Source organism: Streptomyces violascens, assembly GCF_014649955.1.
GTDB lineage: Bacteria > Actinomycetota > Actinomycetes > Streptomycetales > Streptomycetaceae > Streptomyces > Streptomyces violascens.
In genome coordinates this window covers 113,725-171,395 of sequence record NZ_BMUA01000009.1, presented here as the reverse complement: position 1 = coordinate 171,395, position 57,671 = coordinate 113,725, and the positions used below count along the sequence as shown (strand labels likewise).

Annotated in this window: 44 protein-coding genes and 1 riboswitch (2 of these 45 only partly in view); of the genes, 19 read left to right on the top strand and 25 right to left on the bottom strand. The window is 70.6% G+C overall.

The annotated features are described in order from the left end of the window. The 8 genes from IE206_RS20195 to IE206_RS20160 form a co-directional block, all read right to left on the bottom strand. On the bottom strand, positions 1–1,169 hold the 5' portion of the coding sequence (locus IE206_RS20195; RefSeq protein ID WP_373300953.1) for an ABC transporter ATP-binding protein. 160 nt of this gene lie to the left of the window's left edge; the window shows 1,169 of its 1,329 coding nt (coding positions 1–1,169); its start codon is at positions 1,167–1,169; its stop codon lies off the left edge, out of view. A gap of 29 nt (positions 1,170–1,198) precedes the next feature. Next, positions 1,199–2,296 carry an ABC transporter ATP-binding protein gene (locus tag IE206_RS20190; protein ID WP_189963891.1) on the bottom strand — a complete coding sequence of 366 codons (1,098 nt, stop codon included), beginning with the start codon at positions 2,294–2,296 and terminating at the stop codon, positions 1,199–1,201. Continuing rightward, positions 2,293–3,291, bottom strand: a complete 999-nt coding sequence (locus IE206_RS20185; protein WP_189963889.1) for an ABC transporter permease — start codon at positions 3,289–3,291, stop codon at positions 2,293–2,295. The genes IE206_RS20190 and IE206_RS20185 overlap by 4 nt, the downstream gene beginning before the upstream one ends. 123 nt (positions 3,292–3,414) lie before the next feature. Continuing rightward, positions 3,415–5,190: an ABC transporter substrate-binding protein gene (locus tag IE206_RS20180; protein WP_226600029.1), complete on the bottom strand. Its 1,776-nt coding sequence runs from the start codon at positions 5,188–5,190 to the stop codon at positions 3,415–3,417. Positions 5,191–5,267: 77 nt separating this feature from the next. Then, positions 5,268–6,272, bottom strand: coding sequence for an ABC transporter permease (locus IE206_RS20175; RefSeq protein WP_189963885.1), 1,005 nt, complete (start codon positions 6,270–6,272; stop codon positions 5,268–5,270). A gap of 388 nt (positions 6,273–6,660) precedes the next feature. Then, positions 6,661–7,458, bottom strand: a complete 798-nt coding sequence (locus IE206_RS20170; RefSeq protein WP_189963884.1) for an enhanced serine sensitivity protein SseB C-terminal domain-containing protein — start codon at positions 7,456–7,458, stop codon at positions 6,661–6,663. Positions 7,459–7,626: 168 nt separating this feature from the next. Continuing rightward, positions 7,627–8,400, bottom strand: coding sequence for an enhanced serine sensitivity protein SseB (locus tag IE206_RS20165; protein ID WP_189963882.1), 774 nt, complete (start codon positions 8,398–8,400; stop codon positions 7,627–7,629). 118 nt (positions 8,401–8,518) lie between these two features. Next, the gene (locus IE206_RS20160; RefSeq protein ID WP_189963880.1) at positions 8,519–9,163 is read right to left on the bottom strand and encodes an AAA family ATPase; all 645 of its coding nucleotides are present in this window, start codon (positions 9,161–9,163) and stop codon (positions 8,519–8,521) included. A gap of 129 nt (positions 9,164–9,292) precedes the next feature. Beyond that, positions 9,293–9,390, top strand: a riboswitch (glycine riboswitch). Positions 9,391–9,543: 153 nt separating this feature from the next. On the opposite strand from IE206_RS20160, the gene gcvT reads away from it, so the two are divergent. The 4 genes from gcvT to IE206_RS20140 all read left to right on the top strand — a co-directional run bounded on the left by gcvT (position 9,544) and on the right by IE206_RS20140 (position 13,951). Further along, positions 9,544–10,659, top strand: coding sequence for a glycine cleavage system aminomethyltransferase GcvT (gcvT, locus tag IE206_RS20155; protein ID WP_189963878.1), 1,116 nt, complete (start codon positions 9,544–9,546; stop codon positions 10,657–10,659). Between the two features lie 100 nt (positions 10,660–10,759). Then, on the top strand, positions 10,760–11,134 hold the full coding sequence (gene gcvH / locus IE206_RS20150) for a glycine cleavage system protein GcvH (RefSeq protein WP_189963876.1): 375 nt from the start codon (positions 10,760–10,762) through the stop codon (positions 11,132–11,134). 32 nt (positions 11,135–11,166) lie between these two features. After that, positions 11,167–12,426 (top strand): serine hydroxymethyltransferase, encoded by a 1,260-nt coding sequence (glyA, locus tag IE206_RS20145; protein WP_189963874.1) that lies wholly within the window; start codon positions 11,167–11,169, stop codon positions 12,424–12,426. A 154-nt stretch (positions 12,427–12,580) separates the two neighbouring features. Continuing rightward, on the top strand, positions 12,581–13,951 hold the full coding sequence (locus IE206_RS20140) for an L-serine ammonia-lyase (protein WP_189963872.1): 1,371 nt from the start codon (positions 12,581–12,583) through the stop codon (positions 13,949–13,951). A 108-nt stretch (positions 13,952–14,059) separates the two neighbouring features. Here IE206_RS20140 and IE206_RS20135 read toward each other — a convergent pair whose 3' ends face one another. The 3 genes from IE206_RS20135 to IE206_RS20125 form a co-directional block, all read right to left on the bottom strand. Then, positions 14,060–14,785, bottom strand: a complete 726-nt coding sequence (locus IE206_RS20135; protein WP_189964067.1) for an NADPH-dependent F420 reductase — start codon at positions 14,783–14,785, stop codon at positions 14,060–14,062. A gap of 61 nt (positions 14,786–14,846) precedes the next feature. Continuing rightward, positions 14,847–15,059, bottom strand: coding sequence for an EF-hand domain-containing protein (locus IE206_RS20130; RefSeq protein WP_053726211.1), 213 nt, complete (start codon positions 15,057–15,059; stop codon positions 14,847–14,849). A gap of 56 nt (positions 15,060–15,115) precedes the next feature. Beyond that, a complete protein-coding gene (locus IE206_RS20125) occupies positions 15,116–16,036 on the bottom strand; it encodes a helix-turn-helix domain-containing protein (RefSeq protein WP_189963870.1) in 921 nt (306 codons plus the stop codon). A 69-nt stretch (positions 16,037–16,105) separates the two neighbouring features. On the opposite strand from IE206_RS20125, the gene IE206_RS20120 reads away from it, so the two are divergent. Next, positions 16,106–16,744, top strand: coding sequence for a GNAT family N-acetyltransferase (locus IE206_RS20120; protein ID WP_189963868.1), 639 nt, complete (start codon positions 16,106–16,108; stop codon positions 16,742–16,744). Positions 16,745–17,070: 326 nt separating this feature from the next. After that, positions 17,071–18,261, top strand: coding sequence for a cytochrome P450 (locus IE206_RS20115; protein WP_189963867.1), 1,191 nt, complete (start codon positions 17,071–17,073; stop codon positions 18,259–18,261). A 65-nt stretch (positions 18,262–18,326) separates the two neighbouring features. Here IE206_RS20115 and IE206_RS20110 read toward each other — a convergent pair whose 3' ends face one another. The 6 genes from IE206_RS20110 to IE206_RS20085 all read right to left on the bottom strand — a co-directional run bounded on the left by IE206_RS20110 (position 18,327) and on the right by IE206_RS20085 (position 25,126). Then, the gene (locus tag IE206_RS20110; RefSeq protein WP_189963866.1) at positions 18,327–19,520 is read right to left on the bottom strand and encodes a YncE family protein; all 1,194 of its coding nucleotides are present in this window, start codon (positions 19,518–19,520) and stop codon (positions 18,327–18,329) included. Next, a complete protein-coding gene (locus IE206_RS20105) occupies positions 19,520–20,341 on the bottom strand; it encodes a polysaccharide deacetylase family protein (protein ID WP_189963865.1) in 822 nt (273 codons plus the stop codon). Before IE206_RS20105 ends, IE206_RS20110 begins: the two co-directional genes overlap by 1 nt. 397 nt (positions 20,342–20,738) lie before the next feature. Further along, on the bottom strand, positions 20,739–21,242 hold the full coding sequence (locus IE206_RS20100) for an ATP-binding protein (protein WP_189963864.1): 504 nt from the start codon (positions 21,240–21,242) through the stop codon (positions 20,739–20,741). A gap of 286 nt (positions 21,243–21,528) precedes the next feature. Continuing rightward, positions 21,529–22,296, bottom strand: a complete 768-nt coding sequence (locus IE206_RS20095; protein WP_189963863.1) for an enoyl-CoA hydratase/isomerase family protein — start codon at positions 22,294–22,296, stop codon at positions 21,529–21,531. A gap of 118 nt (positions 22,297–22,414) precedes the next feature. Further along, positions 22,415–23,659 (bottom strand): L,D-transpeptidase, encoded by a 1,245-nt coding sequence (locus tag IE206_RS20090; RefSeq protein ID WP_189963862.1) that lies wholly within the window; start codon positions 23,657–23,659, stop codon positions 22,415–22,417. A gap of 237 nt (positions 23,660–23,896) precedes the next feature. Further along, entirely contained in the window at positions 23,897–25,126 is a 1,230-nt protein-coding gene (locus tag IE206_RS20085) for a L,D-transpeptidase (RefSeq protein WP_189963860.1), read from the bottom strand. 141 nt (positions 25,127–25,267) lie between these two features. Here IE206_RS20085 and glgX point away from each other — a divergent pair, with 141 nt between their 5' ends. Continuing rightward, the gene (gene glgX / locus IE206_RS20080) at positions 25,268–27,535 is read left to right on the top strand and encodes a glycogen debranching protein GlgX (protein WP_189963858.1); all 2,268 of its coding nucleotides are present in this window, start codon (positions 25,268–25,270) and stop codon (positions 27,533–27,535) included. A 181-nt stretch (positions 27,536–27,716) separates the two neighbouring features. Then, the gene (locus IE206_RS20075) at positions 27,717–28,295 is read left to right on the top strand and encodes a methyltransferase family protein (RefSeq protein WP_189963856.1); all 579 of its coding nucleotides are present in this window, start codon (positions 27,717–27,719) and stop codon (positions 28,293–28,295) included. A gap of 33 nt (positions 28,296–28,328) precedes the next feature. On the opposite strand, the gene IE206_RS20070 is transcribed toward IE206_RS20075, so the two are convergent. The 4 genes from IE206_RS20070 to IE206_RS20055 are packed head-to-tail and all read right to left on the bottom strand — an operon-like array spanning position 28,329 to position 31,981. Beyond that, positions 28,329–28,973: a response regulator gene (locus tag IE206_RS20070; RefSeq protein WP_189963854.1), complete on the bottom strand. Its 645-nt coding sequence runs from the start codon at positions 28,971–28,973 to the stop codon at positions 28,329–28,331. Next, on the bottom strand, positions 28,963–30,231 hold the full coding sequence (locus IE206_RS20065) for a sensor histidine kinase (RefSeq protein ID WP_189964065.1): 1,269 nt from the start codon (positions 30,229–30,231) through the stop codon (positions 28,963–28,965). The genes IE206_RS20070 and IE206_RS20065 overlap by 11 nt, the downstream gene beginning before the upstream one ends. Positions 30,232–30,290: 59 nt before the next feature. Then, positions 30,291–31,082, bottom strand: a complete 792-nt coding sequence (locus tag IE206_RS20060; RefSeq protein WP_189963852.1) for an ABC transporter permease — start codon at positions 31,080–31,082, stop codon at positions 30,291–30,293. Next, a complete protein-coding gene (locus tag IE206_RS20055; RefSeq protein WP_189963850.1) occupies positions 31,079–31,981 on the bottom strand; it encodes an ABC transporter ATP-binding protein in 903 nt (300 codons plus the stop codon). Before IE206_RS20055 ends, IE206_RS20060 begins: the two co-directional genes overlap by 4 nt. Before the next feature lie 214 nt (positions 31,982–32,195). On the opposite strand from IE206_RS20055, the gene IE206_RS20050 reads away from it, so the two are divergent. The 3 genes from IE206_RS20050 to IE206_RS20040 all read left to right on the top strand — a co-directional run bounded on the left by IE206_RS20050 (position 32,196) and on the right by IE206_RS20040 (position 37,512). Next, positions 32,196–34,241: an ABC transporter ATP-binding protein gene (locus IE206_RS20050; RefSeq protein WP_189963848.1), complete on the top strand. Its 2,046-nt coding sequence runs from the start codon at positions 32,196–32,198 to the stop codon at positions 34,239–34,241. Further along, positions 34,238–36,085, top strand: a complete 1,848-nt coding sequence (locus IE206_RS20045) for an ABC transporter ATP-binding protein (protein ID WP_189963846.1) — start codon at positions 34,238–34,240, stop codon at positions 36,083–36,085. The genes IE206_RS20050 and IE206_RS20045 overlap by 4 nt, the downstream gene beginning before the upstream one ends. 275 nt (positions 36,086–36,360) lie before the next feature. After that, positions 36,361–37,512 carry a DUF1266 domain-containing protein gene (locus IE206_RS20040; RefSeq protein ID WP_189963844.1) on the top strand — a complete coding sequence of 384 codons (1,152 nt, stop codon included), beginning with the start codon at positions 36,361–36,363 and terminating at the stop codon, positions 37,510–37,512. Positions 37,513–37,521: 9 nt separating this feature from the next. On the opposite strand, the gene IE206_RS20035 is transcribed toward IE206_RS20040, so the two are convergent. Beyond that, entirely contained in the window at positions 37,522–38,028 is a 507-nt protein-coding gene (locus IE206_RS20035) for a DinB family protein (RefSeq protein ID WP_189963842.1), read from the bottom strand. A 36-nt stretch (positions 38,029–38,064) separates the two neighbouring features. Between IE206_RS20035 and IE206_RS20030 the strand changes: the two genes are divergently transcribed. The 3 genes from IE206_RS20030 to IE206_RS20020 all read left to right on the top strand — a co-directional run bounded on the left by IE206_RS20030 (position 38,065) and on the right by IE206_RS20020 (position 41,458). Further along, positions 38,065–38,784, top strand: coding sequence for a PaaI family thioesterase (locus IE206_RS20030; RefSeq protein ID WP_189963840.1), 720 nt, complete (start codon positions 38,065–38,067; stop codon positions 38,782–38,784). A 260-nt stretch (positions 38,785–39,044) separates the two neighbouring features. Further along, positions 39,045–39,221, top strand: coding sequence for a hypothetical protein (locus IE206_RS20025; RefSeq protein WP_189963839.1), 177 nt, complete (start codon positions 39,045–39,047; stop codon positions 39,219–39,221). A 203-nt stretch (positions 39,222–39,424) separates the two neighbouring features. Beyond that, positions 39,425–41,458: a M4 family metallopeptidase gene (locus IE206_RS20020; protein ID WP_189963837.1), complete on the top strand. Its 2,034-nt coding sequence runs from the start codon at positions 39,425–39,427 to the stop codon at positions 41,456–41,458. Positions 41,459–41,587: 129 nt separating this feature from the next. Here IE206_RS20020 and glgP read toward each other — a convergent pair whose 3' ends face one another. Beyond that, the gene (gene glgP, locus IE206_RS20015; protein ID WP_189963835.1) at positions 41,588–44,221 is read right to left on the bottom strand and encodes an alpha-glucan family phosphorylase; all 2,634 of its coding nucleotides are present in this window, start codon (positions 44,219–44,221) and stop codon (positions 41,588–41,590) included. A 348-nt stretch (positions 44,222–44,569) separates the two neighbouring features. Between glgP and IE206_RS20010 the strand changes: the two genes are divergently transcribed. The 5 genes from IE206_RS20010 (at position 44,570) to IE206_RS19990 (ending at position 52,726) form a co-directional block, all read left to right on the top strand. After that, positions 44,570–46,666, top strand: coding sequence for an alpha-1,4-glucan--maltose-1-phosphate maltosyltransferase (locus IE206_RS20010; RefSeq protein ID WP_189963833.1), 2,097 nt, complete (start codon positions 44,570–44,572; stop codon positions 46,664–46,666). Next, positions 46,663–48,369, top strand: coding sequence for a maltose alpha-D-glucosyltransferase (treS, locus tag IE206_RS20005; protein WP_189963831.1), 1,707 nt, complete (start codon positions 46,663–46,665; stop codon positions 48,367–48,369). Before IE206_RS20010 ends, treS begins: the two co-directional genes overlap by 4 nt. A 143-nt stretch (positions 48,370–48,512) precedes the next feature. Then, positions 48,513–49,880 carry a maltokinase N-terminal cap-like domain-containing protein gene (locus IE206_RS20000; RefSeq protein ID WP_189963829.1) on the top strand — a complete coding sequence of 456 codons (1,368 nt, stop codon included), beginning with the start codon at positions 48,513–48,515 and terminating at the stop codon, positions 49,878–49,880. 20 nt (positions 49,881–49,900) lie between these two features. Then, a complete protein-coding gene (gene glgB / locus IE206_RS19995; RefSeq protein ID WP_189963827.1) occupies positions 49,901–52,219 on the top strand; it encodes a 1,4-alpha-glucan branching enzyme in 2,319 nt (772 codons plus the stop codon). A gap of 201 nt (positions 52,220–52,420) precedes the next feature. Further along, a complete protein-coding gene (locus tag IE206_RS19990) occupies positions 52,421–52,726 on the top strand; it encodes an antibiotic biosynthesis monooxygenase family protein (RefSeq protein WP_189963825.1) in 306 nt (101 codons plus the stop codon). 50 nt (positions 52,727–52,776) lie between these two features. On the opposite strand, the gene IE206_RS19985 is transcribed toward IE206_RS19990, so the two are convergent. Both IE206_RS19985 and IE206_RS19980 read right to left on the bottom strand, forming a co-directional pair. Then, a complete protein-coding gene (locus IE206_RS19985) occupies positions 52,777–55,788 on the bottom strand; it encodes an alpha-mannosidase (RefSeq protein WP_189963823.1) in 3,012 nt (1,003 codons plus the stop codon). A gap of 30 nt (positions 55,789–55,818) precedes the next feature. After that, positions 55,819–57,671: the 3' portion of an endo-beta-N-acetylglucosaminidase gene (locus IE206_RS19980; protein ID WP_226599832.1), read on the bottom strand. Its footprint extends 151 nt past the window's final position; the window shows 1,853 of its 2,004 coding nt (coding positions 152–2,004); its start codon lies off the right edge, out of view; its stop codon occupies positions 55,819–55,821.

Here is a 57,671-nt window from a genome sequence, read left to right as displayed (position 1 = left end):
GCCGCCTCTGCCGCGGCAGGCTCCTCGGGCGCCTCGGAAGCAGCAGGCGACTCCTCCGCCACCGCCTCGCCGATCGTCACGACTTCGATCGACTCCCTGGCCTCCGGAAGCACCTCCTCGCCCGGCGCCTGGTCCGGCGCGTTCTCCGGGTGGTGGCAGGCCACCTGCTGGCCCGGCTTCAGCTCGACGAGGGCCGGCTCCTGCGTCTTGCAGACCTCCGTCGCCTTCCAGCACCGGGTGTGGAACCGGCAGCCGCTCGGCGGCGAGATCGGCGAGGGGACGTCGCCCTTCAGGAGGATCCGCTCGCTCTTCATGCCGCGCCGCTTGGGGTCCGGCACCGGCACCGCGGACATCAGTGCCTTGGTGTACGGGTGCATCGGCGCCGCGTACAGCGACTTGCGGTCGGCCAACTCCACGATCTTGCCGAGGTACATGACCGCGATCCGGTCCGACACGTGCCGGATGACCGACAGGTCGTGCGCGATGATCACGTACGTCAGGCCGAGCTCCTGCTGGAGATCGTCCAGGAGGTTGACCACCTGCGCCTGGATCGACACGTCGAGCGCGGAGACCGGCTCGTCCGCCACGACCAGCTTCGGCTTGAGCGCGAGCGCGCGGGCGATGCCGATGCGCTGGCGCTGACCGCCGGAGAACTCGTGCGGATAGCGGTTGTAGTGCTCCGGGTTGAGGCCCACGACCTCCAGGAGCCGCTGGACCTCCTTCTTGACCCCGCCCTCGGGCTCGACGCCCTGGAGCTTGAAGGGGGCCGAGATGATGCCGCCCACGGTGTGCCGCGGGTTCAGCGAGGAGTACGGGTCCTGGAAGATCATCTGGACGTCGCGGCGCATCGGGCGCATGCCGCGCACCCCGAGGTGGGTGATGTCCCGGCCCTCGAACTCGACCGTGCCGCCGGTCGGTTCGAGCAGCCGGGTGATGAGGCGGCCCATCGTCGACTTGCCGCAGCCGGACTCGCCGACCACGCCGAGCGTCTCGCCGGAGCGCACGTCGAAGTCGAGGCCGTCCACCGCCTTGACCGAACCGGTCTGCCGCTTCAGCAGACCGCTGCGGATCGGGAAGTGCTTCTGCAGACCGCTGACCTTGAGCAGTACCTCGCCGGGAGCTGCGTCCTCGGTCGGGGCCGCGCCCTTGCTCTGCGCGGGAATCGCCACGTCGTTGTCCGTCACGCCTTTGTCCTCGCTCACAGCTTGGGCGCAATCTCTTCGGTCCAGATGCGCTCCCGCTCGTCCGGCGTCATGTGGCAGGCGGTCCAGTGACCGCTGCCGCCGTCGGCCAGGTCGGGGCGCACGGTCCGGGTGATGTTGTCCTTGGGCACATCGGCGTACGGGCAGCGCGGGTTGAAGGCGCAGCCGGACGGGATGTTGATCAGGGACGGCGGGGAGCCCTTCACCGGGATGAGGCGCTCGGTCTCCTCCCGGTCGATGCGCGGCATCGAGCCGAGCAGGCCCCAGGTGTACGGGTGGCGGGGCTCGTAGAAGACCTTCTCCGCCGGGCCGCGCTCCACGCACCGGCCGCCGTACATCACCAGGATGTCGTCGGCGAGCTCGGCGACGACGCCCAGGTCGTGCGTGATGATGATGACCGCGGAGCCGAACTCCTTCTGCAGGTCCCGGATCAGGTCGAGGATCTGCGCCTGGACGGTGACGTCGAGGGCGGTCGTCGGCTCGTCCGCGATCAGCAGGTCGGGGTTGTTCACCAGCGACATCGCGATCATCGCGCGCTGGCGCATGCCGCCCGAGAACTCGTGCGGGTAGGAGTCCACCCGCTTGTCGGGCTGCGGGATGCCGACCCGGTCGAGCATCTCGATCGCCCGGGTGCGCGCCGTCTTCTTGTCGACGTCGTGGTGGACCCGGTACGCCTCGACGATCTGCTTGCCGATGGTGAAGTACGGGTGCAGCGCGGACAGCGGGTCCTGGAAGATCATGGCCATGTCGCGGCCGCGCAGCTTGCGCACCTCGTCCGGATCGGCGGAGAGCAACTCCTTGCCGTTGAGCCAGATCTCGCCGGAGATCTGCGCCTTGCGCTTGCCGTACTGGCCGGCCGTGTGCAGGCCCATGATGCCCATCGAGGTGACGGACTTGCCGGAGCCGGACTCGCCCACGATGCCGAGGGTCTTGCCCTTCTCCAGCGAGAAGCTGAGCCCGTCGACGGACTTGACCAGGCCGTCGTCGGTCGGGAAGTGCACCTTCAGGTCGCGTACGTCGAGGAAGGCGTCCGAAGGCCGCTCCGCCGCGACCGGCTCGCCGACCGCGGCGCCGGTCTTGTTCAGGTCGGTCATGCGAGCCTCACTCGGGGGTCGATCACGGCGTACAGGAGGTCCACGACGAGGTTCGCGAAGATCACCGCCGCCGAGGTGATCAGCGTGACACCGAGGATCACCGGCAGGTCCCGATCGTTGATGGCCTGGAGCACGGCCTGGCCGAGACCCGGGATGCTGTAGGTGGTCTCGGTCAGGATCGCGCCGCCGATGAGGGCGCCGATGTCCATGCCGAGCACCGTGAGGATCGGCGCCATGGTGGAACGCATGGCGTGCTTGCCGATGACGGTGGATTCGCTGAGGCCCTTGGCCCGGGCGGTTCTGACGTAGTCCTCGCCCATCACTTCGAGCATGGTGGCCCTGGTGAGACGGGCGTACATCGCCGCTTGGAGGAAGGCCAGGGTGATCCAGGGCAGCAGCAGGCCGCTGAACCAGCCCCCTGGTGAGTCACTGAAGGGGACGTACTGGCCGTCGAGCCAGTGCAGGCCGTAGGTGAAGACCGCCAGCGAGAGCAGGCCGGTGAAGTAGATCGGCAGCGAGACGCCGGCCAGGGCGACGGTCATCGAGAACCGGTCCCACAGCGTGCCGCGCTTGAGCGCGGAGACGACGCCAGTCAGCACACCGAAGACGACCCACAGGATGGCCGCTCCGATGACCAGCGCCAGGGTGACCGGGAAGCGGTCCTTGAGGACCGGCCAGATCGCCTGCTCGTTCTTGAACGAGTAGCCGAAGCACGGGGCGTCGCAGTGGATCGTCGAGCCGCCGCCCGTGTAGTCGCGGCCGGCCAGGATGCCCTTCACGAAGTCGAAGAGCTGCACGAAGATCGGGTCGCCGAGACCCAGCTTGGAGCGGACCGCTTCGAGAGCAGCTGCGTCGGACTGCTTGCCGACGTACATGGTGGCCGGGTCGACGCCCGTCCACTTGGGAACCAGGAAGAAGATGCCGAACGTCACGAGCATGACGATCAGCAGCATCACGATGGCGGCGGCGAACCGCCTGATGAGATATGCGAGCACTGCTCTCGGCCCGGCGGCGGGTCGGGGGCACCGGATTGCGGTACCCCCGACCCGTCACACGACGGCCTTCACCTGCCCTTCGTGCCTAGCGGCGGGTGCGCCGGCGGAGCGATTGGACGACGGTCACTTCTCGACGCCGAGCGAGGCGTAGTCGTAGAAACCGTTGTTGTTGGTCGTCGTGTAGACGTTGGTCAGCCGCGAGCTGCGCCACTTGACGTTCTTCTCGAAGACGAACGGCAGGTAGACGGCGTGGTCGGAGACCTTCTGGTTGATCTGCTTGTAGATGCCGGCGGCCTCTTCGGGGGTGCCCGCCGCGATGGCGTCGTCGAAGAGCTTGTCGATCGCCGGGTCCTTCAGCATCGAGTAGTTGTTGTTGCCGTTCGGCAGGATGTACTTGGAGTCGACCAGCGGGAGCAGGAAGCCCTGGCCGGACGCGAAGTCCGGGCCCCAGCCCATGATGATGATTCCGTAGTTCTTCTTCTTGACGACCTCGGGGTTGCCGATGATGCCGGTCGTCTGCGCGCCGTCGTACTGGTCGATGTCGGCCTTGATGTTGACCTTGGCGAGCGCGGCCTGCATCGACTGCGCGGTGGCGACCTCGACCTGCTTGTTGTTGCGGACCGCGATGGTCGTCGAGAAGCCGCCGGGCTTGCCGCAGAGGCCGAGCTCTTCCTTGGCCTTCGCGATGTTCGCGGCGCCGTCGTTGGCGGTCACGCCGTACGGGTCGTACTTCGGGTCCGAACCGCTGATGATCGGCGGCAGCATGTTGGTGGCGATGTCACCACCGGCCTGCGGGCCGCCACGGGCGGTCTGCAGCGACTTGTGGTCGGCCGCGTAGATGACGGCCTTGCGGCAGTGCTCGTTGTCCATCGGAGCCACCGTCTGCGGGAAGACCGCGTAACGGATGTAGCCGGTGTCCGGGTTGTCGACGTTGCCCTTGTGCTGCTGGAGCGCCTTGGTGCGGCCTGCCGCACCGAGACCGGTGCCGTTGATGTCGACGTCGTAGTCACCGTTGATCAGACGGTTGTCCATGTCGTCGGCGCTGGTCAGCAGAGTGAGGCTGATCTTGTCCGGCAGGGCCTTGCGGACGTCGTCCGTCTTCGGGTCCCAGTTGGAGTTGCGGACCAGGACCATGGACTTGTTGGGAGAGTAGGACTCCCACTTGTACGGGCCGAGCGAGAAGGGCTTCAGGCCGTACTTCGACTGGGTGTCCTTGTCCTGGCGGACCGGGGAGCCCGAGGGCATCGCCAGCATCTGCTGGAAGTCGACGTTGGGCGCCGGCAGCTTGAAGACGATGGTCTTGTCGTCCGGCGTCTCGATCGCCTTCAGACCCAGCTTGTCGGGAGAGGTGTCCTTGTAGGGACCCTTGTACTCACCGGTGGGGTCGAGGACGTCCTTCAGGTAGACGGGGCCGCCGGAGATGACGTCCTGCGCCCAGATGCGCTCGATGCCGTACTTGACGTCCTTGGAGGTGACGGGCTTGCCGTCCTCCCACTTGACGCCGTCCTTCAGGTGGTACGTGTACGTCTTCTTGTCCGCCGAGACGTCCGCGAGACCGGTCGCGATGTCGGGGACCAGCGTCTCGCTCTCCTTGCCCGGGCCGGGCTTGTAGGTGATCAGCGTGCGCGTGTAGTAGCGCGCGTAGTCCCACATGAAGCCGTAGTAACCGCGCTGCGGGTCCCACGAGTCGGCGTCCTGGGTGCCGACGAACTTGAGTTCGCCGCCCTTCTTCGCGGAGGCGTTGGCGACCTTGCTGTTCGCGGCGTTGAAGCCGGGGGCCTTGCCGCCATTGTCGCTGCTGCCGCCCCCGCCGCAGGCCGCGGTGGACAGCAGAGCCGCAACGACGATGGCCGCGCCGGCGGCTGTCTTTCGCCTTGATGAGCCTTGGGTTGTCACGATCTCGCTTCCTCCGTAGTGGGCGCCTTGGGTGTCACGGCCCGTGCGGTGCGCCGGGCCGGAGTCTGTGAAGTCCCGCATCAGCGGGAGCCCTTCGGGTCGAGGGCGTCGCGGACTCCGTCGCCGAAGAGGTTGAACGCCATCACGGTGATGAAGATCGCCAGACCCGGGATGATCATGAACATGGGATCGGACTGGTAGGTCGCGATCGCCGTCGACAGCATCTGTCCCCAGGAGGCCGTGGGCGGCTTGACGCCCGCTCCCAGGAAGCTGAGCGCCGCCTCGGTGAGGATGTTCGTCGGGATCATCAGCGTCATGTAGACGGTGACCGGCGCGATCAGGTTGGGCAGCAGCTCCTTGAACAGGATGTAACCGCGCCCCGCTCCGAGGCTGCGGGCCGCCTCGACGTACTCGCGCTCGCGCAGCGACAGCGTCTGGCCGCGCACGATGCGCCCCACGTAGGGCCATCCGAAGAAGCCGATGACCAGGATCATCACGAGCAGCCGGACCCCGGTGCCGCTGAGCCCGAACATCTGGGTGGGGACCACGGAGATCAGCGCGATGATGAAGAGCAGCTGCGGGAAGGAGAGCAGCATGTCCATCACGCGGCTGATGATCGCGTCGAGCCAGCCGCCGAAGTATCCGGCGACCACGCCGAGCACGGTGCCCACCAGGACCGCGAAGACGGCCGCGAGGAAGCCCACGAGCAGCGAGATACGCGCGCCGTAGACGATCCGGCTGAACACGTCGCGGCCGTTGACCGGCTCAACTCCCAGCAGGAAGTGCGAGTTGATGCCACCCCAGCTGCCGATCGGAGTGGAGAGCAGCGGGTCGATCTGGTCCTCGTGGAACTCCTCCGGCGGATGGCCGAACGCGTCGACGAGCAACGGCGCGAAGATCGCGACGAGGACGAGGAACACGACAACGATGCCACCGGTGAGGGCGAGCTTGTCCTTCTTCAGCCGGTTCCAGGCGATACGGCCCAGCGAACGTCCCTCGACCGCTCTGGTCTCGCCACTGGGCGTGACACTGATGTCCGCGGTCGGGTCCGCGTCGGCGGGTGTGTCGTGCAATGGTGCCGTCATCGTGGCAAGGACCCCTCTCAACCGGCGGTGACCGGCCCGCACTTGCCGCTGTAGCGGCGCGTTCCCATCAGCAGTGCGAGCGGGGGGCGACACCAAGCAGCGGGTCGAGCTGCTCGCACAAGGGCCCGAACGGCCCTGCATGCCGGGAGTCTTCAATGGCCTCGCGATCACCCGCCAGACCTGACGGCGAATGTATGCGCAAACGTGATGCGGAGAGGGGGTTTCCGTTATCCGGACGCGTGTGAACCAGGGGCGGACATGGGGAAGTTGGGGCGCATGCGGCGCCGAGGACTATTGCGGTCTTCGCCCCATCAGAACGGACATTCCCCTTACGCGAAGGAGAAGTTGCCGGGTTCTGTCCCGGTTGGTCTGCCGCGCGAGGACGGATTCAGTACGTGCGCGGGGCGGCCGGCGGATAGCCGTAGCCGGAGGCCCCGGGGGCCGGGGCGGCGTGCGCCTCGCGGTCGTAGAACGGCCGGGCGTTGGCTTTCAGCCACATGCCGACCGGGTCGTACTCGTCGGACATCGCGACCGTGGACACCGCGAGCCCGTCCGGCACGGCGGCGACGGACTGCTGCATCATCGCCCGCACCGCGTCGACGGACTGCGGGCTCGTGTTGTAGAGGTCGAGCCCGATCGCGAGGTACGGCGTGCCGAGCGCGGGCTGCACCCAGGCGCGACGCAGCGAGCGGACCGCCGGGGTGCGGTGCGCGTTCTGCGCGAGCAGGGCGTAGAACTGCGGGATCTCGACGGCCGGCTCGGAGAGCCTGAGCGGCCCGGCGGGCATCCGGTCCAGGCCCGTGGCGATCCGCCGCAGATCCGTCCAGGGGATGCCGACGCCGCCGCCGGGGGCGTGCGGATTGAGCCAGATCCCGTATCGGGCGGGGTAGAGGGCGCGGGCGACTTCGAGGGCGCCGGTCACTTCGTGCGCCCGGGTCCAGCCGCTGGCGGAGAGCTCCTGCGCGGAGGTGACACAGGGCGCGTACGCGACGCCGTCGACCTCCATGTTTCCGTACTGGGCGTCCGGGGAGCCCGGCCGGCCGTTCCACAGCAGCATCCAGACCTGGCCGGAGGCGGGGTCGGCGAGGGCGTGGAGCAGCGCCTCGTACACGTCGTAGCGCCCGGGCGTCACCTGGCGCAGCATGTGCTCGACCTGCCCGGCCGCCGCGGTGCCTGACGCGCTCACCCTGGGTCCCGCCCCTCTTCGATCCACCGTGCCGACGCCTGCGCCGCCCCGCAGCCCCGGGCACACGCGTGCGGCTGCGGGGATGCAAGGGTCATGAAACCAGGTTAAGCCGCCGTACAGACACCGCCGCGACCCGGCGGGGACCCCTCGCGGCGTACCCGGAGGTTGCTACTGGGCCCGCGCGTAGAACGGTCGCACCCGCTCGCGCATCCATGTGGCGACCGGATCCTGGGTCACATCGAGCAGGACCAGGTTGACCGGCCAGCCGACCGGGACCCGGCCGAGCGCGCGGCCGAGCGCCTCCATGGGGGCGCCTCGGCCCGCCCCGTCCCAGGTGGAGAACTCCACGCCGATGAAGAGCGTGGGCGAATCCCCCTCGATGGAGGCGAGCGCGCGGCGGGCGCTGAGCACCACACCGGTCGCCTCGAACTCCTCGGAGGCCGCGCTCAGGAAGTCCACCGGGTCCTCCTGCCAGTCCGGCTCGAAGAGGCGTACCCGGGCGCCGGACGCGGGTCCGTCGAGCGCGGTACGCCCGGTACGGCACAGCTCGGCCACGGCGGGCGGCGGCAGCGGCATCCCGACCGCGCCCTCGGGGTTGACGACGACGCCGAGCTGCGGCGGGAGCCCGCGGGCGAACTCGACGGCGGGCGCCACCGCGAACGACATGTGGGAACCGACACACTGCAGGAACTGCTGCTCGGAGCTGTAGACGGGGACGTAGGGGGCGCCGTCGAGCTGCATGGTGGGCAGGTCGAGGTCGGCGCTGTCCTGGCTGCCGCCGTTGGGCAGCGGCACCCAGACGACGCTGCGGCCGAGCACCTCTATCAGGCGGGGCCCCGCGTCGGCGTGGCCGAGCGCGGCCGCCAGTGCCTCTTCGAGCTCGTTGCCCGGCCAGCCTCCGCCGCCGTGCGGGTGCGCGAACGCCTGCTCCGGAAAGTTCATGTGCCGTCCTTCTCCCCCGACTGCTGTCGTGCCCCACGACCCTAGCGCCGTGCACGCGGCCGGGGGAAAGGGTGCCGGGAAAGGGCCCGGCGCGCGCCGGGGCGCACGGCCGGGGGTGCTATGCGGAGAAGCCGATCCGGCGCAGCACCGTCGCCGACTCCCGGTCGAGCAGGACCGCGCCGGCGCAGCCCGTCGGCAGCCGTCCGGCCTCCACCTGGGCTATGAGACGGCGGGCCGCGCCCCGGTGCCGGGCGAAGGCGTACTTCGACACCCAGCGGCCGCGGATCGCCTGGCCCTCCAGGGCGATGCCGGGCGGCACGTCGAGCACGACGAGCCGCAGCGCGCGCCCCCTGCGCCGGGCCCCGCGGCCCAGCCAGTGCCGCACCCATGCCTGCGTACCGCAGTCGTGCACGACGAGGCTGTCGCCCGAGCGCAGGGCCCACCAGGTCCTGGCGAAGTGCGCCGTGCGGGTCAGCGGGCGGTACAGGGCGTACGGAATCCCGGGAAGGCGGCGCTGCCAGGCGAGGCGGGTGTCCTGGGAGTCGATCCGGCGGTCCGTGACGGTGCGGCGCATCAGTGTCGTCTTGCCGCTGCCGGGCAGGCCCGACACCACGACGACGTCGCCCGCGTCGAAGAGCAACTCCGCCGGGGTGTGCTCGGGCCGCCCGCGCAGATCCCGCACCGCGTCGCCGGCCTCGGGCAGCTCGTTGTGCACCGGCGCGGCCGCCTCCCGCACCTGCCCCGTGTTCCGTCCAACCGTCATGGCACTCCCCCCTGTTCGGGTCCCGCGACCTCTGCCCACGAAGTGTAAAGAGACGGTAATAGGTCACCAGCGATAGGACGCTTCCGGGATGCGTGCAATGATGTGCGCGCCAACTGCATACCGGCCGTTCGAATCCGCGCGGGAGAGTCCTCAGCAGCTGTGAGCTGGGGCGCCGAAGGAGCAAGTTCCTCCCTTGAATCTCTCAGGCCCCGTACCGCGCGGACGAGGCAGATCTGAAAAGCGGGCCGTCCCCTGCCGGGCGTCCCCACCCAAGGTGCAAGCCGTGACGCGCAGCGCGTGCCGGTGAACCTCTCAGGTTCCGATGACAGATGGGGAGGATGTCCTCGACCGTCATGCCCCGGGACCTTGGAGCCACATCCATGAGCAACGCCCCCCGCCTCACCGCCCTCGATGCCCTGCATCGTTCGCTGGGCGCCACGATGACCGACTTCGCGGGCTGGGACATGCCGCTGCGGTACGGGAGCGAGCGCGACGAGCACAACGCCGTACGGACCCGCGCCGGGCTCTTCGACCTGTCCCACATGGGCGAGATCACCGTCACCGGCCCCGAGGCCATGAAGGCGCTGAACTACGCCCTGGTCGGCAACATCGCCACCATCGGCCCCGGCCGCGCCCGGTACACGATGATCTGCCAGGAGGACGGCGGCATCGTCGACGACCTGATCGTCTACCGCCTGGGTGACACCGAGTACATGGTCGTCGCCAACGCGGGCAACGCGCAGATCGTTCTGGACGCGATCACCGAGCGCGCGGCCGGCTTCGACGCCGAGGTCCGCGACGACCGCGACGCCTACGCGCTGATCGCCGTGCAGGGCCCCGCGTCGCCCGGCATCCTGAAGTCCGTCACGGACGCCGACCTGGACGGCCTGAAGTACTACGCGGGTCTGCCCGGCACCGTCGCCGGTGTGCCCGCCCTGATCGCCCGCACCGGCTACACCGGCGAGGACGGCTTCGAGCTGTTCGTCGCCCCGGAGCACGCCGAGCAGCTGTGGCGCGCGCTGACCGAGGCCGGCCAGGACGCGGGCCTCGTGCCGTGCGGCCTGTCCTGCCGCGACACGCTGCGCCTGGAGGCGGGCATGCCGCTGTACGGGCATGAGCTGACCACCGCGCTCACCCCGTTCGACGCCGGGCTCGGCCGGGTCGTGAAGTTCGAGAAGGACGGCGACTTCGTGGGCCGTACGGCTCTGGAGGCCGCCGCCGAGAAGGCCGCCGCGAACCCGCCGCGCAAGCTGGTCGGACTGATCGCCGAGGGCCGCCGGGTGCCCCGCGCCGGGTTCTCCGTGGTGGCGGACGGCGAGGTCATCGGCGAGGTCACCTCGGGCGCCCCGTCTCCGACCCTGGGCAAGCCGATCGCCATCGCGTACGTGGACGCCGCGCACGCCGCGCCCGGCACCGCCGGCGTCGGCATCGACATCCGCGGGACGCACGAGGCGTACGAGGTCGTCGCGCTGCCCTTCTACAAGCGCGAGAAGTGACACCCGCCTCCCTGCGGCACCACCCTTCTCGTCTCGCTGTCCGAGACACTCTTCGAGACCCCGTCACCAGCACTCCCCCGCGTACAGGAGAATTCAGGTCATGAGCAACCCGCAGCAGCTGCGCTACAGCAAGGAGCACGAGTGGCTGTCGAACGCCGAGGACGGCGTCTCGACGGTCGGCATCACGGAGCACGCGGCCAACGCGCTCGGTGACGTCGTGTACGTACAGCTTCCGGAGGTGGGTGACACGGTGACCGCGGGCGAGACCTGCGGCGAACTGGAGTCCACCAAGTCGGTCAGCGACCTGTACTCCCCCGTCACCGGCGAGGTCGTCGCCGCCAACCAGGACGTCGTGGACGACCCGGCCCTGGTGAACTCCGCTCCGTTCGAAGGCGGCTGGCTGTTCAAGGTGAGGGTCACGGACGAGCCGGGCGACCTGCTCTCCGCCGACGAGTACACCGACTTCGCCAGCTGACACCTAGACCACAGGGATACAGGGATCGTCTGATGTCGCTTCTGAACCAGCCCCTCCATGAGCTGGACCCGGACGTCGCCGCCGCCGTCGACGCCGAGCTCCACCGTCAGCAGTCCACCCTCGAAATGATCGCGTCGGAGAACTTCGCTCCGGTCGCGGTCATGGAGGCCCAGGGCTCGGTCCTCACCAACAAGTACGCCGAGGGCTACCCGGGCCGCCGCTACTACGGCGGCTGTGAGCACGTCGACGTGGTCGAGCAGATCGCGATCGACCGCATCAAGGCGCTCTTCGGCGCCGAGGCCGCCAACGTGCAGCCGCACTCGGGCGCCCAGGCGAACGCGGCCGCGATGTTCGCGCTGCTCAAGCCGGGCGACACGATCATGGGTCTGAACCTGGCCCACGGCGGCCACCTGACCCACGGCATGAAGATCAACTTCTCCGGCAAGCTCTACAACGTGGTCCCGTACCACGTCGACGAGACCGGCGAGGTCGACATGGCCGAGGTCGAGCGCCTGGCCAAGGAGTCGAAGCCGCAGCTGATCGTGGCCGGCTGGTCCGCCTACCCGCGCCAGCTGGACTTCGCCGCCTTCCGCCGCATCGCGGACGAGGTCGGCGCGTACCTGATGGTCGACATGGCCCACTTCGCGGGTCTGGTCGCCGCGGGTCTGCACCCCAACCCGGTGCCGCACGCCCACGTCGTGACCACCACCACGCACAAGACCCTCGGCGGTCCGCGCGGTGGTGTCATCCTGTCGACGCAGGAGCTCGCCAAGAAGATCAACTCGGCGGTCTTCCCCGGTCAGCAGGGCGGTCCCCTGGAGCACGTGATCGCGGCCAAGGCGGTCTCGTTCAAGGTCGCGGCATCGCCGGAGTTCAAGGAGCGCCAGCAGCGCACCCTGGACGGCGCCCGGATCCTGGCCGAGCGTCTGGTCCAGGACGACGTGAAGGCCGTCGGCGTCGACGTACTGACCGGCGGCACCGATGTGCACCTCGTCCTGGTGGACCTGCGCAACTCGGAGCTGGACGGCCAGCAGGCCGAGGACCGTCTCCACGAGGTCGGCATCACGGTCAACCGGAACGCCATCCCGAACGACCCGCGGCCGCCGATGGTCACCTCGGGTCTGCGGATCGGCACCCCGGCGCTCGCCACCCGCGGCTTCGGTGACGACGACTTCCGCGAGGTCGCCGACATCATCGCCGAGGCCCTCAAGCCCGACTTCGACAAGGACGCCCTGGCCGCCCGGGTGTCCGCTCTGGCCGCGAAGCACCCGCTGTACCCCGGCCTGAAGTAGTTTCGTACGCTTTAGTTCCCGGTTCATTTCGGGACGAAGCCCCGGGGCACCGCGCACACTGGTAGTGAGCGCGGTGCCCCATCCCATGCTGTGCCAGCTTTGCTCTGCACCACCCGGCAGACAACGGCGTCTACCAACCCCCAAGGAGTCCCCCGTGGCCATCTCGGTCTTCGACCTGTTCTCGATCGGCATCGGCCCGTCCAGCTCCCACACCGTCGGCCCGATGCGGGCGGCCCGGATGTTCGCCGCGCGCCTGAAGAACGAGGGCCTCATCGCCCACACCGTGCGGATACGGGCCGAGCTGTACGGCTCGCTCGGCGCCACCGGCCACGGCCACGGCACCCCGAAGGCGGTGCTGCTCGGCCTGGAGGGCGCCTCCCCGCGCACGGTCGACGTCGAGACCGCCGACGACCAGGTGGAGCGGATCAAGGACTCGGGGCGGCTCAACGTGCTCGGCATGCACGAGATCGACTTCGCCTACGACGACGACCTGATCCTGCACCGCCGCAAGGCGCTGCCGTACCACGCCAACGGCATGACGGTCTTCGCGTACGACATCGACGGCGCGCTGATCCTGGAGAAGACGTACTACTCGGTCGGCGGCGGCTTCGTCGTCGACGAGGACGCCGTCGCGGGCGAGAACCCGATCGTGCCGGACGACACCGTCCTCAAGCACCCCTTCCGCACCGGCGACGAGCTGCTCCGGCTCGCCCAGGACACCGGTCTTTCGATCTCCGCGCTGATGCTGGAGAACGAGAAGGCCTGGCGCACCGAGGACGAGATCCGCTCCGGTCTTCTCGACATCTGGCGGGTCATGCAGGCCTGCGTCTCGCGCGGCATGTCCCGCGAGGGCATCCTGCCCGGCGGCCTCAAGGTCCGCCGCCGCGCCGCCACCACCGCCCGCCAGCTGCGTGCCGAGGGCAACCCCGAGGCGCACGCCATGGAGTGGGCGACGCTGTACGCGATGGCGGTCAACGAGGAGAACGCGGCGGGCGGCCGGGTCGTGACCGCGCCCACCAACGGCGCCGCGGGCATCATCCCGGCGGTCCTTCACTACTACATGAACTTCGTGCCCGGCGCCGATGAGGACGGCATCGTCCGCTTCCTGCTCGCGGCCGGCGCGATCGGCATGCTGTTCAAGGAGAACGCCTCGATCTCCGGCGCCGAGGTCGGCTGCCAGGGCGAGGTCGGCTCCGCCTGCTCGATGGCGGCGGGCGCGCTCGCCGAGGTCCTGGGCGGCACCCCCGAGCAGGTCGAGAACGCGGCCGAGATCGGCATGGAGCACAACCTGGGTCTGACCTGCGACCCGGTCGGCGGCCTGGTCCAGATCCCGTGCATCGAGCGCAACGGCATGGCCGCCGTGAAGGCCGTCACCGCCGCCAAGATGGCGATGCGCGGCGACGGCAGCCACAAGGTGTCCCTGGACAAGGTCATCAAGACGATGAAGGAGACGGGGGCCGACATGAGCGTCAAGTACAAGGAGACGGCCCGCGGCGGCCTCGCCGTCAACATCATCGAGTGCTGAGCGCTCCGCGGGAAGTGGGGACCACCGGCTGCGGACCGGCCGTGGCCGGGCGCGCAGTTCCCCGCGCCCGTTCAGGGCACTGACCTCGCCGCATGTCCGTGGAGTCGCTCAGAAGCTGTGTGCCGCCGGGCGCTCCCTGGGCGCCGCCGCCAGCGCCTCGGTGACCTCCGCGACGCTGCCCCGCAGACCGTAGACCGGGGTCGCGGGCTGCTGGCGCCAGGAGTCGTCGATGCCGCCCGCGTCGACGGTGTCGAAGCCCAGCTCGTCGACGAGCTCGCGGACCAGCTGCTTGGCGGCCGCGTCGTCGCCGGCCACCGGCAGGGCGATCCGCTCGGGGTCGCCCTGCGGGCGCGGCCGCTCGAGCAGATCCTGTGCGTACGTGCCGTTGAAGGCCTTGATCACCGGGTGGCCGATGTGCTGCTCGGTCCAGCGGCTCTCGGGCAGGCCGTCCTCGATCGCGTCGATCCGGCCGTCGCGCTCCTTCGGGTAGTAGTTCCCGGTGTCGATGACGACCAGGCCGTCGGCCGCACCGTCGAGGAAGCCCTTGGGCAGCTCGGGGACGCGCTTCAGAGGGATGGTGACCACGACGACCTGTGCGCCCTTGGCGGCCTCGGCGACGGTGACCGGGGTCGCGCCGGTCTCCTCGGCGAGGGCGGAAAGGGTCTGCGGGCCACGGGAGTTGGCGACGGAAACCTCGTGGCCGAGCGCCGTGAGGCGGCGGGTCAGGTTGCCGCCGATGTTGCCCGCGCCGATGATGCCGATCTTCATGAGCTGGCCTTCCGGAGATGGTGCCGCGTTGGCACGCTCCGAGAACTTGCGGGCCCGGGGAGTTATTCCGGGCCGGCCCCGATGGCGTACCGCGCGAGCGGGAGTACGCCACCGGGGCCGATCGGCGTCACTTGTTCAGCGAGGCCCAGAACTCCTCGAAGGAGAGCTTGCCGTCGCCGTTGGCGTCCTTGGCCTTGATGATGGCCTGGGCCACCGTCTCGGTGACGTGGAAGTCGCCCAGCTGCGCCATGACCGCCTTGTACTCGCTCGCGGTGACGCGTCCGTCGCCGTCGATGTCGAGCTTCGCGAACGCCTTGCGCGCCTCTTCGATGTCCGCCACTGGGTCCACCCCTTTGTTGGTGCCTACTGCTTGATGCGTTTCTGACGCGGGTCAGATTAGCTGCCGACGTGGACGCGCAGTGCGGCGGCCAGCCATTGGAAGGCGGCGGCCGCGCTCGGCGGCTGCTCGTAGCCGTTGATGACGGCGAGCAGCTGGAAATAGCGCTCGACGCGCAGGTCCGGGCTGACGCCGATCCGCTCCAGGAGGGCGGCCCGGTCCGCTCCCGAACCGAGGAGCTCGGTGAGGAGGGCGTCGGCCTCGGGGCTTTCGGGTGCCACCCCGCGCTCCTGGGCCCCGCCCGCGAGCAGGGCGACCTGCTTCGCGAAGGCGAGGTAGGCCCCTGGTTCGCGCGAGCGCTCCCGGAAGCTCTCGGAGTTGGTCTCGGCGATCCGCCGCATCAGCGCCCGGAAGCCCTCGTCCTCGACGAGTTCGGCCAGCTCGATCCAGGCGTCGACCTGAAGCGGGGTGGGGTCGTCCGGGAGCTCGGCGGCCACCCCGCGGACCCGGGCGCGGAAGTGCGGGTTGGTGTCGTCGAGGCCGGCGAACACCTCGTCGGTGAAGTCGTCGATGATCTGCTTGCGCTCGCGCGCGGAGAGCCTGGCCAGCTTGTTCATGAGGGTCGTCTCCTCCGTGTCTGACTGCCGTCGGGCGATGGTCGACAGAACGGCCCGGCTGACCCGGAGCGCCCGGATCTGGGCGTCGAGGGCCGCGACATGAGCCGTCGCGACCTCGGCGACCGTGGTCTCCCGGGCGAGCACACGGCGCACGTCGTCCAGGGAGAACCCCAGTTCCCGCAGGGTGCGCACCAGCTCCAGGCGGGCCACGCACTCGGCGTCGTACAGCCGGTAGCCGCCGTGGGAGCGGCCGACGGGCGGCAGGGCGCCGATGTCGGACCAGTACCGGATGGTGCGCACGGGCAGTCCGGTACGGCGGGCGAGCTGCCCGATGGTGAAGGTTTCCGGGCCGTCGTCGATCATGGTGTCGAGTGTCCGGTTTCCAGTGGGTGGAGACTCAAGGCCTCTGGACGGAAAGGAACGGGGAATCTCATGGATGGCACGCTCGGCGACATTCTGGCGGCCGCGGCGACGGGGCGGTTCCCGCCGGCCGACGGCGGTACGACGGTGGTGGCGCAGCCGGGGCCGCGCGACGCGGGCGTGCTGGCGTTCACCGCGCACTCGGTGATCTTCCTGGACGAGGACGAGGACTGGCTCCGGGCCACGCTGGCCGCGACGGACGCCGACCCGCTCGGCGCGTCCATGAACCCCGGGTTCCTGGCCGCCCTGATGGCCCGCACCGGCCGCTCGATGAACTGCGTCGACCTGCTGACCTGCGCCCCCGCCCTGCCGGGCGAGCCGCCGCTGGCGCTGACCGAGATCGAGGACCCGGAGCATCCGAGGGTGGAGCGGGCCCTGAAGTACCGGGACGACGTACGGGTCTGGGCGGCGGACGGCGGCGTCCTGATACTCGGCCGGGGCGTCGCGGGACGCTGGGAGGCCGCCATCGAAGTCGACGAGTCCGCGCGCGGCCTGGGTCTCGGCGTCCGACTCGCCCTGGCCGCACGGCACTTGGCGCCCGAACCGGTCCTCTGGGCCCAGCAGTCACCGGGCAACGCGCGCAGCGTACGCACCTTCCAGGCTGCGGGTTTCCGGCCGGTCGGCTCGGAGGCGCTGCTCGTCGCGCACTGAGCGGGCGGCTCGCGCCCCTGACCGTCCGAAACATCAAAAGGGCGGTTTTCCGCCCCACAAAGAGAAGTTCGCGCCAACTTGACGTCGCCGCTTCCTCACTCTCCGCACCTGATGGATAACTTCATGCTGTCGCCGCCACACCGGGAGCACAGGGCACCCAGGGACTAGCGGCGCTGGGGCGTTACAGCTGTGACCATCACAACTGAAGCATTCACCGTGCGGCCCTTCCTGCGAAGTTGCCACGACACCCTCTCCACGAAGGGCGGCGGCTCGCGCGCCTGCCGCGATCAGGCCTACGCCGTGGTGCGCACGGAAGGAGTCGCCGCATGACCCCCGAGCCCGTGCTCGACTTCCCGCTCTCACGCCGCGGCGACGTACTGCCCGAGGAGTGCGCGTGGCTGCGCGAGAAGCAGCCGGTGGCCCGGGTGCGCACGCTCACCGGCGACCACGCCTGGCTGGTGAGCAGTCACGCGCTGGCCCAACAGGTCCTGGAGGACCCGCGGTTCAGCCTCAAGGACACCGCGAGTCCCGGGGTGCCGCGGCAGTACGCGCCGACGATCCCTCCCGAGGTCGTCAACAACATGGGCGACATCCACAGCCCCGGCCTGTGCAGCGCCGTGATGAAGTCCCTCAGCCCGGACGCCGACGGGCTCGCTGATCAACTCCGGCTTCGGGCCAGCGAGTTGATCGACGCGCTGCTCACCGAGGGCCCGCCGGCCGACCTCCGGGCGGGGTTCGCCGACCCTTTCTCGGCGGCGCTGCACTGCCAGGTGACCGGGGTGCCGTTCGCGGACTGGCGCCGGCTCATGTCGGGTCTGGACACCGCCCACATGACCAGCGCGCACACCTTCGAGGGCGCCGGGCTCAACTGGTACAAGGACCTCGGGTACATGGTGGAGCGCCTCGACGCGCCCGGCCTGGATCCCGACAGCCTGCTCGGCCGGCTCGCGGCGCTGCGCGAGGACCCGGAGTCGGCACACCTCACCGACGAGATGCTGGCCGCGGTCGCGGTTTCCCTGTTCAGCACGGGCGCGGTCTCCACCTCGGCGTTCCTGACCCTCGCGATCCTGGCCCTGCTCCAGCATCCCGAACTGATCGGCCACCTGCGCGAGCATCCCGAGCGCATGGGCCGGGCCGTGGACGAGCTCCTGCGCTGGAACCTGTCGATCGGCGACGGGCTGCCCCGGCTCGCCCTGGAGGACGTACAGGTGGGTGAAGTCCCCGTCCGGAAGGGCGAGTTGGTGCTCGTCCTGGTCGAGGGCGCCAACTTCGACCCGGAGGTCTTCGCCGACCCCCAGCGCCTCGACCTCGACCGGGAGCACAACCCGCATCTCTCGTTCGGCGCCGGACGGCACTCCTGCCCGGCCACAGGTCTTGGCCGGCTGCACGCCGAGACGGCGCTCTCGGTCCTGGTGGACCGGATGCCGGGGCTGCGCCTCGCGGTCCCGGCCGAACAGCTGGTGTGGCGTACGGGCTTCGTCAAGCGCCTGCCGGAGCGGCTGCCCGTGCTGTGGTGACACGGCGGTGCCCCGGGGCCGGCGGACCCCGGGGCACCGCCCCCGTTCGTGCTCGTGCTCAGCGCTCAGCGGAAGATGCCGGTGTGGCCGAGCGAGTACCGGCCGGGCTGCGGGTAGACGGCGAGACCGTGCGGGCCCGAGCCGACCGGGATGCGGGCCAGCTCCTTGCCGGTGGCGGTGTCGATGGCGTACACCTCGGAGTTGTAGCGGCCGGACAGCCAGAGCACCTTGCCGTCGGCGGAGACGCCGCCCATGTCGGGGCTGCCGCCGTCCGGCAGCTCCCATTTCTTGGTGAGCTTGTTCTTGGTGAAGTCGAAGATGGAGATGGTGCCCTCACCGCGGTTGGAGATGTACATCTCCTTGGAGTCGCGGCTGATGTAGAGGCCGTGGCAGCCCTTGCCGGTGGGCAGCAGGGTCGGCGTGGTGAACCTGTCGCCGTCCAGGACCCACATGCCGTGCGCCATCATGTCGGCGATGTAGAAGGTCTTGCCGTCCGGGGACATCTTCACGTCCTGCGGCATCGCCCCGTCGAAGGGCAGCTTCTGGTGGGCGATGACCTCCATCTTCTCCGTGTCGACCTTGAGCAGTTCGCCGGAGAACTCGCAGGAGACGATGAAGTACCGCCCGTCGATGGAGAAGTCGGCGTGGTTGACGCCCGCGCAGGTCACCGGGACGGTCTTGACCCGGTTCATGGTGACCGGGTCGCGGAAGACGAGCTCGCGGTCCTTCGAGGCCATCACGACGGCGTACTTGCCGTTCGGCGTGAAGTAGAGGTTGTACGGGTCCGAGACCTGGACGGTGCGCCCGGTCTTGCCGGTCGCCGGGTCGATGGCGGTGAGCGAGTCGCCGAGGTCGTTGTTGACCCAGAGCGTCTTCATGTCCCAGGACGGCACGACGTGCTGCGGCTGGTGGCCGACCGGAATCGTCTCGACGACCTTGTACGTGGCCGGGTCGATCACGGACACCGTGTTGGAGTTGGTGTTGGGCACGTACACGCGCGGCAGGAAGTTCTTGACGGCCGGCTGGAGGGCGTTCGGCCGGTCCGCGGCATAGGCGTCCTTCGGGTCCAGGACGGGCGGCATCCCGGGCAGGCCCTGCGGCACGGCCTTCTTGACGACGGGCGGCGGGACCGCCGCCTTGGTGCCGATCGCCTCGTCCTTGTGGTCGGCACCCGATCCGCAGCCGGCCAGCGCCGCGAGCAGGGCTGCCGAGAGCAGCACGGTGATCCTCTTCGTTACGGCCTTCGTTGCGGTCGGCATCAGGTCAGCAGCTCCGTGGTCGTGACCGCGCGCAGTCGGCGGCGTTCCAGTTCGGCGAGTAGGGCGGGCAGCGCGGCGACCGTGTCCGCATAGCCGAAGTGCAGGCTCACCACCGATCCGTTGCGGATCTGCCCGGTGACGTTGCGGGTCACGGCCGAGGCGCCGGGCGAGGTGAAGTCGAGCGAGTCGACGTCGTACGACAGGACGTGCGGGTACCCCGCCTTCCGGGCCAGTTTCTGAACGAGCGGCGTCGCGTGCTGGGCACGGGAGGGCCGGAACCACGTCCCGATGGAGCCGGTGAGCCGGCGCAGCCGGTCCGCGCAGCCGGTGATCTCGGCGTACGCCTCCGCCTCGTTCAGAGCGCCGATGTCGATGTGGTGCTGGGTGTGGTTGCCCAGCTCGTGGCCGCCGTCGAGGATGCGGCGGGCCATCGCGGGCTGCTCGTCGAGCCAGCTGCCGACGGCGAGGACGGTGACTTTGGCACCGGCCTTCTCGGCCTCGCCGAGCAGAGTGGTGGCGATCTTGGGATCGCCCTGGCCGTGGAAGGTGAGCGCGACCTGCGGGCGGGCCCGGGGTCCGCTGCTGATCTGGACCGGCTGCCCGGGAAAGGCGCGGGGGGCCGGTGCGGGGCGGGGGGCTTCGGGGCGGGCGGGGGCGGCGACCGCCGCGGAGGCGGACGGCTGGGGCTTCGGAGAGTCGGCCGGCTGCTCGCCGGCCTTGTCGTCCGAACAGCCCGCCGTGAACGCCCCCACGATGGCCGCGCCCGCCCCGGCCCGCAGGGCGCTGCGGCGGTCGACCGCATGGGGTGATGGATTCGGCACATGGACATTTAAGTGGGGCGAGGGGCGGTTGGTAACGATTGACCCATTTCAGGACCTCTGCGGGTCGCGGCCGACCGAAGCCGATCGAAGGTGTCTGAGTCGCTGATTCACTCATCGCCTTCGATATTTATTCATGCTTTAGAAGGCGCGTGCTCTAGCTCACCTACGATTCACAGCTAAACTGTGATACTTCGTGGCACTATGTCCGACTAGGGACTTTTGATGATGGGCCGCCCATCTGTCATAGTCGAAGCCACGACCCCCATTGACCCGGGCCAGGTCGTCTTCAGTCGCCGTGGATCACACCCCCCCAGATCCACGGCGCTCCACAGAAGCCCCCGCGGCGCCGCACCCGGCAGCCAGGGGGCTTCTGTGATTCCGCGAGGCCTTCGGTGACTCAGCGGTCCGCGACCCGCATCTCGAACCAGGTGGTCTTGCCGCGCGGCAGCAGGTCCACCCCCCATCGGTCGGAGAGCTTGTCGACGAGGAAGAGGCCCCGGCCGCTGATGTCGAGCTCGTGCACCGGCATCAGACAGGGCAGTCCGCGCGAGGGGTCGCGGACCTCGATCCGGATCCAGCCCCGGCGGCGCAGCATGCGCAGCCCGAAGACGCGGGCCCCGGTGTGCCGTACCGCGTTGCCGACGAGCTCGGAGACGAGGAGCACCGCGTGCTCCGCGAGCGTCGGCGAGAGCGCCCACTGGCGCAGCACGACGGACTGCGTGATCCGGCGGGCCGTGGCGGCGGACTCCGGGCGCGAGGGCAGCCGGACTTCTTCCTCCGTCGGATTCCCGAACAACTCCAGCGCCTTCAGCGCCAGTTCGTCGTCGGCGGACGGCATCCACCGTGCCGCGGTCGCACTCACGCGCTGCGCCGGTTGTTCCACACCCTCCAGCCCCGCCATGGCACCATCATGGCGGCCCGGGGCGGGCTCCGGGGCCGTTCCGAAGGAATCGAGCCTCCGGAACCTGACGTTCCGGAGGCTCGTTCTGGCATATGACGGGGGCAGTCGATGAGGCAATGCACCCACTCTGACCTGCGATGACGTGATGCATTCGCTTGATCACCAAGCGTTCCGAAGGGGTTTTCCTTAAGGTGCGCTTAAGGCTGTGCTAATCCCCCCACAGGGTGTACACACCGCCCTCACATGTACAGCCGCGGTTGACTCCGCCCCCTCAACTCCCGTGCGCTCAGAGGAACTTGGCCTTGCCCGGACCCTCCTCGACGAAGCTGCGCATGCCCCGCTCGCGGTCCTCGGTCGCGAACAGGCCCGCGAACCAGTTGCGTTCGACGGCGAGGCCGGTGTCGATGTCCGTCTCCAGACCGGTGTCGATCGACTCCTTGGCGGCACGCAGCGCGATGGCCGGGCCCTGGGCGAGCCGCGCGGCCCAGGCGACGGCCCGCTCGTACACCTCGGCGGCCGGCACCACCTGGTCGACCAGGCCCATGGCGAGCGCCTCGTCCGCCTTCACCTGGCGGCCGGTGAAGATGAGGTCCTTGGCCTTGGACGGGCCCACCAGGCGCGCGAGGCGCTGCGTGCCGCCGGCGCCCGGGATGAGGCCGAGCAGGATCTCGGGCTGGCCGAGCTTCGCGTTCTCACCGGCGATGCGGAAGTCGGCGCACAGCGCCAACTCGCAGCCACCGCCCAGCGCGTAGCCGGTGACGGCCGCGACGACCGGCTTGGGGATCTTGGCGACGGCGGTGAAGCAGTCCTGCAGCGCCCGGCCGCGTACGACCATCGACGCGTGGTCCATGGCCTGCATCTCCTTGATGTCCGCGCCCGCCGCGAACAGCTTCTCGCCGCCGTACAGGACCACCGCCCGCACGTCCTCGCGCCGGGCCGCCTCTTCGGCGAGCTCGCGCAGTCTGTCCTGGCTCGCGATGTCGAGAGCGTTCATCGGGGGGCGGTCCAGGCGGATGGTGCCGACGCCTTCGGAAACTTCGAGGTTCACAGTCATGGAGGCAGGTTAACGGTCACTAACGACAACGGACCCGGTGCGTGGGATGTTTGGGGGGCCGACCCCCCGGATTCACAGCCTCACGGCACCGGGCCCGTCGCGGAGTTGCCTTACCGGGCTACTTGGTCCACTCCGCCCAGGAGAGGTTCCAGCCGTTGAGGCCGTTGTCGGGCTGGATGACCTTGTCCTTGGAGTTCTTCACGACGACCACGTCGCCGATCAGGGTGTTGTTGTAGAACCAGGCGGCGGGCGTGGACGGGTCGCCCGCACCGCGCGCGTCCTCCAGACCGACGCAGCCGTGGCTGGTGTTGGCCGAGCCGAACACCGACGGATCGCCCCAGTAGTTGCCGTGGATGAAGGTGCCGGAGCTCGACAGACGCATCGCGTGCGGCACGTCCTTGATGTCGTACTCGCCGCCGAAGCCGACGGTGGCGCCGTTCATCCGGGTCACCTCGTACTTCTCGCTGATGACCATCTGCCCGTTGTACGTGGTGTTCGCCGGGGAGCCCGCGCTGATCGGGATGGTCTTCAGGGGCTTGCCGTCGCGCTCCACCTTCATGGTGTGGGCGCTCGCGTCCACGGTGGAGACCTGCGAGCGGCCGATGGTGAAGTGGATGGTGCGGGTCTGCTTGCCGTAGACACCGGGGCGGCCCTCGACGCCGTCGAGGTTGAACTTGACGGTGACCTTGGTGCCGGGCGCCCAGTACTTCTCGGGACGGAAGTCGAGGCGGTCGTTGCCGAACCAGTGGCCCTCGACCGGGACGGACGGCTCGGCCGTCACGGTGATCGCCTTCTCGACCGCGTCCGGGTTGGTGATGCCGCGGCTGAAGTTGACGGAGACCGGCATACCGACGCCGACGGTGGAGCCGTCCTCGGGCACGTACTGGCCGATGAAGGTGTTGGTCGGCACGAGGGTGGTGAAGGTGGTGTCCTTGGCGGACTCGCGGCCCTTGTCGTCCTTGGCGACCGCGTGGACCTTGTACTGCGTCGCGGAGGCGAGGTGCTGGTCCGGGGCCCAGCCGAGGCCGTCCGCGGATATCTTCCCGGCGACCGCGTTGCCCTTGCTGTCGGCCACCGTGACGGCGGACAGCTTGCCCTTGTCGGCGGATATCTTCAGCGCGCCGCTGGTGGCCACGTCCTTGGCCTTGTCCGCCGGCACGATGGTGACCACGGCCTCGGAGGCCTTGGTGTCCTCGGCGGCGCCTGCGCCGCCCGCCTTGGCCTTGGAGCTGGAACCGTCGCCCCCGCCGCAGGCGGTGACGAGGAGCAGCATCGCCCCGAAGAGGAGGGCCAGCAGTGCGCTTCCCTGGCGACCGCGCCGTCCGGCCGCGGCCGGCGCCCCCGAAATAGGCTGCCCGTTCAAGACTTTCTTCTCCCCTCGCACGGCGTGGCCCCGCCACCGCCCGTACTCACTCACCCCCGCGCACGTCCTCGCGCACGCACGGCGATAGATAATCACACTGGACGGGCCCCGACCTCCCCTCCTATGTCACCGTTCAGTGCCAACTTGTCCTGGAACTCTCAGGTGAAACACAGAAACCGTTCCCGGTGGGTTAACCGGGAACGGTCAGGGGCCGTGCGTTCGAGGGGTGAGGGGAATTCAGGAGATCGCGGAGCCCGCCTTCCACTTCGCCCAGTCCAGGTTCCAGCCACTGAGCCCGTTGTCGGGAGCGACCTGGTGGTCGTGGGAGTTGACGACCTCGACGATGTCGCCGATGAGGGTGCGGTCGAAGAACCAGCCGGCCGGGGTGTCCGAGCTGCCGCCCTTCACATCGCGCAGACCGACGCATCCATGGCTGGTGTTGGAGTTGCCGAAGGTCCTGGAGGGGGCCCAGTAGTTGCCGTGCAGGAAGGTGCCGGTGTTGGTCAGCCGGATGGCGTGCGGCACATCCGGAATGTCGTACTCGCCCCCGAAGCCGACGGTCTGACTGTTCATCCGGGTCACGTCGTACATCTCCGTGACGACCATCTTCCCGTTGTACGTGGTGTTCTTCGGCGACCCCGCCGAGATCGGCAGGGTGGAGACCAGCTCGCCGCCGCGCCGCACCTCCATGGTGTGTGCCTCGGCATCCACGAGGGATTCCTGGTCGCGCCCGACGGTGAAGAAAACCGTCTTGTCCTGGATGCCGTAGACGCCGGGCGCCGCGACGACGTCGCGCAACCGCATGTCGATGGTGACCTTGGTGCCGGGCGCCCAGTACCTCTCGGGCCGGAAGTCGATCCGGTCGTTGCCGAACCAGTGGCCCCGCACCTCCACCGGAGGCTGGGAGGTGATCCTGATGGCGCGCTCGACGGCCGCCCGGTCCTTGATCGCCTGATTGAAGTTGAACGACACGATCATGCCGACGCCCACCGTGGAGCGGTTCTCGGGCTTGAAGTAGCCGATGAACCGGTGCTCCGGGACGAACGTGGTGAAGCTGGTGTGGCGAGCCTGGCGGTGGCCGTGGCCGTCGAGCGCCACCGTGTCCACCGTGTACAGCGCGGCCAGCTGAAGCGCACCGCCGCTCGGCGTCCACGTCATCCCGTCCGCGGAGACCTTGCCCGGCACCTCCTCGGGCTGCGCGTCCTCCGTCTTCATCATCTTGACCCGCTCCAGGCGCCCGGCCGGCACCCGCACCTCCACCTTCTGGTCCGCCGTGACCGCCTTGGCCCCGTCGTCCGGAGTCACCAGAATGGCCTCCTTCGGCGTCAACGGCTTGCCCCCGATGTCGCCGATGTCCAGGGCGCCGCCCGAGCACCCGGTCAGCGCGGTCACCAGGACCGCCGTCAGTCCTGCCCATGCCAGGGCGGCGGCCGCGCCCGCCCCTGCCCGCTTCAGTACGTCTCTCACGCCCCGCCCAACGACCGCCCCCCGCCGGGGGAAACGTGAGTACGAGGGCTGTTGCGGGAAGAACAGGTGCAGGGACACGCAAGGGGAGCCGCGGCCGGGACGCCGCGTGCTGCCCTGCGCCGAGCCGCGGGAGGCCGTCAGGTGTCGAGCGCAGCCGAGCAGAGGGCAGTGCGGGGTGCCGTGGGCGGTGCGCCCGGCACGGAGGGGCAGCGCCCCCTTCACCCCGCCGTGAACGGCCACCGGGGTGAACCGGGGGCCCTGCGCCCCCCTGTCTGGCCGGGCTCGCCGACCCCGCTCGGGGCCCGCTTCCGGGTCGGCCCGGACGGCGTCGCGGGCACCAATTTCGCGCTGTGGGCGGGCGGCGCCGAGTCGGTCGAGCTGTGCCTGTTCGACGCGGCGGGCACCGAGACACGGCTCGCGCTGACGGAACTGACCCATGAGATCTGGCACGGCTTCGTGCCGGGCGTACGACCCGGGCAGCGCTACGGGTTCCGGGTGCGCGGGCGCTGGGACCCCTGGACGGGGGCCCGCTGGAACCCGGCGAAACTGCTGCTCGACCCGTACGCGCGGGCCGTGGACGGCGACTTCGTGCTGCCGCCCGAGGTGTACGGACACGTCCGGGACTGGCCGCAGCAGCAGGTCGCCGACACCGTGCGCGACGACCGCGACTCGGCGCCGCACGTCCCCAAGGGCGTGGTGGTGCAGGACGACGACGACTGGGCGGACGACCGCCGCCCCAAGACGCCCTGGTCCGACTCGGTCATCTACGAGCTGCACGTACGCGGCTTCACCCGGCTGCACCCGGAGATCCCCGAGCCGCTGCGCGGCACGTACGCGGGGCTCGCGCACCCGGCGGCGATCGACCATCTGGTGCGGCTCGGCGTGACGGCGGTGGAGCTGCTTCCGGTGCACCAGTTCGCGCACGAGGACCATTTGCTGCGGCGCGGCCTTCGAAACTACTGGGGTTACAACTCGATCGGGTACTTCGCTCCGCACGCCGGCTACTCGGCGACCGGGACCGCGGGGCAGCAGGTCGGCGAGTTCAAGCGGATGGTGCGGGCGCTGCACGCGGCCGGCATCGAGGTCATCCTCGACGTGGTCTACAACCACACGGCAGAGGCCGGGGAGCTGGGGCCGACGCTGTCCCTGCGCGGCATCGACAACCGCGGCTACTACCGCCTCCAGTCCGACGCCCGCCGCTACGCCGACTACACGGGCTGCGGCAACACCCTCCATGTGGTCCAGCCCCATGTCCTGCGCCTGATCACGGACTCGCTGCGCTACTGGGTGACCGAGATGGGCGTGGACGGCTTCCGGTTCGACCTGGCCGCGGCCCTTGCCCGCTCGATGCACGACGTCGACATGCTGTCGCCCTTTCTCGCGGTGATCGCCCAGGACCCGGTGCTGCGCCGCGTGAAACTGATCGCCGAACCGTGGGACGTGGGCAACGGCGGCTACCAGGTGGGCTCCTTCCCGCCGCTGTGGACCGAGTGGAACGACCGCTACCGGGACGCCGTACGGGACTTCTGGCGGGGCGCGCTGCCGGACGTGCGCGACCTCGGCTACCGCCTCTCGGGCTCCAGCGACCTGTACGCCTGGGGCGGCCGGCGCCCGTACGCGTCGATCAACTTCGTGACCGCGCACGACGGTTTCACGCTGCGCGACCTGGTGTCGTACGAGCGCAAGCACAACGAGGCGAACGGGGAGGGCAACCGGGACGGCACCAACGACAACCGGGCCTGGAACTGCGGGGTGGAGGGCGAGACCGACGACCCCCGGATCAACGCGCTGCGGCGGCGCCAGCTGCGGAACCTGCTGACCACGCTGCTGGTGTCGACGGGCGTGCCGATGCTGGTCGCGGGCGACGAGATGGGCCGCACCCAGGGCGGCAACAACAACGCGTACTGCCAGGACGGCGAGGTGAGCTGGGTCGACTGGTCGCTCCTGGAGAAGCCGGGGCCGCGCGGGCTGCTCGAACTGGCCACCCGCCTGGTCGAGTTGAGGCACCGGCATCCGGTGCTGCGCCGCCGCGCCTTCTTCTCCGGCCGGGCGCAGGGCGCGGACGGGCTGCGGGATCTGGCGTGGTTCACCGCGCGGGGCGAGGAGATGACGGAGCAGGACTGGTACGCGCCCACCGCGACGCTGGGCCTGTATCTGTCCGGCCGCGACATCCCGGGGCGTGACGCGCGGGGCGCGCCGGTGACCGACGACAGCTTCCTGATCCTGCTGCACTCGGCGGACCGCCCGGCGGGCTGCGTGCTGCCGGGGCCGCCATGGGCCGCCTCGTACGAGCTGGTCGTGGACACCTCGGAGGAGGAACAGGCCGAGGCGCCGGGGCGGGTGCACCGGGGCGGCGAGACGGTGACGCTGCCCGCCCGGTCGGTGCTTGTGCTGAAGGTGGCGGGGTAGGGCGGGCTCGCCGGACGGAGCTGGCCGGGCCGGGTCGAGACAGGAGGGAGAGGGCCGACCGGGGGGCGGCGGTGGAAATCTCCACCCGCGGTCCACCCGCGGGCCGATCCGCTCCACCCACCCCGGCTGCGATCGTCGAACGTGCCGGAGCCATCGGCGGGCGACGAGGGAGTGGTACGGCATGAACAACGACATCGAGCTGGCCCTGCGGATCACCCTGTACGCATGGCTGGCCTGCGAACTGGCCCTCCAGGTACGCCAGTTGATGAGCAGCGCGCCCACCGAGCGCACCGAGTGGCGCAGCCTGCTGCTCTTCGTCGTGGCGCTGGGCGCGGCAGGCTGGGCGGCCCGTCCGGTCGCCCACGCCGCCCCGGCGCTGGACTATTCGACGACCTCGACGGGGGCCCGCCTGGCGGTGCTGATCGTCGCCTGGGCCGGGATAGGCCTGCGCCTTTGGGCCATCGTCGCCCTGGGTCGCTTCTTCCGGGGCACGGTCCACGTCCAGCAGGACCACCAGGTGGTGCGCTCTGGCCCGTACCGCTGGGTGCGCCATCCCGCGTACAGCGGCATCGCGCTGGCCGGGCTCGCCCTCGGGGTGACGTACGACAACGCGGCGGCGCTCCTGGTGTTCGCGGCGGGCGGCGCCCTGGCGCTCGGATACCGCATCCACGTGGAGGAGAAGCTCCTCTCCGAGGCGCTGGGCACCGCGTACACGGAGTACGCGGCCACCACGCCCCGGCTGATACCCGGGGTCTGGTGAGGGCTCCGGCGGGGGCGGCGCGAGAGGCTTCGGTCAGCCGAGGATCTTCCGGTCGTACGCCACCGCCACCGCGGCGGCCCGGTCCTTGACGCCCAACTTGCCGTAGATGTGCGTCAGATGGGTCTTCACGGTGGCCTCGCTGATGAACAGGGCCCGCGCGATCTCCCGGTTGGACGTGCCCTTGGAGACGAGGGCGAGGACCTCGCGCTCGCGGCCCGAGAGAGGTTCACCGGCGGGCACTGCGGGCGTGCGGACCGCCGTGACCAGGCGGGACGCGACGGCCGGAGAGAGCACCGTGCGGCCCGCGGCGGCGGCCCGCACGGCGGTGAACAGTTCCTCGCGCGGGGCGTCCTTGAGGAGGTAGCCGGTGGCGCCCGCCTCGATCGCGGGGAGGGTGTCCGAGTCGGTGTCGTATGTGGTGAGGACGAGGACCTTGGAGCGCAGCCCGCGCCGGGTGAGCTCCGCGATCGCGGCCACTCCCCCGCCACCGGGCATCCGCAGGTCCATCAGGACGACGTCCGGGTCGAGTTGCTCGGCGAGGTCTACGCCCTCGACTCCGTTGGAGGCCTCGCCGAGGACCTCGAAGCCGTCGGCCGAGGCGAACATGCCGCGCAGACCGTCCCGCACTACGGGGTGGTCGTCGCAGATCAGGAGGGTGATGGTGGCGTCAGTGGTCATGGGGGACCAACGGTACGCGGGCGGAGACCGCGGTGCCATGGCCGGGCTCCGCTTCCACGGTGACCGTGCCGGCGATGCGTTCGGCCCGGGCGCGCATGCCGTCGAGGCCGAAGCCGCCTGTGCCGGAGCGGGCCGGCAGGCTCAGCGGGTCGAAGCCCCGGCCGTCGTCGCGGACGTCGAGGGAGACCTCGTCGCCCATGAAGGACAGCGTGACGCCGACACGGGTCGCGTGGGCGTGACGGCTCGCGTTGGCGAGGGCCTCCTGGGCGATGCGGAGGAGGGTGGCCTCGATCTCGTCGTGGAGCTGCACGGCGGTGCCGGTCACAGTGAAGTCGGCGCGGACCCCGTGCCGGGTGCCCCATTCGGCGACGGTCTTCTTCAACGCCTTGTGCAGGGCGTCGTGTTCGAGGTCGAGGGGGCTGAGGTTCTGCACCGAGCGGCGGGCCTCGCCGAGGCTGTGCCGGGCGAGCGACTGGGCGCTGGCGAGGTGTTCGCGTACGAGGTCGGGGTCGGTGCTGCTGGTGACCACCTGGAGCTGGGCGATGATGCCGGCCAGGCCCTGGGCGATGGTGTCGTGGATCTCGGCGGCGAGCCGACGGCGTTCGTCGGCGACGCCCGCTTCCCTTGCCTGGAGCAGGAGTTGGGCGTGCAGGGCGGCGTTCTCGTCGAGGGCCTGCTGGAGCCGGGCGTTGGTGGTCTCCAGCTCGTCGATGGTCGCGATCTGCACCCGGGCCCGCTCGTCCTCCTGGGCGGCGAGATGGCTGAATACGGTGAGGAGTACGCAGTTGATGGCGAGGACGGCGCCGAACACCACCCACCCCATGGAGCCCTTGGGCGGAAGACCGCCGGACTGGGAGCCGGCCATGATCACCGCGGTCGCGAACAGGCCGATCCTCACCAGGCGCCGGGGCAGCACCGCCTGGGCGCCGAAGTAGCCGACGACGGCGTAGAACGCGAAGAACGGGTTGAGCCAGGTGAGCGCGAAGGCGATGGACCAGCGCAAGAAGTAGTAGACGGCGCCCGCGACGCTCGGTCCCGGCCGGGTGCGGCGCAGATGGCCCCAGCAGAGCTGGAGCAGCAGGGCGCCGCCGGCCAGGGCGAGGGCGGCCCAGCGGTCGGCGGTGCTCATCACCAGGTCGGCGGTGGCCGCGGCGGCGAGGCAGCCGATGAAGAGCAGTCCATAGGGGCCCCAGCGGTGGAACGCCTCCCAGCGTTCCTCCACCGGATCCGACTTCGCCGTGCTCGCCCCGTTGCTCATGGCCCCAGTCTCGTCCACGCCGAAGCTGTCCACGGAGCCGCTCCAGAAGGACACGGCTGTCATTCCCACCGGAACCAGCGGGTCGCGGCCGCCGAGAGGAGCACGGTCCACAGGGCGAGGATGCCGAGGTGGTCCCAGCCGGGCCAGCTGCCGGCCGCTGCCTCGTTGAGGGCCTGGGCGGCGGCGCCGAAGGGCAGCAGCTCGACGATGCGGCCCAGCGTGTCGGGCATGGCTTGGACGGGCAGCCAGACGCCCGCGCTGAACATCATCGGGAAGAACACCGCCGAGCCGATGGCGTTGGCGACCTTCGAGGTACGGGAGAGGGCGGAGACCAGGGCTCCGAGGGCGAGCGCGCTCAGGACGGCGAGCAGCAGGCCGAGGGCGTATCCGAAGAGCTGGTGCGGCAGCGCCACGTGGAAGGCGAGCCGGCCCACCGTGAGGGAGAGGAGGGCGGAGATCAGCGCGGCCGCGCCGTGCAGCCCCATCTGGGCGCCGAGCAGGGCGGACGGGCGGACGGGGGTGGCCGACATGCGGCGCAGGATGCCGCGCTCGCGGTATCCGGTGATGACCGGCGGCATGGCCTGGAGGCCCGCCATGATCATGGAGAGGAGTACGGCGACGGGGACGTAGGCGTCGACGAAGCGGATGCCGCCGAGCGCCTTGTCGGGGTCGCGGAAGCCGGGGATCGAGCCGAGCACGACCAGCAGGACGGTCGGGAACACCATGATCCAGAAGAGTCCGGCGGGCTCGCGCCGGAACAGCCGGGTCTCGGTCTTCAGTACGGCGACGGCGGCCGTGCGGGAGGTGCGGGCGGCCCGGGCCGGGCGCGGCGGGGTGAGGGTGGTGGTCATGCCGAGGCCTCCGTCAGGTCCAGGAACGCGTCGTCGAGGGTCGCCTCGGAGACGCGGAGTTGGTGGGCGGTGATGTGGTGCCGGGCGAGCAGGGTGATCACGGCGTTGACGGTCTCGTCGGTGCCGTGGATGGTCACCCGGCCGTGCTTCTCCTCCACGGCCGCGGCCTGCGGCAGCTCGGTGAGGGCGATGTCGTCGAGCGGGGCGGAGGGGGTGAAGGAGATGACGGTGGAGCCGGCCGCACGCCGGATCAGCCCGGAGGGGGTGTCCAGGGCGGCGATCCGCCCCTTGTCGATCACGGCGACCCGGTCGCACAGGCGCTGGGCCTCCTCCATGAAGTGGGTGACCAGCAGGACGGTCACTCCGCTGCGGCGTACGTCCTCGATCAGCGCCCAGGTGTCGCGGCGGGCGCGCGGGTCGAGGCCGGTGGTGAGCTCGTCGAGCACCACGACGCGCGGGTTGCCGATGAGGGCGAGCGCGATGAACAGGCGCTGCTTCTGCCCGCCGGACAGCTTGGCGAAGCGGGTGTTCAGCTTCTCGCCGAGCCCGAGGCGTTCGGCGAGCGGGCGCCAGTCGGCGGGGTTCGGGTAGAAGGCGGCGTACAGCGCGAGGGCCTCGCGCACGGTCAACTTGGGCTGGAGCTCGCTCTCCTGGAGCTGGGCGCCCAGGATGCGGGTCACCTCGTCGTGGTCGGCGACCGGGTCGTGGCCGGCCACCCGGATCACCCCGGCGTCCGGGACGCGGAGTCCCTCGATGCACTCGACGGTGGTGGTCTTGCCCGCGCCGTTGGGGCCGAGGATGCCGAAGATCTCGCCCTCTTCCACGGCAAAGCTGACGCCGTCGACAGCGGGCCTGCGGCCGTATGCCTTGCGCACTCCGGTGACTTCGATGATTGCCATGGCTCGAGAATCCCGTTCGGCGGGGGTCCGCCACATCGCCCATCGCGCTCGACCCCGCATCAACCGATCGGTTGATGGGCGGTACGACCTCCTGCACGCCTGCTCCCGGAACGGCGCCCCCGAGCCGCCCGGTTGGTCCTAGGACCAGCGGACCAGTGGGGCCCGTCCGAAACTCGGTGGGCACTGTCAGTGGCCGTCCGTAGGCTCGGCAACGATGCCCGATACACATGCAGCTACCAAGGACCCGTCGGCCACGCGCTCGCTCCTGAGGCTCTGGCCGTATGTACGCCCCATACGAACTCGCCTGTTCAGTGCGGCATTTGTGGCGATCGTCGCCTCCTGCCTCGGTCTGGTGATCCCGCTCGTACTGAAGTGGATCGTCGACGGGCCGGTGGCCGACCACGACCCCGGCGGGGTGTGGCTCGGCGCGCTGTACCTGCTGCTGCTCGGGGTGGCGGAAGCGGCGCTGTTCGGGTTCCGGCGGTGGCTGGTGGCGCGGCCGCTCGCGAGCGTCGAGGCGGACATGCGGGCCGATCTGTACCGGCATGTGCAGCGGCTTCCGGTCTCCTTCCACGACCGGTGGGCATCGGGCCAGCTCCTGTCGCGCGGCACGACGGATCTCATGCTGCTGCGGATGTTCCTGGCGTTCCCGCTGACGTTCCTCGTCGTCAACGGGGTGACGATCCTGGCCGGGTTCGCGATCCTGCTGTCGCAGCAGTGGAGCCTCGGGCTCGTGCTGCTCGTCCCGGTGATCCCGCTGGTGGTCCTCTGCTCGGTCTTCGAGACCCGGTACTCGCTGGTCGCCCGGCAGGCACAGGACCAGGTGGGCGACCTGACGACGGTGGTCGAGGAGAGCGTGCTCGGCATCCGGATCATCAAGGGGTTCGGGCAGCACCGCAGCCAGGCGCTGGCCTTCCGCGAACTCTCCCGTCGGCTGCGCGGCACCGAGCTCGCCAAGGCGCGGCTGCTGGCCGGGCTCTGGGGCCTGATCACCACGATCCCCGAACTCGCCATCGGCGCGGCGCTGGTGCTCGGCACGGTGCAGGTGGCCGACGGGGAGCTCTCGGCGGGAACGCTGGTGGCGTTCCTGTCCACGGCGCTGGCCCTGCGGTGGCCGGTGGAGTCGATCGGGTTCCTGCTGGCGATGAGCCAGGAGTCCGCGACGGCGACGGTGCGGTTCTTCGAAGCGATGGACGCGGAGGAGGAGGCGGAGGCGCCGGGTGCCTCCACGACCCACCCCTCGGGGGACCTGCCCCCGGGCGCCCCCCAAGGGGCTGCGCCCCTGGAACCCGCTCGGGGCTCCGCCCCCAGCCCCGTTCTCGAACGCCCGGCCTCGTCCGCGGACCGTGCGCCAGGGGCTCCGCTCCCGGACCCCTGCTCCTCAATCGCCGGAGGGCCCGCATTCGCGCTGCCCGGCACCGAAAGACCGGCCCAGGACGAATTGACGCTCAGCGACACCGATGGGGGGCCGGACCACCGGACCGCACAACCGCCCCCGGCCCACCTCGGCATCCGTTTCGAGGAGGTCATGTTCCGGTATCTCGACGCGGCCCCCGGAACCTCACCGGTCCTCTCCCGGATCGATCTGCACATACGGGCGGGCGAGACCATGGCGCTCGTCGGGGGGACCGGGTCCGGGAAGACCACGCTCACCGCGCTCGTGCCGCGTCTGCACGAGGTCAGTGGGGGGCGAATCACTCTCGACGGGGAGGACATCGCGCTCATGCCGCGGGAGCGGCTGCGCGGGCTCGTGTCCGTCGCGTTCGAGGAGCCCACCCTCTTCTCGGCCTCCGTGGGGGACAACGTCCTGATGGGCGGCGGGAGTCCGGACGACCTGGAACGGGCGCTGGACATCGCGCAGGCCCAGTTCGTACGGCGGCTGCCGCAGGGCGTGGACACGCAGGTCGGGGAGCAGGGGCTCAGCCTGTCCGGCGGACAGCGGCAGCGGCTCGCGCTCGCCCGGGCGGTCGTGGGGCGGCCGAGGTTCCTGATCCTCGACGACCCGCTGTCGGCCCTGGACGTGCACACCGAGGCGCTCGTCGAGGCGGCGCTGCGGCGGGTGCTTCAGGACACCACCGCGCTGGTGGTCGCGCACCGCCCGTCCACCGTGATGCTCGCCGACCGGGTCGCCCTGCTGTCGGGCGGACGGATCACCGCCGTCGGTACGCACCAGGAACTGCTGCGCGGCAACGCCGAATACGCCTGGCTGATGTCGGGCGCCGAAGAACGTCATGACGGCAAGGGGGAGGACGGGCGATGACCACGACTGTCGGGCAGGAGACCGCCACCGGGGAGGACGAGGTACCCGCTGCCGGCGATCCCTTCGATCGCGACGAGCTGCCCGCGCCTGCGGGGGCGACCGGCGCGCTGCTCAGGGCCCTGCTGCGGCCGCTGCGCAGGCGCGTGGTGATCGCGACGCTGATGCTCGTCGTGCAGCAGGCCGCGGCCCAGGCGGGCCCGCTGCTCGTCGCGTACGCCATCGACCGGGGCGTACCGGCGTTCCGCGCGCACGACTACGGGCCGCTGCTCGCGGTGGGCGCCGGGTATCTGGTGTCCGCGCTGGCCTCCGGGTTCTTCCAGTACGCGTTCATCCAGACCTCCGCCCGGGTCAACCAGGACGTGCTGCTCGATCTGCGCGGGCGGATCTTTAGGCACGCGCAGGCGCTGAGCGTGGACTTCCACGAGCGGTACACCTCGGGACGGCTGATCTCGCGGTCCACCACGGACGTCGAGTCGCTGCGGGAACTGCTCAGCGAGGGCCTGCAGGAGCTGATCGGGGTGATCCTCTCCTCGGTCTACATCTGCGCGATGCTGCTGTGGCTGGACTGGGGCATCGGCGCGCTCGCGGTCGCCTCCTACGTTCCGCTGCACTTCCTGATCCGGCTCTACCAGCGCCGGGCGGGAGCCATGTACGCGGCGCGGTCCACGGCGATCGCCGCGGTGATCGTCAAGTTCGCGGAGACCCTGAACGGCATCCGGCCGGTGCAGGCCTTCCGGCGCGAGCGGGCCAACGACGCCGAGTTCCAGGAACTGAACCGCCGCCACGAGCGGGCGAACGGCGACGCGATCCTGGAGATGGCGCGCTACGTCGTGGGCTCCCGGCTCGTGGCCAACACGGCCGTCGCGGCGATGGTGTTGTGGGGTGCCACGCGGGTCGCGGACGGCAGCCTGGAGCTGGGCGTGCTCGCGGCCGCCGTGCTGTACATGCGCCGCCTGTACGACCCCATCGACCGGCTCGGCATGTTCCTCAACTCCTACCAGTCGGCCGCGGCCTCCCTGGAGAAGGTCGCCGGGCTGCTGGCCCAGACCCCGTCCGTCCCGGAGTCCGCGCAGCCGACCGCGCTGCCGGAGCGGGCGGCCGGACTCCCGGGCCGCCGCGTCGAGTTCGAGCAGGTCGGCTTCGGCTACCGGACCGGCGGCGAGGTGCTGCCCCGCTTCGACCTGACCATCCCGGCGGGCCAGACCGTCGCCGTGGTCGGCTCGACGGGCGCGGGCAAGTCCACCCTCGCCAAGCTCCTGGCCCGCTTCTACGACCCGACGGCGGGCCGCGTGCTGCTCGACGGCACGGATCTGCGCGAGCTGTCCGTACGGGATCTGCGGCGCGGGGTCGTCATGGTCACCCAGGAGGCGTTCCTGTTCTCCGGCACGGTCGCCGAGAACATCGCGATCGGCCGCCCGGACGCCACCCGGGACGAGATCGAGCAGGCCGCGAAGGCGATCGGCGCGCACGACTTCATCGCGGGCCTGCCCGACGGCTACGACACCGACGTACGCAAGCGGGGCGGCCGCATCTCGGCCGGCCAGCGCCAACTGGTCGCCTTCGCGCGGGCGTTGCTCGCCGACCCTGCCGTCCTGATCCTCGACGAGGCGACCAGCTCGCTCGACATCCCGGGCGAGCGGGCGGTGCAGCGCGCCATGCACACCGTGCTCAAGGGGCGTACGGCGGTGGTGATCGCGCACCGCCTGTCCACGGTCGAGATCGCGGACCGGGTCCTGGTGATGGAGCACGGCCGCGTGGTCGAGGACGGCTCCCCCGCCGACCTGATCGCGGGCACCGGCCGCTACGCCGACCTGCACCGCGCCTGGCGGGACAGCCTGGCCTGAGCACCCGCCCTGGCGGAACTTCGGAGAGCCGTCGGTATCTACGAGCGCATCGGCGCGGCCGAAGCGATGGGTGCCGCCGAGCACCTGGCCGGTTTGGAGGCCGAAGAAAGCGGTGGAGCTTCGGGCGTTGGGGATTCGGCCGATTCCTGAACCGGATCGTCAGGGAGCGGAGTCCGGGAATGTGCAACTCGCCAGAGCCGGTACTCACCGCCCCGACCTGCGGGTTTCCGGTACCTGCCGGGTAGCGGCCGGAAGGGAGTTCGTAGGATCGGGGCGTGGCAACGGGGACGGGTACCAACTGGGCGGCGCCCACGGAGACGGAGTGGCTGCTGCACTCGGCGGGGCTGCGCGGCGATGTGACGGCGCAGTTACGGGTGCTCGCCCGCGAGGAGCTCTACATCGCCGCGCCGAAGGCCGAGGTCGACGCGCGGCCCGACCTGATCCGCTGGCCCGCCTACCGGGACGCGTCGGGGTGGATGTGCAAGCCGGTGCTGACCCGGGGGATGCTACCGCCGTGGCATCCGGACTGGGTGTTCCACGGGGTCTCGCTCAAGTGGATCGCCGACTCGGGCCTCCTGGACGGGCGGACGCTGCTCGCGGTCAACGCCGGTACGCCGGCCCAGTTGTTCCTGCCCACCGCCGCCGACCACCTGGCCCTGTGGCGCCGGCTCCACGAGGAGGCCGAGCGCCCCGGCCGGCTGATCGGCCTGCGGCACGGCGCGCTGCGCGGTCCGCTCGCGTACGGGCTCGCCTGCGGCGCGCATCTGGCGGTCGGCAACGACGTGCCGTGGAACGAGGTGGGCTCGGTCTATCAGGAGTACACCAGCGAGCTCCGGATGCTCCGCGAGTCCTGGGACATCACCGACCGGGCGGGCTGGCAGCAGCAGTTGGACTTCCTGCTCGACGCGCGCAACAGCCCGGCCGAGCCCGACTTCGTACTCCGCGTGCGCGAGGAGCTGCGGGCCGGTCTCGACGAGGCGCCGCCCGTCGACCTGTGGCGCGAGACGGCCGCCGGGCACGCCCAGGACATCGGCGTCGGCCACGGCGCCGTCAAGGACATCGAGGAGCTGGTGCGGCGCATCGTGCGGTACGAGGCCCGGTTCCGGGCGGACGGGCTGCTCGCGCCGGACGGCCGCGTCACCACGACCGTCGCCTACGACTACGGGCGGGCCGTGAACCTGGCGCGCTGGGGGCTCTCGGCCCGGTTCTGCACCCCGTACGAGGCCGAGCAGGCGATCGTGCACGCGGGCGCGCTCAGCAAGTCGGCCTACCGCTCGTGGGAGGACTTCTCCGCGGGGTACGCGCTCGGCCGGGTGCTGCGTTTCGACGAGGAGTCGTACGGCCGCTACTACCAGCAGAACGTCGACGCGCACCGGATCCTGACCGAGCACGAGGCCAGCCCCTGGCGGAACATCCCCTGGCGCTGAGCCCGGCCCTCAGGCCCCCACGGTTCCGTCGACGCCCTCGCGCAGGAGGTCGGCGTGGCCGTTGTGGCGGGCGTACTCGTGGATCAGGTGCAGCATGACCATGCGCAGCGACACGTCCTCGCCCCAGCGCGGCTGGTGGCCCGCGAGGTCGAGGGACCCGGCGTCCCGCTCGATCCGCCGGGAGTGCTCGACCTCGGCCTCCCAGGCTCCGAACGCCTCGGCCCTGGTGGACCCGCTCGCGTCGTACGCCGCCTGGAAGTCCATCTCGTCCGACCACACCAGCGGGATGTCCTGGTCCTCGAAGACCCGGCGGAACCAGGTCCGTTCGACCTCGGCCATGTGCCGTACGAGGCCGAGCAGCGAGAGCGTGGACGGCGGCATCGACCGGCTGCGCAGTTCCTCGTCGCCGAGCCCCTCGCACTTCATGGCCAGCGTCGCGCGGTGGTAATCGAGGAAGGCACGCAGCATCTCGCGCTCGCTGCCGAAGTGGGGCGGGCCTATGCGGTGGTCGGTCATGGGTGGCGCTCCTCGCGGTGTGATGAGGTGGTCAGCATGACAGCCATGGAGACGATCACGGTTCCGGCCCACCTCCAGGGGTATCCGGGGGTGGCCTTCGGCGGCTATGTGGCGGGCGTGCTCGCCGGGCGGGCCGCGGCGAAGACGGTACGGGTGGACTTCCGGCGGCCGGTGCCGACGGATGTGCCGGTGCGGCTCGCCGAGACCACGGACGGCGGCGCCGAACTGACCTCCGGGGAGGTGGTGCTTGCTCTCGCCGTCCCGGCCGAGCAGAGCGTCGAGGCGCCCGGGGCGCCGTCATGGGCCGAGGCGTCCGCGGCCGGCGACGCCTACCGGGCCGCGCCCCCGTCCGGCAGCGTCGACTGCTTCGGCTGCGGCCTGGAGCGCACGCCCGACACGGGCCTGCGCCAGCACTGCGGGCGGGTCCCGGGCCGCGATCTGGTGGCCACGGCCTGGACCCCCGGCACCCAACTCGCCGACGCGGACGGCCTGTTGCCTCCGTCCCTGATGTGGGGCGCACTCGACTGCCCGGGCAACGCGGCGGGCCGCCTCCTCGGCACCCAGCGCCCCGGAGCGGTGACGGCCTCCCTCACGGCGACCCTGCTCCGCCCGGTGAAGGCGGGCGAGCAGCTCATCTCGTACGCCTGGCTACGCTCCGAGGAAGGCCGCAAACACCACATGGGCGTGGCTCTGGCCTCGGCTTCGGGCGACCTCTGCGCGGTGGCGACGTCGCTGTGGATCGACCCGCGGGCCTGAGGGGGCGGATGCGTTCACCCGCAGGCCGGTTGGCGCCGATCGCGCAGTTCCCCGCGCCGCCGTAGCCGCGCCTCCTCAGCAGTTCCAGGTCGACCGAGGGGGTGGGCGAGCCTGGACTGACGCCGGATGAACACGTACGGCAGACTGAATCCGGCCATGATCATCAGGACGGGCGGCAACTCCACCCCATTGCGAGGTCTGGGCGTGGCCATGGAGTTGGAGGGGCACGCGCTCCAGGACACCGGCGTCCGGGACGACGAATGGACGGACCGGAGCGGGGGCGGTTTGCGGCCATCGTGCCGGGCGGCGGCCACCCCGTTCCGACCTCCGTATTCGAACACGATCCGTTCGAGCTGGACTTGGACCCGCTCTTCGGTTTCGGGCTCGACCGACTCCTCGACGGCATCGCCGTCATCATTGCCGAAACGTCCGGTTAACGAACGGCGACCTTCGGACAGCGGACGTTTTTCGGCCAACTTGTTGACGCGCTCCTGACAGTAGTTCTCATCTGCTGGCACTCTCTCCCCGTTCCACTCACAAAGTTTTCACGCACAACACTTTGTTGCCGCACTCGCTCCGCACAGCTCTGCCCGGCCGACCCCACCCAGTCGACCGGAACCCCCTCGCAGAAGGAGTTCGCGTGAGATCCACGCACCGTCGTCGTGCCACCGCCACCGGCGCCCTGATCGCCGCAGCCGCCATGCTCAGTGTCGGCGTCCAGGCAGGTAGCGCCAGCGCACGCCCCGACGACTCCGCGGCCACCGCGGCCCTCAAGGCCCAGGCGGTACGCAACCCGGGCGCCCTGCCTGCAACCCTCAGCCCCTCCCAGCGCGCCGAGCTCATACGCCAGGCCACGGCCACCACGGCGGCCACGGCCAAGGAACTCGGGCTCAGCGCGCAGGAGAAGCTCGTCGTCCACGATGTGTCCAAGGACCAGGACGGCACCACGCACACCCGCTACGAGCGCACCTTCGACGGTCTGCCCGTCCTCGGCGGCGACCTGATGGTCGACACCGCGGCCGGCAAGACCAAGGACGTCCTCAAGGCGAACAACTCGGCGCTGAAGGGCATATCCACCGCTGCCCCCGCCAACGCCCCGGCCGCCGCCGAGGGCCTGGCCGTCAAGGCCGCCAAGGCCGCCGGATCGAAGGCGGACAAGGCCGACAGCGCCCGCAAGGTCATCTGGATGGTCAAGGGCGCGCCGACCCTCGCGTACGAGACGGTCGTGGGCGGGCTGCAGGACGACGGCACCCCCAACCAGCTGCACGTCATCACGGACGCCAGGACGGGCGCCAAGCTGCACCAGTGGCAGGGCATCGAGACCGGTGTCGGCAACACCCACTACAGCGGCCAGGTCACGCTCGGCACCTCGCAGTCCGGGTCGAACTACACCCTGACCGACGCCGCGCGCGGCGGGCACAAGACGTACAACCTGAACCACGGTTCGTCGGGTACGGGCTCGCTGTTCACCCAGACCAACGACACCTGGGGCGACGGCACCAACTCCAACGCCGCGACCGCGGGGGCGGACGCCGCCTACGGCGCCGGCGAGACCTGGGACTTCTACAAGAACGTCTTCGGCCGCAGCGGCATCCGCGGCGACGGTGTCGGCGCGTACTCCCGCGTCCACTACGGCAACGCGTACGTGAACGCGTTCTGGGACGACAGCTGCTTCTGCATGACGTACGGCGACGGCTCGGGCAACAACGACCCGCTGACCTCGCTGGACGTGGCCGGCCACGAGATGACGCACGGCGTCACCGCCGCCACTGCGGGCCTCAACTACGCCGACGAGTCCGGCGGCCTGAACGAGGCGACCTCCGACATCATGGGCACGTCGGTGGAGTTCTACGCGAACAACGCCTCGGACCCGGGTGACTACCTCATCGGCGAGAAGATCAACATCAACGGTGACGGCACCCCGCTGCGCTACATGGACAAGCCGAGCAAGGACGGCGGCTCCGCGGACAGCTGGTACTCCGGCGTCGGCAACCTCGACGTCCACTACTCCTCGGGCCCCGCGAACCACTGGTTCTACCTGGCCTCCGAGGGCAGCGGCGCCAAGGTCATCAACGGCGTGAGCTACGACTCGCCGACCTCCGACGGCCTGCCGGTCACCGGCATCGGCCGCGACAAGGCCCAGCTCATCTGGTACAAGGCGCTGACCACGAAGTTCAACTCCAGCACGGACTACGCGGGGGCCCGCGCGGGCACCATCGCCGCGGCGACCGAGCTGTACGGCGCGAGCAGCGCCGAGGTCACCAACATCACCAACGCCTGGGCGGCCATCAACGTCGGCGCCCGCGCCGGCGGCGGCGACCCCGGTGGCAAGGTCTTCGAGTCCACCACGCGCGTGGACATCCCGGACTACCCGGGCGCCGCGGTCACCGACCCGGTCACCGTCTCGGGCATCACCGGCAACGCGCCGTCCACCCTCAAGGTCGGAGTGAAGATCACCCACACCTACATCGGCGACCTCCAGATCGACCTGGTGGCCCCGAACGGAACGTCGTTCCGTCTGAAGAACTCCTCCTCGGACTCGACGGCGAACCTCGACAAGACGTACACCGTGAACGCCTCCGGCGTCGCGGCGAACGGTGTGTGGAAGCTGAAGGTCCAGGACAAGGCGAGCCAGGACGTCGGCACGATCACCGACTTCAAGCTCTCCTTCTGAACTCCCTCCGGAATCGGTGAAGTTCACCCTCTGGAAGCTCACCTTCTGACCAGGCGGCTGGCCGGAAAGTGAAGGTGCCCGGAGCCCACGAGGCTCCGGGCACCGCCCATGTCCGCAGGTGTACGCGGCTCAGCGCATGAGCACGCCCGCGCCCTCCCCGGTCGCCTCCGTCGGGCCCGCCATCAGGCCGAGCTCCGCGTGGGTGGCCAGGTGGCGGTGGGCGGGCAGCACGCGGACCGTGTAGCCGAACAGGCCCGTGCGGTCGAGCGCGAGGGGGCCCTCGTACATCCAGCGGCCCTCCAGGTCCGGGCCGCCCGCCGGTTTCAGCGGGAAGGTCGCCGCGTCCGCGATGGTGTCGGCCGCGTCCACCCGGCCCGCCACCGCCTGCACGTCGACGTCCTCGGGGCCGAGCTCGCCGAGCGTGACGCGGACCCGCAGCGCGAGGGTGGAGCCGAGCTCGGCGGTGCCGTTGGGGGCCGCTGCCGCCACGGCCAGGGCCTCGACGTGGTCGACCGCGACCCGCGGCCAGGCGCCCCGCACCCGCCCCTTCCAGTGCGCCAGCTCCCTTGCCGTGGAGGGGTCAAGGGCCCGGTGGGCCGCGGCGGCGGGCGCGTACAGGCGGGTCACGTACTCCCGCACCATCCGCCCCGCGAGCACCTTCGGGCCAAGGGTGGCCAGGGTCTGGCGGACCATTTCGATCCAGCGGTCGGGCAGCCCCGCCGGGCCCCGGTCGTAGAAGCGCGGGGCGACCCGGTCCTCGATGAGGTCGTACAGCGCGTTGGCCTCCAGCTCGTCGCGCCGGTCCTCGTCGGTCGACGCACCGTCGGCGGTCGGGATGGCCCAGCCGAAGTCGGGCTCGAACCACTCGTCCCACCAGCCGTCCAGGACGGACAGGTTGAGGCAGCCGTTGAGGGCCGCCTTCATGCCGCTCGTCCCGCAGGCCTCCAGGGGCCGCAGCGGGTTGTTGAGCCACACGTCGCAGCCCGGATAGAGCTTCTTCGCCATGCCCATGCCGTAGTCGGGCAGGAACACGATCCGGTGGCGCACCCTCGGGTCGTCGGCGAACTTCACCAGCTCCTGCACGAGCCGCTTGCCGCCGTCGTCGGCGGGATGCGCCTTGCCCGCGACGACGATCTGCACCGGCCGCGTCGGATGCAGCAGCAGTTCCATCAAACGGTCCCGGTCGCGCAGCATCAGCGTGAGCCGCTTGTACGAGGGAACGCGCCGGGCGAAGCCGATGGTGAGCACGTCGGGGTTCAGCACCCCGTCGATCCAGCCGAGCTCGGCCGATCCCGCGCCGCGCTGGCGCCAGGAGGCCCGCAGCCGCTCGCGGGCCTCGACGACGAGCTGTTCGCGCAGCTCCCTGCGCAGCTCCCAGATCTCGGAGTCCGGGATGTCGGCGACCGCGTCCCAGCGCTCCGAGCCGCCGACGGTCAGGGCGTCCTCGGTGCGGCCCGCGCCGATCTGGCGGGCGCCGAGCCGGAAGACCTCGGGCGCGACCCAGGTCGGGGCGTGCACGCCGTTGGTGACGGAGGTGATCGGCACCTCCTGCGCGTCGAACCCCGGCCACAGGCCCGCGAACATCTCGCGGCTGACCGCGCCGTGCAGGGTCGAGACCCCGTTGGCGCGCTGGGCGAGCCTCAGGCCCATGACGGCCATGTTGAAGAGGTTGGGTTCACCACCCGGGTAGGTCTCCATGCCGAGCTGGAGGATCTGCTCGACGGGCACTCCGGGCAGCTCGCCGTCGTCGCCGAGGTGGCGGGCGACCAGCTCGCGGTCGAACCGGTCGATTCCGGCCGGCACCGGGGTGTGGGTGGTGAAGACGGTCCCGGACCGCACCGATTCGAGCGCGGCGTCGAATTCCAGCCCCTCGCCCGCGAGCTCACGGATGCGTTCGAGCCCGAGGAAACCGGCGTGGCCCTCGTTGGTGTGGAACACCTCGGGCGCAGGGTGCCCGGTGAGCCGGCAGTACGTGCGGACCGCCCGCACCCCGCCGATGCCGAGCAGCATCTCCTGGAGCAGCCGGTGCTCGCTGCCGCCGCCGTAGAGCCGGTCGGTGACGTCGCGCTCGCCGGGTGCGTTCTCCTCGACGTCCGAGTCGAGCATGAGCAGCGGCACCCGGCCGACCCGGGCCTGCCAGATGGTGGCGTGCAGGGCGCGGCCGCCCGGCAGCGCGAGGGAGACCCTGGCCGGGGTGCCGTCCTCCTCGCGCAGCAGCGAGACGGGCAGCTCATTGGGGTCGAGCAGGGGGTAGTGCTCCTGCTGCCAGCCCTCGCGCGAGAGCGACTGGCGGAAGTAGCCGTGCCGGTAGAGCAGGCCGACCCCGATGAGCGGTACGCCGAGGTCGCTGGCGGATTTGAGGTGGTCGCCGGCGAGGATGCCGAGGCCGCCGGAGTACTGCGGCAGGGCCGCGGTGATGCCGAATTCGGGAGAGAAGTAGCCGATGGCGCAAGGGAGTTCACCGCCCTGCTCCTGGTACCAGCGGCGGCCGTGCAGATAGTCGTCGAGGTCGTCGGCGGCGGCGGTGAGTCTGCGCAGGAAGCGGCGGTCCTGGGCGAGCGAGTCGAGGCGGGCGGCGCTGACGGCGCCGAGCAGCCGCACCGGGTCCTCACCCGCCGCCCGCCAGCCGTCGGGGTCCACGGACTGGAAGAGTTCTCTGGTCTCGGTGTGCCAGGACCAGCGCAGATTGCGCGCGAGTTCGCTGAGCGGCCGGAGGGCGTCGGGCAGGACAGGGCGCACGGTGAATCGACGGATTGCCTTCACGCTTCCACCTTTGCAGGGGACCTACGTACCGGGGTGGGCACACCGCGATGTGCGCCCCTCCTTCACACCCGAAGGTAGTGCCGGTGCGCCCTCGTCAACCACAGCGCCTCGCGGCCCGGGCCCACCGATTTCGGCCGTCACCTGACGGAGCATCACATGACCTACGGGTAGGCAAAGTTTGGGCCGTTGTCGACGAAAGCCGCGGCGCTTTCCTTGTCTGAACCGTTACGCGCAGGTAGTTAACAAACTGCCGGAATGCCCACCCGTACACCGTGGAAGGCTCCCCCGGTAACGCATTCCCGCAGTCTCTCCCGCACGCCATTCGAGTGAACGCGGACAGGAGCGGCCATGCCCGCAGCCGGTCAGCCGTCAACGGAGCAGCTAAAAAGGACAGATTCCCGCAAACGCGGCAAACCCTACCAATCATCCGCAGGTGAGCCCGTGAACCCGAACCCGTCAATCGGCCGCATCCCCGTGCTCGACGTACATCCCGCCGTCGAGTGCGGCACAAGGCCCGCGAAGGCGGTGGCCGGGGAGAGCTTCCAGGTCACCGCCACCGTCTTCCGCGAGGGCCATGACGCGGTCGCCGCCAATGTCGTCCTGAGAGACCCGGGAGGCAGGCCGGGCCCCTGGACACCGATGCGCGAGCTCGCCCCCGGCACCGACCGCTGGGGCGCCGAGGTCACCCCGTCCGCCGAGGGCCGCTGGACGTACACCGTCGAGGCCTGGAGCGACCCGGTCACGACCTGGCGCCACCACGCCGCCGTCAAGATCCCGGCCCGCCAGGACACCGAGCTCGTCCTCGCGGAGGGCGCCGCGCTGTACGAGCGGGCCGCGGCCGGGGTGCCCAAGGCCGAGGGCCGCGAGGCGGTGCTCGCCGCGGTGGACGCCCTGCGCGACACGAGCCGCACGCCGAGGAAGCGGCTCGCGGCCGCCCTCGCCCCGGCCGCGGTGGCCGCCCTCGCGGCGCACCCGCTGCGCGAGCTCGTCACCTGCTCGGCGGCCATGCCCCTGCTCGTCGAGCGCGAGCGCGCCCTGTTCGGGTCCTGGTACGAGCTGTTCCCGCGCTCGGAGGGGGCGGTGGTCACCCAGGGCGCACCGCCGGTCTCCGGCACCTTCCGCACCGCGGCCGAGCGGCTTCCCGCGGTCGCCGCGATGGGCTTCGACGTGGTCTATCTGCCGCCCATCCACCCCATTGGCTCCACCTACCGCAAGGGCCCCAACAACAGCCTGAAGGCGGGGCGTTGGGACGTCGGCGTGCCCTGGGCGATCGGCTCGGCCGACGGCGGGCACGACGCCGTCCACCCCGACCTCGGCACCCTCGACGACTTCGACGACTTCGTGGCCGCCGCCCGCGACCTGCGCCTGGAGGTGGCCCTCGACTTCGCCCTCCAGTGCTCCCCCGACCACCCCTGGGTCGACAAGCACCCCGAGTGGTTCCACCACCGGGTGGACGGCACGATCGCGTACGCCGAGAACCCGCCGAAGAAGTACCAGGACATCTACCCGATCGCCTTCGAGCAGGACATGCCGGGCCTCATCGAGGAGACGGTGCGGCTGCTGCGGTTCTGGATGGGGCACGGCGTACGGATCTTCCGGGTCGACAACCCGCACACCAAACCGGTGGTCTTCTGGGAGAGGGTCATCGCCGAGATCAACGGCACCGACCCCGACGTGATCTTCCTGGCCGAGGCGTTCACCCGGCCCGCGATGATGCGCACCCTCGCCAAGATCGGCTTCCAGCAGTCGTACACCTACTTCACCTGGCGCAACACCCGGCACGAGCTCACGGAATACGTCACCGAGCTGGCGGGCGAGACCGCGCCCTACATGCGGCCCAATTTCTTCGTGAACACCCCTGACATCCTGCACGGCTACCTCCAGGAGGGTGGCCGGCCCGCCTTCGAGGTGCGGGCCGTGCTCGCCGCGACGCTCTCCCCCACCTGGGGTGTCTACGCCGGATACGAACTGTGCGAGAACACCCCGGCCAAGCCCGGGAGCGAGGAGTATCTGAACTCCGAGAAGTACCAACTGCGGCCCCGCGACTGGGAGTCGGCCGAGCGCGAGGGCCGCTCCATCGCCCCGCTGATCACCTCGCTGAACCGCATCAGGCGCCGCCACCCGGCACTGCGTCAGCTGCGCTCGGTCCACTTCCACGACACCGGCAACGACGCCCTGATCGCGTACAGCAAGCGCGCGGGGTCGAACACCGTACTGGTGGTCGCCAACCTCGACCCCCACCACACCCAGGAGGCCACGGTCTCGTTGGACATGCCGGAACTCGGCCTCGCATGGGACGAGTCCTTCCCGGTGCGCGACGAGCTCACCGGTGAGACCTATCACTGGGGCAGGGCCAATTACGTGCGTCTGGAGCCGGGCCGGGCACCCGCGCACATCCTGGTCCTGCGACCGTCCCCGCCGATCGGAGGGTCACCCACACCATGATCGTCAACGAGCCCGTCCACGACACCTTCGAGGACACCCCCGCCAAGGACCGCGACCCCGAGTGGTTCAAGCGAGCGGTGTTCTACGAGGTGCTCGTGCGGTCCTTCCAGGACAGCAACGGCGACGGCGTCGGGGATCTCAAGGGCATCACCGCCAAGCTGGACTACCTCCAATGGCTGGGCGTCGACTGCCTCTGGCTGCCGCCGTTCTTCAAATCCCCGCTGCGCGACGGCGGCTACGACGTCTCGGACTACACCGCGGTCCTGCCCGAGTTCGGCGATCTCGCCGACTTCGTGGAATTCGTGGACGCCGCCCACCAGCGTGGCATGCGCGTGATCATCGACTTTGTCATGAACCACACCAGCGACCAGCATCCGTGGTTCCAGGAGTCGCGCAAGGACCCGCAGGGCCCGTACGGCGACTACTACGTCTGGGCCGACGACGACAAGCAGTTCCAGGACGCCCGGATCATCTTCGTCGACACCGAGACGTCCAACTGGACCTTCGACCCGGTCCGCAAGCAGTACTACTGGCACCGCTTCTTCTCCCACCAGCCGGACCTCAACTACGAGAACCCGGCCGTGCAGGAGGAGATCGTCTCCGCCCTGCGCTTCTGGCTCGACCTCGGCATCGACGGCTTCCGCCTCGACGCGGTGCCCTACCTGTACCAGGAGGAGGGGACCAACTGCGAAAACCTTCCGGCAACGCATGAGTTCCTCAAGCGGGTACGGGCCGAGATCGACGCGAGCTACCCGGACACGGTGCTGCTCGCCGAGGCCAACCAGTGGCCCGAGGACGTCGTCGACTACTTCGGCGACTTCGCCAAGGGCGGCGACGAGTGCCACATGGCGTTCCACTTCCCGGTGATGCCGCGCATCTTCATGGCGGTGCGCCGCGAGTCCCGCTACCCGGTCTCGGAAATCCTGGCCAAGACCCCGGCCATCCCGCGCAACGCCCAGTGGGGCATCTTCCTGCGCAACCACGACGAGCTCACCCTCGAAATGGTCACGGACGAAGAGCGCGACTACATGTACGCCGAGTACGCCAAGGATCCCCGGATGCGCGCCAACATCGGCATCCGGCGCCGGCTCGCCCCGCTGCTCGACAACGACCGCAACCAGATCGAGCTGTTCACCGCGCTGCTGCTCTCGCTGCCCGGCTCGCCGATCCTGTACTACGGCGACGAGATCGGCATGGGCGACAACATCTGGCTCGGCGACCGCGACGCGGTGCGCACCCCGATGCAGTGGACCCCGGACCGCAACGCGGGCTTCTCCTCCTGCGACCCGGGCCGGCTCTATCTGCCCACGATCATGGATCCGGTCTACGGCTACCAGGTGACGAACGTCGAGGCGGCCATGGCCTCGCCGTCCTCGCTCCTTCACTGGACCCGGCGGATGATCGAGATCCGCAAGCAGAACCACGCCTTCGGGCTCGGCTCGTACACCGAGCTGATGTCGTCGAATCCTGCCGTGCTCGCCTTCCTGCGCGAGTCCGGCGACGACCTGGTGCTGTGCGTGCACAATTTCTCGCGCTTCCCACAGCCCACCGAGCTCGATCTGAGGGCGTTCAACGGGATGCATCCGGTGGAGCTGATCGGCGGGGTGCGCTTCCCGGCGATCGGCGAGTGGCCGTATCTGCTCACCCTGGCCGGCCACGGCTTCTACTGGTTCCGGCTGCGGAAGGACCCCGCCGTCACTTGACCCGTAGCCCCGGGCGGAGCGGTTTTGGCCGCTCCGCCCGGGGCACTCTGAACCCCGAACCCCGCGCGCCGCCGGACAGCTTCTGTTGCAATCCGGGACACTCTGCGCAACTCGATGTGTGCCCGGGGAAAGGATGCGCCGTCATGCCGAAGGCCGCACCGCCCCGTTCCACCGGCCTCCCACTCGCCCGGCTGCTGACCTCGCTCGCCCCGCTCCTGCACGAGTGGCTGCCCCGGCAGCGCTGGTTCGCCGGCAAGGGGCGGCCCGTCACGGATTTCGCCCTGCTCACCGCGACGGAGCTGCTGCCCGGCTTCCTGCACCTGCTTGTGCGTACCGAACACGCCCCGGTGCCGCTCCCCGCCGACGCCACGCCGGTGCCCGCCGACTGCTACCAGCTCCTGATCGGGGTGCGAAACCAGTTGCCGCCCCGGCTCGCCCCCGCCCTGATCGGCCGGGCGGACAAGGGCCCGCTGGCCGGGCACACGGTGTACGACGCCCTCCAGGACCCGCAGTCCGCGGCCCTGCTCCTGGAGCGCCTGCGCACCCCGGGCACGGTGGGCCCGCTGTCCTTCGAACTCGACCCGGAGGTGAATGTTCCGCCGGGTCTGGCACCGCGTCTGCTCGGCGTCGAGCAGTCCAACTCCTCGCTGGTGTACGGAGATACGTTCATCCTGAAGGTGTTCCGCCGGGTGCAGCCGGGCGTCAATCCCGACCTGGAGCTGCCGTGGGCGCTGGCCCGTCAGGGCTGTGCGCGGGTGCCCGCCCCGGCGGCCTGGTTCCGCACCTCCCAGCCCCAGGACGCGACGCTCGGCGTGCTCCAGCCGTTCCTGCGCGGCGCCGACGACGGCTGGACCCTGGCGCTCGCCTCGCTCGCGGCGGGCCGCCCCTTCACACGGGAGGCGTACGAGCTGGGGCGCGCCACCGCCGAGGTGCACCTGGCCCTCGCCGAGGCGTTCACGCCGGTCACCCTCGGCCGCCCGCAGACGGCGCTGATCGCGGCCGCGATGGCCGAGCGCCTCGACGCCACCGCCCAGGCGGTGCCCGCGCTCACACCGTACGTACCGGGCCTGCGGGCCGCGTTCGAGGCGGTCGCGGCCCTCGACTCGGCGGGCACGGCCCAGCGCGTCCACGGCGACCTGCACCTGGGCCAGGCCCTGTGCCCCGCGGACGGGTCCTGGTCGGTGATCGACTTCGAGGGTGAGCCGGCCCGCCCGCTCGCCGAGCGCCGCCGCCCGCAGCCCCCGGTCCGCGATGTCGCGGGCATGCTGCGCTCCTTCGACTACGCGTCCTGCTCCGCGCGCCCGCCGAACCCGGGCTGGGCCACGGACTGCCGGGCCGCCTACTGCGCGGGCTACGCGGCGCGCTCCGGCTCGGACCCGCGCGAGTCGCCCGAGCTGCTGCGCGCCTACGAGACCGACAAGGCGGTGTACGAGGTGCTCTACGAGGCCCGGCACCGCCCCGACTGGCTGCCCGTACCGATGGCGGCCATCCGCCGCCTGGCCAGGGACTGAAGTCGTGAACTCCCCCGCACATGACGCCACTTGAGGAGGCAGACCCCGTGACCCCCCGCCCCGCCCGCAGCTCCTCCGAACCCGCCCCGCGCACCGCCGAGCCGGCCCCGGCGGCGAAGCCGGCCAAAGCGCCGCCCGCGCCGCGCCGGGCCGCGAGCCGCGGCGTACGGCCCGCGCCCGCCCTAGCCGCCGCGGACCGGGGGCGCCTGCTCGCGGGCGGGCACCACGATCCGCACTCCCTGCTCGGCGCACATCCGGTGCGCGGCGGGGTGGCGTTCCGGGCCCTGCGCCCGTACGCGCAGGCGGTGACGGTGCTCGGGAAGGGGCTGCGGGCCGAGCTGCACGACGACGGCGACGGGCTGTTCTCCGGGGTCCTTCCGCTGCGCGAGATCCCGGACTACACCCTGCTCGTCACCTACGAGGACACCGAGATCGAGGTGCATGACCCGTACCGCTTCCTGCCCTCGCTCGGCGACCTCGACCTGCACCTGATCGGCGAGGGCCGGCACGAGGAGCTGTGGACGGCGCTCGGCGCCCGCCCGATGGTCCACCAGGGCGTGACCGGCACCCGCTTCACGGTGTGGGCGCCGAACGCGCAAGGGGTCAGGGTCACGGGCGACTTCACGTACTGGGACGGCACCGCGCACCCCATGCGCTCGCTCGGCGCGACCGGGGTGTGGGAGCTGTTCCTGCCCGGGGTGGGCGACGGGGCGCTCTACAAGTTCGACATCATGCGCCCGGACGGCAGCCACACCCTGCGCGCCGACCCGATGGCCCAGCGCACCGAGGTGCCCCCGGCCAACGCCTCGATCGTCACCGAGTCGCACCACGTCTGGCGGGACGCGGCCTGGATGGCCCGGCGGGCCGAGCGCCCGGTGCACGAGGCCCCGTTCTCGGTGTACGAGGTACACCTGGCATCCTGGCGGCCACGCCTGACATACCGTCAGCTTGCCGACCAACTCCCGGCATATGTGAAGGACTTGGGCTTCACCCACGTGGAGTTCCTGCCCGTGGCGGAGCATCCCTTCGGCGGCTCGTGGGGCTACCAGGTAACGGGCTTCTACGCCCCGACGTCGCGCATGGGCACCCCGGACGACTTCCGCTTCCTCATCGACGCGCTGCACGAGGCGGGCATCGGGGTGCTGGTGGACTGGGTGCCGGCGCACTTCCCGAAGGACGACTGGGCGCTCGCGGAGTTCGACGGCCGCACGCTCTACGAGCACGAGGACCCGGCCCGCGCCGAGCACCCCGACTGGGGCACCCTCGAATTCGACTACGGCCGCAAGGAGGTCCGCAACTTCCTGGTCGCCAACGCGACGTACTGGTGCGAGGAGTTCCACGTGGACGGCCTCCGCGTGGACGCGGTGGCCTCGATGCTGTACCTGGACTACTCGCGCGAGCACGGCGAGTGGACCCCCAACGAGCACGGCGGCCGCGAGAACCTGGACGCGGTCGCCTTCCTCCAGGAGATGAACGCGACGGTGTACCGGCGCTGCCCCGGCGTCGTGACCATCGCGGAGGAATCCACGGCGTGGGACGGCGTGACGCGGCCCACCGATCACGGGGGCCTGGGCTTCGGCCTGAAGTGGAACATGGGCTGGATGCACGACTCGCTGGGCTACGTCCAGCACGAGCCGGTGCACCGCAAGTACCACCACAGCGAGATGACGTTCTCGATGGTGTACGCGTACAGCGAGAACTACGTACTGCCGATCTCGCACGACGAGGTGGTCCACGGCAAGCGCGCCCTGGTGTCGAAGATGCCCGGCGACTGGTGGCAACAGCGCGCCACCCACCGCGCCTACCTGGGCTTCATGTGGGCCCACCCCGGCAAACAACTCCTCTTCATGGGCCAGGAGTTCGCCCAGGGAGCGGAGTGGTCGGAGGGCCACGGCCCGGACTGGTGGCTCCTGGACCCGTCGTACAGCGCGGAATCGGACCACCGGGGCGTACGCGACCTGGTCCGCGACCTGAACGCGGTGTACGCGGCGCAGCCGTCCCTGTGGGAGCGGGACACGGACCCGTCGGGGTTCACGTGGGTGGCCGGAGACGCGGCGGAGGACAACGTCTTCGCCTTCCTCCGCCACGACGCGGCGGGCACCCCGCTGTTGTCGATCTCCAACTTCTCCCCGGTGGTGCGCGCGGAGTACCGCCTGGGGGTGCCGGAGTCGGTAGGAGCGTGGGGGGAGGTCCTGAACACGGACGAGCTGCGGTACGGGGGCAGCGGGGTGGGCAACCCGGACCCCCTGAAGCCGGAGCCGGTGCCGTCGCACGGGCAGCCGGTGTCCCTGTCCTTGACACTGCCGCCGTTGGGGACGGTTTGGTTGCGGGGGGTTTGAGGGCGGGGGCTTGGGCTCCAACGACGAACCCCGCCCGGCCGTTCACGGCACGGGCGGGGCGGGGTCGTGAGGAGGGCGCAGGTGCGGCAGAACGGACCGGGTGAGGGCGGCCGGGCCGAAGCAGTGCAGGTCCCTCAGGTCGCGCGACATCATTTACTGTTCACACGGACCGGTCGCGATCGCACGAGGGGGAAGCCAGAGATGTTCGCCGTGATCTACCGATGGAGCATCAAGCCGGACAAGGAGCAGCAGTTCGCCGACGGCTGGCACCGGGTGACCGAGGCGATCCACGCGCAGTGCGGGAGTTACGGATCGCGGCTCCACCGGGCGGACGACGGTACGTGGGTCGCGTACGCGCGGTGGCCCGATGCCGAGAGCCGTGAGCGGTGTGCGATGCCGGATCCCGAGGGGGCCGCCATGATGAGCGACGCCATCGCGGAGCGTTTCCCCGAGACCCGGCTCCAGCTCGTCGACGACCTGCTCGCCGAGCCCGTCCATCCCGTATAGCCACCCCCCGGCGGTGGGCCCGAGCCCGCCGCCGGGACGGCCCGCTCCCGCTACACCCGCTCGAACCGCAACGTCCGCAGTTCGAACGGGCGCAGGGTCACCTCCACCAGTCCCTCCGTCGACTCCGGCTCCGCCAGCGGGCGTTCGAGGAGGTCCGTGGCCACGAACCGCTCCGTCGAGAAGCCCAGCGTCAGCCTCCCCCGCGCCCGGCCCCCGGCCGCCTCGTGGAAGCGGACCACCACATCCCCGCTCCCGTCGTCCGCCAGCTTCACGGCGGTGACCACGATCGCGTCGTTGTCGACGGCCACCAGCGGCTCGACCGGGCCCGCCCCGGGCAGACTGCGCTCCGGGAGGTTCACCCCGTACCCCTCCCTCACCGCGTCCCCGATCGTCGCGCCCGGCACCAGCGCATGGCGGAAGCGGTGCAGGCCCTGGTCGGTTTCCGGGTCAGGGAAGCGCGGTGCCCGCAGCAGCGAGACCCGCAGGGTCGTCGTCGTACCCGAGTCGGCAGCGCGCACCGTGCGCGTCACATCGTGGCCGTAGGTCGAATCCGTCACCAGGGCCACGCCCCAGCCCGGCTCCTCCAGGTGGACGAAGCGGTGGTTGCACGCCTCGAACTTCGCCGCCTCCCAGCTCGTGTTCGTGTGCGTCGCCCGGTAGAAGTGGCCGAACTGCGTCTCCGACGCGTACCGCTCCGCGTGCACGTCCAGCGGGAACGCCAGCTTCAGGAACTTTTCCGTCTCCTGCCAGTCCACCTCCGTGTCGATGTCCAGGCGGGACGAACCCGGCGTCAAGGTCAGTGTTTGGGTCACCCTCGACGAACCGAACGACCTCACCACCCGCACCGACGCGCCCGCCTCCCCCGGCGCCACCTCCTCCGCCTCCACCAGATCCGTCACCGTGTTGCGGTAGAACGCGTCCACGTCCCACGCGTCCCACATGTTCGGGAAGTCGGGGTGGATCTGCAGGAGGTTCGCCGGGCTGCCCGGCGCGATCGCCTCCCGGCCGGCGAGCACGTCGTACGCCGAGACCAGCAGGCCCCGCTCGTCGATCTCCACTCGCAGTCGGCCGTTGGACAAGGTGAAGCCGCCGCCCGGACGGGCGGAGAGTTCGGAGTGGGCATCCCCGGCCACGGAAGACGCCCCGCCGGCCGCCACCCCGTGCCGCGCATGCGGAGCCGCGTTGAAGACCAGAGGCTCCTCACCCTCGCCCGCCAACGCGCGCTGGGCCCTGTCGATGATCGCGGTCAGTTCCGCGGCCACCGCCGCGTACGTCTTCTCCGCCTCCCTGTGCACCCACGCGATCGACGACCCCGGCAGGATGTCGTGGAACTGGTGCAGCAGTACCGTTTTCCAGATGCGGTCCAGGTCCGCGTAGGGATAGGCGAATTCCTCGGACCTCACCGCCGCCGTCGCCGACCACAGCTCCGCCTCCCGCAGCAGATGCTCGCTCCGGCGATTGCCCTGCTTCGTCTTCGCCTGGCTCGTCAGGGTCGCCCGGTGCAGTTCCAGGTACAGCTCGCCCACCCACACCGGCGGATTCGCGTACTCGGCCTCCGCCTTCGCGAAGAACTCCGCCGGGGTCTCCCAGACCACCTGCGCGCTGCCCTCCAGGTTCCGCAGCCTCGCCGCCTTCGCGATCATTTCGCGGGTGGTGCCGCCGCCCCCGTCGCCCCAGCCCGTCGGCGCGAGCGAGTGCCTGGCGACCCCCTTGTCCTTGAAGTTCTTGGCCGCGTGGGCGATCTCGCTGCCCTTCATGGCGCAGTTGTACGTGTCGACCGGCGGGAAGTGGGTGAAGATCCGGGTGCCGTCGATGCCCTCCCACTGGAAGGTGTGGTGCGGGAACTTGTTGGTCTGCGACCAGGAGATCTTCTGGGTGAGGAGCCACTTCGAGCCCGCCGCCTTGATGATCTGCGGCAGTCCTGCCGCGAACCCGAAGGTGTCGGGCAGCCACGCCTCGTCGTTCTCGACCCCGAACTCGTCGATGAAGAACCGCTTTCCGTGCACGAACTGCCGGGCCATCGCCTCCGAGCCCGGCATGTTCGTGTCCGCCTCCACCCACATGCCGCCCGCCGGGACGAACCGGCCGTCCGCCACCGCCTTGACCACCTTCGCCCACACCTCCGGCCGGTGCTCCTTGATCCACGCCCACTGCTGGGCCTGCGACATGGAGAAGACGAACTCGGGCTCGTCGTCGAGGAGGGCCGTCATATTGGACGTCGTACGCGCCACCTTGCGTACCGTCTCGCGCAGCGGCCACAGCCACGCCGAGTCGATGTGCGCATGGCCCACCGCGCTGATCCGGTGCGCCGACGGCTCGGCGCCCTTGGAAAAGACATCGACCAGACACGAACGGGCCTTCCCCGCCGTGCCGTTCACGTCCTGGAGATCAAGGGTGTCGAGCGCCCGGTCCACCGCGCGCAGGATGTCCCAGCGCCGCCCCGACTCGACGGGCAGCTCCTCCATCAGCTCGCCGAGCACCTCCAGGTCGATGACCAGGCGCCACACCGTCTCGTCGAAGACCGCCAGGTCCATCCGGGTCAGCTTGTACAGCGGGTCCTGGTGCGACGTCTCGATGTCGCCCAGCTGCGTCGGCAGGAAGGGGTGGTAGTCGAGCAGGACCGGGTTCGAGGCCGCCTCGATGTGCAGGCGTACCTCTTCGCCGCCGTCCACCGGGGCTCCGATGCGTACCCACTGATTACGCGGGTTGAGGCCCTTCACCGGGGTGCCGTCGGGGCGGTAGACCAGGCCCTCGCACTGGAAGCCCGGCATGTTCTCGTCGAAGCCGAGGTCCAGGATCGCCTCCACCGACCTCCCCGCCCACTCCCGCGGTACGGTCCCGGTCACCCGGAACCAGCTGGTCCCCCAGGGCGGGCCCCACATGTCGCCGACCGCGACCGGCGACACCGGGGCGGCCAGGCCCTCCTCCACCGGTACCGGCTCCCCCGGCGCGTTCCAGACGGCGACCTCCAGCGGCACCGACTCCGGGTACACGGCGGGGCGGATGCGCTCGTCCAGAACGCGCTTGAGGCGGGCTTCGACCAGGCCGCGGTCGTCATGCATGAGGGGACTCCGTTTCGGGGTGGGATGGATCTACCAGGTGTGGGCGGCCGGGGCCGGACCGGACGCGGCGTACAGCTCGCCCACCGCCCGCACCTCGAAGCGCGCCGCCTTCTCGCCCTGCTCGCGCACCAGGCCCGGCACGTAGTACGCGCTCTGGCACGTGCCGCCGAGGAAGCGCCGGGTGCCGTCCGGGAGGATCCGGTGCAGTTCGTAATGGCGTACGGGGCCGGGGGCGCCGAGCCAGGTGAAGCGCATACCGTCCGACCCTGCGGTCACCTTCAACTCCCGTGGGGATCCGGGTACGTGAGGACCATCGTGCAGGGCGAGCGCGCCGAGTCGGTAGGTCAGCGCGCCGGCCGGCGTAAGACGTACCCCTATCGCCCTCGCCGTGCCGGACAGACCGGTCAGGTGCAACCGGGTCGTGGTCCACCCGCCCGCCTTCAGCGCGCCGGCCGGTATGCAGCGGTACGGGTGAGGGGCGCCCGGCCTCGCCGGTTCGGCGGTCGCCACGGCCAGCTCGACGACGACGTCCGCGTCGGCCCGGTGGGTGAGTTCCACGACCGTGCGTTTCGACAACGGCAGGCGCGTCACGTACAGGTCCAGGGTGACCGGCGCGCCCGGGCTTCCCGAGAGCAGCACGCTGCTGCCGCCCCGCCATGCGTCCGCGAAGTCGAAGGCGACGGTGGGGTGTCGACCGGTCGTGCGGGTGACCCAGCGCCGGGACGGCAGCCGGTCCTGGAGGCCCAGGTGGTTCCACTCGGCGGGCGACGTCACCTTGCCGGCCTCGTACCAGCGCAGTCCGTGGCCCGTGTTGAAGGTGGTGGCGAAGGGCAGTGCGCTCACCGTCGAACGGTCGGCCACCGCCACGGCCGGGGCGCGCCAGCCGGACCCGGCCTCGGGGCGCGACGGGTCGAGCGACGAGCCCGTCCAGAAGCGGTCGTCCGCGGCGTGGAAGTCGCCGGGGGTGCGGTTCGCGGGAAGGTGATTGCGGGTCCACTCCGGGCGGTAGAAGCCGAACGACGAGACGTGAGGCCCGGTCGCGGGGATGATCGCGTCCCAGTCCACCGACGAGTCCAAGCCGTTGGACTCCACGTCCACCCCGGCCCACAACTCGTAGCGGCTGCGGGCCAGTTGCCCGGCTTTCGTGCCGGACGCGGCCAGGGTTCCGGCCGTCCAGCGGAAGTCCAGGAACATGGTGTCGGCGGCCTCGAAGAACGCCTGGTTCCGGCTGTTCAGCGCACCCTGCCAGCTCACCGAGCCGTTCGCGGTCATCGCGTCGTACCAGGTGACGCGCTGCCCCCTGGCCGCACCGAGCGCCTTGAGCTCCTTCACGAAGCCGAGCATGTCGGTGGCGAGCGCGGTGTTCCCGCCGTCGGTCTCGGCGTTGATGAACCATCCGTCGAAGCCGTACGCGGCGGCCACCGCGACCAGTTGGGCGGCCAGCGGGTAGCGGCCGGAGGCGTCCCTCTGCACCAGGTCGCGCGTCCACCGGAGCTGCCCGCCGTACGCCGCCGGAGGCAGGAAGACGTTGCCGAGGACGCGTACGCCGTGCCGGTGGGCGGCGTCCACCACCGGCGCGTTCGGCGCGAGGATCAGGCCCTCGCCCGACGATCCTCCCCAGAAGACCAGCTCGTCGATGTATGCCCAGTGCGTCAGCGCGTAGTAGTCGGCGGTGGGCGCGCCCTGCGAGGGGTTGGACGCGGTGGGGCCGAAGGAGACCAGGGACTGGATGCGGGCCTGGCCCGCCCGCGCTGTCTGGTTCGCCGGGGTGGGGGTGAAGCGCCGGGCGAGCGGCACGGTCGCCGCATTGAACGCCAGGTCGGCGTCGGTGGCCTTCCGCCAGGACTTCAGGCTGCGCCACGTGACGCCCTCGCCGGGGCTGC

Bases quoted from the DNA above. Each gene is read 5' to 3' on its own strand.
- IE206_RS20190 (WP_189963891.1), bottom strand. From the start codon at position 2,296: ATGACCGACCTGAACAAGACCGGCGCCGCGGTCGGCGAGCCGGTCGCG.
- IE206_RS20175 (WP_189963885.1), bottom strand. From the start codon at position 6,272: ATGACGGCACCATTGCACGACACACCCGCCGACGCGGACCCGACCGCG.
- IE206_RS20165 (WP_189963882.1), bottom strand. From the start codon at position 8,400: ATGAACTTTCCGGAGCAGGCGTTCGCGCACCCGCACGGCGGCGGAGGC.
- IE206_RS20160 (WP_189963880.1), bottom strand. From the start codon at position 9,163: ATGACGGTTGGACGGAACACGGGGCAGGTGCGGGAGGCGGCCGCGCCG.
- gcvT (WP_189963878.1), top strand. From the start codon at position 9,544: ATGAGCAACGCCCCCCGCCTCACCGCCCTCGATGCCCTGCATCGTTCG.
- gcvH (WP_189963876.1), top strand. From the start codon at position 10,760: ATGAGCAACCCGCAGCAGCTGCGCTACAGCAAGGAGCACGAGTGGCTG.
- glyA (WP_189963874.1), top strand. From the start codon at position 11,167: ATGTCGCTTCTGAACCAGCCCCTCCATGAGCTGGACCCGGACGTCGCC.
- IE206_RS20125 (WP_189963870.1), bottom strand. From the start codon at position 16,036: ATGATCGACGACGGCCCGGAAACCTTCACCATCGGGCAGCTCGCCCGC.
- IE206_RS20120 (WP_189963868.1), top strand. From the start codon at position 16,106: ATGGATGGCACGCTCGGCGACATTCTGGCGGCCGCGGCGACGGGGCGG.
- IE206_RS20115 (WP_189963867.1), top strand. From the start codon at position 17,071: ATGACCCCCGAGCCCGTGCTCGACTTCCCGCTCTCACGCCGCGGCGAC.
- IE206_RS20110 (WP_189963866.1), bottom strand. From the start codon at position 19,520: ATGCCGACCGCAACGAAGGCCGTAACGAAGAGGATCACCGTGCTGCTC.
- IE206_RS20100 (WP_189963864.1), bottom strand. From the start codon at position 21,242: ATGGCGGGGCTGGAGGGTGTGGAACAACCGGCGCAGCGCGTGAGTGCG.
- IE206_RS20095 (WP_189963863.1), bottom strand. From the start codon at position 22,296: ATGACTGTGAACCTCGAAGTTTCCGAAGGCGTCGGCACCATCCGCCTG.
- IE206_RS20075 (WP_189963856.1), top strand. From the start codon at position 27,717: ATGAACAACGACATCGAGCTGGCCCTGCGGATCACCCTGTACGCATGG.
- IE206_RS20070 (WP_189963854.1), bottom strand. From the start codon at position 28,973: ATGACCACTGACGCCACCATCACCCTCCTGATCTGCGACGACCACCCC.
- IE206_RS20065 (WP_189964065.1), bottom strand. From the start codon at position 30,231: ATGAGCAACGGGGCGAGCACGGCGAAGTCGGATCCGGTGGAGGAACGC.
- IE206_RS20060 (WP_189963852.1), bottom strand. From the start codon at position 31,082: ATGACCACCACCCTCACCCCGCCGCGCCCGGCCCGGGCCGCCCGCACC.
- IE206_RS20055 (WP_189963850.1), bottom strand. From the start codon at position 31,981: ATGGCAATCATCGAAGTCACCGGAGTGCGCAAGGCATACGGCCGCAGG.
- IE206_RS20050 (WP_189963848.1), top strand. From the start codon at position 32,196: ATGCCCGATACACATGCAGCTACCAAGGACCCGTCGGCCACGCGCTCG.
- IE206_RS20045 (WP_189963846.1), top strand. From the start codon at position 34,238: ATGACCACGACTGTCGGGCAGGAGACCGCCACCGGGGAGGACGAGGTA.
- IE206_RS20035 (WP_189963842.1), bottom strand. From the start codon at position 38,028: ATGACCGACCACCGCATAGGCCCGCCCCACTTCGGCAGCGAGCGCGAG.
- IE206_RS20030 (WP_189963840.1), top strand. From the start codon at position 38,065: ATGACAGCCATGGAGACGATCACGGTTCCGGCCCACCTCCAGGGGTAT.
- IE206_RS20025 (WP_189963839.1), top strand. From the start codon at position 39,045: ATGGACGGACCGGAGCGGGGGCGGTTTGCGGCCATCGTGCCGGGCGGC.
- IE206_RS20010 (WP_189963833.1), top strand. From the start codon at position 44,570: ATGCCCGCAGCCGGTCAGCCGTCAACGGAGCAGCTAAAAAGGACAGAT.
- treS (WP_189963831.1), top strand. From the start codon at position 46,663: ATGATCGTCAACGAGCCCGTCCACGACACCTTCGAGGACACCCCCGCC.
- IE206_RS20000 (WP_189963829.1), top strand. From the start codon at position 48,513: ATGCCGAAGGCCGCACCGCCCCGTTCCACCGGCCTCCCACTCGCCCGG.
- glgB (WP_189963827.1), top strand. From the start codon at position 49,901: ATGACGCCACTTGAGGAGGCAGACCCCGTGACCCCCCGCCCCGCCCGC.
- IE206_RS19990 (WP_189963825.1), top strand. From the start codon at position 52,421: ATGTTCGCCGTGATCTACCGATGGAGCATCAAGCCGGACAAGGAGCAG.
- IE206_RS19985 (WP_189963823.1), bottom strand. From the start codon at position 55,788: ATGCATGACGACCGCGGCCTGGTCGAAGCCCGCCTCAAGCGCGTTCTG.